The sequence below is a fragment of the Meiothermus sp. genome (assembly GCF_025056915.1).
Lineage (GTDB): Bacteria > Deinococcota > Deinococci > Deinococcales > Thermaceae > Meiothermus.
Map to the genome: position 1 here is coordinate 1 of NZ_JANWVH010000011.1, position 48,487 is coordinate 48,487.

The 48,487-nt window shown below is 63.8% G+C and carries 40 protein-coding genes and 1 tRNA gene; 9 read left to right on the forward strand and 32 right to left on the reverse strand.

Annotated features, from left to right (window positions below):
- Nucleotides 1–179: 179 nt before the first annotated feature.
- Complete coding sequence (locus tag NZN28_RS03195) at nt 180–701, reverse strand: HNH endonuclease (RefSeq protein WP_295395328.1); 522 nt, start codon at nt 699–701, stop codon at nt 180–182.
- Between the two features lie 235 nt (nt 702–936).
- Here NZN28_RS03195 and NZN28_RS03200 point away from each other — a divergent pair, with 235 nt between their 5' ends.
- Entirely contained in the window at nt 937–1,863 is a 927-nt protein-coding gene (locus NZN28_RS03200; protein WP_295395329.1) for an Hsp33 family molecular chaperone HslO, read from the forward strand.
- Nucleotides 1,864–1,902: 39 nt separating this feature from the next.
- Here NZN28_RS03200 and NZN28_RS03205 read toward each other — a convergent pair whose 3' ends face one another.
- The 23 genes from NZN28_RS03205 to NZN28_RS03315 form a co-directional block, all read right to left on the reverse strand.
- The gene (locus tag NZN28_RS03205) at nt 1,903–3,687 is read right to left on the reverse strand and encodes a hypothetical protein (RefSeq protein ID WP_295395330.1); all 1,785 of its coding nucleotides are present in this window, start codon (nt 3,685–3,687) and stop codon (nt 1,903–1,905) included.
- 453 nt (nt 3,688–4,140) lie between these two features.
- Nucleotides 4,141–5,190 carry a galactokinase gene (galK, locus tag NZN28_RS03210; RefSeq protein WP_295395331.1) on the reverse strand — a complete coding sequence of 350 codons (1,050 nt, stop codon included), beginning with the start codon at nt 5,188–5,190 and terminating at the stop codon, nt 4,141–4,143.
- Nucleotides 5,191–5,282: 92 nt separating this feature from the next.
- On the reverse strand, nt 5,283–6,287 hold the full coding sequence (locus NZN28_RS03215; protein ID WP_295395332.1) for a Xaa-Pro peptidase family protein: 1,005 nt from the start codon (nt 6,285–6,287) through the stop codon (nt 5,283–5,285).
- A 153-nt stretch (nt 6,288–6,440) separates the two neighbouring features.
- A complete protein-coding gene (galT, locus tag NZN28_RS03220; protein ID WP_295395333.1) occupies nt 6,441–7,481 on the reverse strand; it encodes a galactose-1-phosphate uridylyltransferase in 1,041 nt (346 codons plus the stop codon).
- Nucleotides 7,482–7,564: 83 nt separating this feature from the next.
- Complete coding sequence (locus NZN28_RS03225; protein WP_295395334.1) at nt 7,565–9,013, reverse strand: glycoside hydrolase family 36 protein; 1,449 nt, start codon at nt 9,011–9,013, stop codon at nt 7,565–7,567.
- 2 nt (nt 9,014–9,015) lie between these two features.
- Nucleotides 9,016–10,959, reverse strand: coding sequence for a beta-galactosidase (locus tag NZN28_RS03230; protein WP_295395335.1), 1,944 nt, complete (start codon nt 10,957–10,959; stop codon nt 9,016–9,018).
- A gap of 48 nt (nt 10,960–11,007) precedes the next feature.
- Entirely contained in the window at nt 11,008–12,018 is a 1,011-nt protein-coding gene (locus tag NZN28_RS03235; RefSeq protein ID WP_295395336.1) for a carbohydrate ABC transporter permease, read from the reverse strand.
- On the reverse strand, nt 12,015–12,854 hold the full coding sequence (locus NZN28_RS03240) for a carbohydrate ABC transporter permease (protein ID WP_295395337.1): 840 nt from the start codon (nt 12,852–12,854) through the stop codon (nt 12,015–12,017). The genes NZN28_RS03235 and NZN28_RS03240 overlap by 4 nt, the downstream gene beginning before the upstream one ends.
- A 156-nt stretch (nt 12,855–13,010) precedes the next feature.
- Nucleotides 13,011–14,303 (reverse strand): ABC transporter substrate-binding protein, encoded by a 1,293-nt coding sequence (locus NZN28_RS03245; RefSeq protein WP_295395338.1) that lies wholly within the window; start codon nt 14,301–14,303, stop codon nt 13,011–13,013.
- A 175-nt stretch (nt 14,304–14,478) separates the two neighbouring features.
- A complete protein-coding gene (locus NZN28_RS03250) occupies nt 14,479–15,264 on the reverse strand; it encodes a DeoR/GlpR family DNA-binding transcription regulator (protein ID WP_295395339.1) in 786 nt (261 codons plus the stop codon).
- A gap of 379 nt (nt 15,265–15,643) precedes the next feature.
- Nucleotides 15,644–17,008 carry a cell wall metabolism sensor histidine kinase WalK gene (locus NZN28_RS03255; protein WP_295395340.1) on the reverse strand — a complete coding sequence of 455 codons (1,365 nt, stop codon included), beginning with the start codon at nt 17,006–17,008 and terminating at the stop codon, nt 15,644–15,646.
- A gap of 50 nt (nt 17,009–17,058) precedes the next feature.
- Entirely contained in the window at nt 17,059–17,733 is a 675-nt protein-coding gene (locus NZN28_RS03260) for a response regulator transcription factor (protein WP_295395341.1), read from the reverse strand.
- Nucleotides 17,730–18,089 (reverse strand): hypothetical protein, encoded by a 360-nt coding sequence (locus NZN28_RS03265; protein WP_295395342.1) that lies wholly within the window; start codon nt 18,087–18,089, stop codon nt 17,730–17,732. The genes NZN28_RS03260 and NZN28_RS03265 overlap by 4 nt, the downstream gene beginning before the upstream one ends.
- Nucleotides 18,090–19,057: 968 nt before the next feature.
- Nucleotides 19,058–20,509 carry a decarboxylating NADP(+)-dependent phosphogluconate dehydrogenase gene (gene gnd, locus NZN28_RS03270; protein ID WP_295395343.1) on the reverse strand — a complete coding sequence of 484 codons (1,452 nt, stop codon included), beginning with the start codon at nt 20,507–20,509 and terminating at the stop codon, nt 19,058–19,060.
- On the reverse strand, nt 20,499–21,014 hold the full coding sequence (locus tag NZN28_RS03275) for a gluconokinase (RefSeq protein WP_295395344.1): 516 nt from the start codon (nt 21,012–21,014) through the stop codon (nt 20,499–20,501). The genes gnd and NZN28_RS03275 overlap by 11 nt, the downstream gene beginning before the upstream one ends.
- Nucleotides 21,011–21,421: a phosphoribosyltransferase gene (locus NZN28_RS03280; RefSeq protein ID WP_295395345.1), complete on the reverse strand. Its 411-nt coding sequence runs from the start codon at nt 21,419–21,421 to the stop codon at nt 21,011–21,013. Before NZN28_RS03280 ends, NZN28_RS03275 begins: the two co-directional genes overlap by 4 nt.
- Nucleotides 21,418–22,701, reverse strand: coding sequence for a lactate racemase domain-containing protein (locus tag NZN28_RS03285; RefSeq protein ID WP_295395346.1), 1,284 nt, complete (start codon nt 22,699–22,701; stop codon nt 21,418–21,420). Before NZN28_RS03285 ends, NZN28_RS03280 begins: the two co-directional genes overlap by 4 nt.
- 24 nt (nt 22,702–22,725) lie before the next feature.
- Nucleotides 22,726–24,141: a glucuronate isomerase gene (gene uxaC, locus NZN28_RS03290; protein ID WP_295395347.1), complete on the reverse strand. Its 1,416-nt coding sequence runs from the start codon at nt 24,139–24,141 to the stop codon at nt 22,726–22,728.
- On the reverse strand, nt 24,141–24,959 hold the full coding sequence (locus NZN28_RS03295) for an SDR family NAD(P)-dependent oxidoreductase (protein ID WP_295395348.1): 819 nt from the start codon (nt 24,957–24,959) through the stop codon (nt 24,141–24,143). Before NZN28_RS03295 ends, uxaC begins: the two co-directional genes overlap by 1 nt.
- On the reverse strand, nt 24,956–25,786 hold the full coding sequence (locus NZN28_RS03300; RefSeq protein ID WP_295395349.1) for a carbohydrate ABC transporter permease: 831 nt from the start codon (nt 25,784–25,786) through the stop codon (nt 24,956–24,958). Before NZN28_RS03300 ends, NZN28_RS03295 begins: the two co-directional genes overlap by 4 nt.
- Nucleotide 25,787: 1 nt before the next feature.
- On the reverse strand, nt 25,788–26,654 hold the full coding sequence (locus NZN28_RS03305) for a carbohydrate ABC transporter permease (RefSeq protein WP_295395350.1): 867 nt from the start codon (nt 26,652–26,654) through the stop codon (nt 25,788–25,790).
- Between the two features lie 199 nt (nt 26,655–26,853).
- Entirely contained in the window at nt 26,854–28,074 is a 1,221-nt protein-coding gene (locus NZN28_RS03310; RefSeq protein ID WP_295395351.1) for a sugar ABC transporter substrate-binding protein, read from the reverse strand.
- Nucleotides 28,075–28,084: 10 nt separating this feature from the next.
- Entirely contained in the window at nt 28,085–30,316 is a 2,232-nt protein-coding gene (locus NZN28_RS03315; protein ID WP_295395352.1) for a TIM-barrel domain-containing protein, read from the reverse strand.
- 166 nt (nt 30,317–30,482) lie between these two features.
- Between NZN28_RS03315 and NZN28_RS03320 the strand changes: the two genes are divergently transcribed.
- Both NZN28_RS03320 and NZN28_RS03325 read left to right on the forward strand, forming a co-directional pair.
- Nucleotides 30,483–31,478, forward strand: a complete 996-nt coding sequence (locus NZN28_RS03320) for a LacI family DNA-binding transcriptional regulator (RefSeq protein WP_295395353.1) — start codon at nt 30,483–30,485, stop codon at nt 31,476–31,478.
- 162 nt (nt 31,479–31,640) lie between these two features.
- On the forward strand, nt 31,641–32,849 hold the full coding sequence (locus NZN28_RS03325) for an extracellular solute-binding protein (protein WP_295395354.1): 1,209 nt from the start codon (nt 31,641–31,643) through the stop codon (nt 32,847–32,849).
- Here the strand turns inward: NZN28_RS03325 and NZN28_RS03330 are convergent.
- The 3 genes from NZN28_RS03330 to ppsA form a co-directional block, all read right to left on the reverse strand.
- On the reverse strand, nt 32,846–35,323 hold the full coding sequence (locus NZN28_RS03330) for a cation-transporting P-type ATPase (RefSeq protein ID WP_295395355.1): 2,478 nt from the start codon (nt 35,321–35,323) through the stop codon (nt 32,846–32,848). The genes NZN28_RS03325 and NZN28_RS03330 overlap by 4 nt on opposite strands.
- A 212-nt stretch (nt 35,324–35,535) precedes the next feature.
- Nucleotides 35,536–35,802: a hypothetical protein gene (locus NZN28_RS03335; RefSeq protein WP_295395356.1), complete on the reverse strand. Its 267-nt coding sequence runs from the start codon at nt 35,800–35,802 to the stop codon at nt 35,536–35,538.
- A complete protein-coding gene (ppsA, locus tag NZN28_RS03340) occupies nt 35,799–38,210 on the reverse strand; it encodes a phosphoenolpyruvate synthase (RefSeq protein WP_295395366.1) in 2,412 nt (803 codons plus the stop codon). The genes NZN28_RS03335 and ppsA overlap by 4 nt, the downstream gene beginning before the upstream one ends.
- Before the next feature lie 223 nt (nt 38,211–38,433).
- On the opposite strand from ppsA, the gene NZN28_RS03345 reads away from it, so the two are divergent.
- Nucleotides 38,434–38,721 (forward strand): hypothetical protein, encoded by a 288-nt coding sequence (locus NZN28_RS03345; protein WP_295395357.1) that lies wholly within the window; start codon nt 38,434–38,436, stop codon nt 38,719–38,721.
- Nucleotides 38,722–38,886: 165 nt separating this feature from the next.
- Here NZN28_RS03345 and NZN28_RS03350 read toward each other — a convergent pair whose 3' ends face one another.
- From NZN28_RS03350 to argB, 3 genes are all read right to left on the reverse strand, one after another.
- The gene (locus NZN28_RS03350; protein WP_295395358.1) at nt 38,887–39,456 is read right to left on the reverse strand and encodes an NYN domain-containing protein; all 570 of its coding nucleotides are present in this window, start codon (nt 39,454–39,456) and stop codon (nt 38,887–38,889) included.
- Between the two features lie 622 nt (nt 39,457–40,078).
- Nucleotides 40,079–41,110, reverse strand: a complete 1,032-nt coding sequence (locus tag NZN28_RS03355) for a zinc-binding dehydrogenase (protein ID WP_295395359.1) — start codon at nt 41,108–41,110, stop codon at nt 40,079–40,081.
- A 150-nt stretch (nt 41,111–41,260) separates the two neighbouring features.
- Nucleotides 41,261–42,013, reverse strand: a complete 753-nt coding sequence (gene argB / locus NZN28_RS03360; protein ID WP_295395367.1) for an acetylglutamate kinase — start codon at nt 42,011–42,013, stop codon at nt 41,261–41,263.
- Between the two features lie 75 nt (nt 42,014–42,088).
- On the opposite strand from argB, the gene NZN28_RS03365 reads away from it, so the two are divergent.
- The 4 genes from NZN28_RS03365 (at nt 42,089) to NZN28_RS03380 (ending at nt 45,531) form a co-directional block, all read left to right on the forward strand.
- A tRNA-Val gene (locus NZN28_RS03365) sits at nt 42,089–42,163 on the forward strand.
- 328 nt (nt 42,164–42,491) lie between these two features.
- Entirely contained in the window at nt 42,492–43,634 is a 1,143-nt protein-coding gene (locus NZN28_RS03370) for an NEW3 domain-containing protein (protein WP_295395360.1), read from the forward strand.
- 9 nt (nt 43,635–43,643) lie between these two features.
- Nucleotides 43,644–44,573: an ABC transporter ATP-binding protein gene (locus NZN28_RS03375; protein WP_295395361.1), complete on the forward strand. Its 930-nt coding sequence runs from the start codon at nt 43,644–43,646 to the stop codon at nt 44,571–44,573.
- Nucleotides 44,563–45,531 (forward strand): ABC transporter permease, encoded by a 969-nt coding sequence (locus NZN28_RS03380; RefSeq protein WP_295395362.1) that lies wholly within the window; start codon nt 44,563–44,565, stop codon nt 45,529–45,531. Before NZN28_RS03375 ends, NZN28_RS03380 begins: the two co-directional genes overlap by 11 nt.
- A gap of 140 nt (nt 45,532–45,671) precedes the next feature.
- Here NZN28_RS03380 and NZN28_RS03385 read toward each other — a convergent pair whose 3' ends face one another.
- Together NZN28_RS03385 and NZN28_RS03390 are read right to left on the reverse strand one after the other, a co-directional pair.
- Complete coding sequence (locus tag NZN28_RS03385; protein WP_295395363.1) at nt 45,672–46,292, reverse strand: DUF480 domain-containing protein; 621 nt, start codon at nt 46,290–46,292, stop codon at nt 45,672–45,674.
- A gap of 158 nt (nt 46,293–46,450) precedes the next feature.
- Nucleotides 46,451–46,861: a thiol-disulfide oxidoreductase DCC family protein gene (locus NZN28_RS03390; protein WP_295395364.1), complete on the reverse strand. Its 411-nt coding sequence runs from the start codon at nt 46,859–46,861 to the stop codon at nt 46,451–46,453.
- Nucleotides 46,862–47,162: 301 nt separating this feature from the next.
- Between NZN28_RS03390 and NZN28_RS03395 the strand changes: the two genes are divergently transcribed.
- Nucleotides 47,163–48,487: hypothetical protein (locus NZN28_RS03395; protein WP_295395365.1), on the forward strand; the 1,325-nt coding region annotated here is incomplete at its 3' end.

A 48,487-nucleotide genomic window follows, 5' to 3' on the forward strand; every position in this document is an offset into this window, starting at 1 on the left:
TTGGGGTCGCGAGTTCGAGTCTCGTTTCCCGCTCCACCCAAACACCCCAAACCCCCATCTCCAAATGAGGTGGGGGTTTTGTTTTTTCAGTCAATACTCTTTGCAAAGATCTGCACCCACACGGAATCAAGGTTGTGCCTCGAGCGCGGGGCGTTGGGCCGGGCTAGGCAGGCTTTGGGCTAGCGGTGGTGGTCTACCTCGGGCAGGTACACCCGCCAGGTCTCGGGCAGGCTGGGCAGGTCGGCCACCAGCAACAGGCTGTGGCGGGGGGCGATGGGGCGGCGGGCCAGGCGCATGCCAGCTTCCTCCGGGGTGCGGTTTTTCTTCTTGAGGTTGCAGGGCCGACAGGCAGTGACCAGGTTTTCCCAGATGCTGCGCCCCCCTCGGCTCTTGGGGAAGACGTGGTCCACTGTGAGGTCGCCCCCGCGCTTGCCGCAGTACTGGCAGGTGTAGGCATCGCGGCGCAGGATGTTGCGGCGGTTAAGCGCAAGCCGCCCCGGAGGGCGGCGAACCAGACGTTTGAGGCGGATGATGCTGGGGATGGGGTAGGGGGTTCTGGGAGTTCGTAGGTATTCGCCGCTTTCCTCGACGACCTCGGCGGTTCCGTTCATGACCAGGATCACAGCGCGCTTGACGCTGGCCAGGCCCAGAGGCTCGTAGCCGGCGTTGAGCACCAGAATGCGGGGGGAGTCGAGGTTCACGACGCTTAGGATACTCGAAATATGTCAGAGGATTCTAGAGCCAGGCTTCACAATGGCGACCAGAGCAGAAAAAACGCTTGCGAGCCCTGGTGGTGTGAACAAGAACCAGGGTGAAACTGGCAGTCGAGGCATGGGCGCCCCCAATGGCAAGAGCGGGCACGCAGGTTGTTTTGGTGCGGCACAACCCTGAACCAGCACCCTTTTGGTGGCGGCGCGGCTGCTACAATCGGGTGTTATGGGTCGTTTGATACGTGGGCTGGCAGCCGAGGGCAACCTGCGGGTGCTGGCCGTTGAAACCACCGATATTGCCGAAGAAGCCAGGGCCCGTCACCAGCTTTCCCCCACCGCCACGGCAGCGCTGGGCCGGGCCATGAGCGGGGCCTTGCTGCTGACCTTTCTGCTCTCCAAAACGCCCAGGGAGCGGGTCAGCCTTCAGTTTGTGGGCGATGGCCCCCTGGGAGGCCCGGTGGTGGAGGCGGCCCCGGACGGGTTTGTGCGGGGCTACGTCAAGAACCCCCAGGCCCACCCCCCCTTGCGGCCCGATGGCAAGCTGAATGTGGGGGCGGCCATTGGCCGGGGTGAACTCAAGGTTGACCGGCTTCTGTCCAACCAGGAACTCTATCAGTCGAGCGTGGAGCTGGTCAGTGGGGAGGTGGCCGAGGACCTGGTTCGCTACCTTTGGCAGTCTGAGCAGATTCCCTCGGCGGTGCTGCTGGGGGTGCGGGTGCGTGGTGCGGGCGAGGTGGAGGTGGCCGGAGGGGTGGCCATCCAGGTGTTGCCGGGCTGCCCGGAGGCGGTGATTGCCCGCCTCGAGCACAACCTGCAAGGCCGCACCAGCATTACCGATTTGCTGCTGGAGCGGGGCCTCGAGGGGGCTGTTCTGGCCCTGATGGAGGGCCTGGACTACGACCCCACCGACCTGAGTGTGGTGGGCTTCCGCGAGGGGCACATTCCCCTTTCTTTTCGTTGCCGCTGTAGCCGCGAGCGGGCCCTCAATGCGCTGGTCTACTTCTCGGCCCAGGAGCGCGAGGAGATGATCGAGCAAGACGGCGGGGCCGAGGTTTGTTGCCACTGGTGCGCCGAGAAGTACCAGATTACACCGGAGGAAATCCGCTCCCTGCCGTTGGGGGATGGCTTTGTGGGCGAGGTGCCCAAGGCTTGAATGTAAGAAAAGGCTATAACCCTTGGACTGTGTTAACGCTTACTTCCAGCGGTAGCGGGTGATGGTCAGGCCGCCGATGCCCTGGTCAGGGGCTTTTAGATCTACGTTCTCGGGTGCGTGGTAGTAGGTCACGCTGATAAAGCCCCCGGGCACCTTGACCAGGTGCGCGGCGTTGAACTCGTGCCCCGGAATCTCCAGCCACATCTTGTAGATGCGCCCGTTCTGGCCCACCGGGGTGCCCGGCTCCCACCGGTGGGGGAGGTAGGGCACGGCGGCGTAGCCGTAGGTGGTGTTGTGGTCCCGGCCCAGGTAGCTGGGCAGGAAGAAGTTGAGGTTCCCGTCTACTTCGGCGTCCACCCGGTATTTGTAGAAGCAGCTCCAGCGTTGGATGCCCAGCAGCGGCACGCTCTTGCCGTCTTTTTCCAGGAAGATGACCCGGAACTTGCCTCCGGTGCGGTTATCTCTAGCCCGGCGCGTGTCGGCAAAGGCCGGGTCGGGGTAGAGGATCTCGGTGGTGAACTTGTAGGTGCCGTCGGGATAAAGCCGCCCGTAGTAGGAGCGCTCGAGGTTTTCCTCAATGCCGAAGCCCTCCTCCACCGGCGTTACCCGATCCGTAGGCCGGTTTTTCATGATCTCGTAGCCGATATAGTTGTACTTGTTCACGGTGATGCTGAAGTTGAGCCCGCCCTCGGGGGCCGGGAAGACCACCGGGTTCATCATGTGGGCGACCCAGTAGTGCACCACCGGGTCGCGATAGGTGAGGATCTTGCGATCCCGCAAACCGCTGCTGGTGGGCGGAAAGCGGCTCTGGCCGGTCCAGGCGTCAACCCGTTCAACGGCCAGGCCCTCGGCGGGAATCCGCCCGGTGGCCGACCAGCCCCCGGTGGGCAGGTAGGCGTTGGTGGGGCCCGCGACGTACAGATCCCCGCCCGGCTGGTCGTGCCAGAAGAGGAAGCTGGGGTAATGGCTGAAGCGCAGAAAACCGACAAAGCCGCCGTCGCTGGGCCGCAGCCGGATCACGGCCCCGTTTTGACCGGCGAAATTGCCCACCCCCACCAGAAGGTGGTTGCGCGGGCTGTCGAAGGCCATCATCAGGGGCAGGTTCTCCCCCAGCCTGAAGGCCCCGATGAACTGTTCCTGGTTCATCCGCTCGAGGCGCTTCTCCCAGAGCACATCCAGGGTCTGGGGGTCAATCTTCAGAACGAAGGCCTCCATGCAGTAGTACCTCCCATCAACGCAGGGGCGGGAGGTGCGCTCCCCGGCCTGGCCTAAAAGAGCCAGGTCGGTGGTGGTACCGGCTACGTAGATGTAGCCGTCCGAGCCGGCCAGGATGGCCGTGGGGTAGCTGCGGAGGTACCAGCTGTAGGTGCGCTGCCGCACCATCTGCATGGTCTGGGGGTCGAGCAGCCCTATGTAGAAGCCCGCCCGGTAGTTCTCGAACTCCTTGGTGGCCTCCCAGGCCTCGGCGTTGTAGGGCGAAAGCGGCAGGGGGCGGGTCTGCTCCTCGTTCAGGCCCCTGACCCACTCCTGGTAATACGCCGTCCCGATGGGCACCAGCCCGTTGGGGAGCACCGCCTGCTGGTAGTTCATCCGCATGGGCAGCTGTGAGGGCCGGAAGCCCACCTTGGCCAGCACCCGGCGGGTGACCTCCAGCGGAAACTCGGGGTCTACGTAGCCCTCGCCTTTGGGTATCCACCACAGGGGGTTGGGGCCACCGGTCTGGGTTCCCCCGCAGTAGGGCTCGCCGTTGTAGGTGAGGTCGTAGGGCTCGGGCCGGGAACAGGCGGTGAGCAGGAACAACAGGAGAAGCAGATACTTTCGCATAGTGAACCTGCGCCCTAGGGGAAGGGTGGACGCGGCATCAAAATACTAGATTTGCAAATCAAAGGGTGGTAATTTTACCCAGTTTAGAGTGCTCTTCAGCTATTGTGATACCAAATCTGCAACGAGGTGACACATAAAACCTCCTGAATCCAAGACCAGAACCAAGGCTATCTGACCCTGGCAAGCTGGATGATGCCACTCAGCAGAAGGCGTTGGTGTTCCAGCCACGAGTACCCGCTGCCTTCAGAGTTCTGCCTGCCGCTTCGACGTCGTATGGCCCAATCCTGGCTTTAGGGGTCGCTTTGAGGGAGATGTGGTATGAGTCATCCGACTTCGAGAAAGCTTCAACCCGTACAGAACAGCAGCCGCCTGGAAACTTAAAAAATGTGTATTGCCCCAAGCGCAGTCTAGTTTTCGTGGGTGATCACGTCTTTGAAAAGCGCCTTGAGACAATCAAAGCACACGGGCCCTGGGGTAGCTTTGCAAGACCCCCTTTCTGAACTCTTCAAAGTGGGTTTCTGCCACCAGCGCCACCGTAGCGCCACCAAAACCGGCCCCGGTCAGGCGGGCGCCTACCGCGCCGTGGCGCAGCTCGGCCTCCACCAGCTGGTCGAGCTCGGGGATGGAAACCTGGTAGTCGTCGCGCAGCGAAATGTGCGAGGCCACCATCAGCTCACCGAAGCGCCGGATGTCGCCCTGTTCCAGGGCCTCTACCCCCTCCAGCACCCGCTGGTTTTCGCTGACCACGTGGCGGGCGCGGCGGTTGAGGGGCTCGGGCAGGGCATTGATGCGCGGCAGGTCGGCGGGGGAAAGTTCGCGCAGCGACCCCACCCCCAGCTGGGCGCAGGCCTGCTCGCACTCGCTGCGGCGGGTGTTGTAGCCCGACTCGGCCAGGCGACGGGGGATGCCGGAGTCCACCACCGCCACCCGATACCCCTTGGGCAGGGGTGCGAGCCGGGTGGTGAGGGTTTGGGTGTCCAGAAACAGCCCATAGCCCAGCCGCCCCACCGAGGAGGCCATCTGATCCATGATGCCGCAGCGCACGCCCACATACTCCACCTCGGCTTGCTGGGCCAGCAGGGCGATTTGCACATCGTCGAGGGGCAGCCGGTACAGTTCGCGCAAGGCCCGCAGGGTGGCTACTTCCAGCGCTGCCGAGCTGGAAAGCCCGCCGCTCATGGGCACCTCGCTGCGAACATAGGCCCGCAGGCCGGCCACCCGGTGGCCGTGCTGGCGCAGCACCCACACGCAGCCCGCCAGGTAATCGAGCCAGTCGCCCTGCTTGGGCTGGTCTAGCCCCCGGCTTTTGCGCTCGCCAAAGTTTTCGGCGTAGACCTCGAGCCCCTCGGCGGCGCTGGCCTCGAGGGTGGTCTGGTAGGGGAGGGGAGTGGGGAAGACAAAGCCCCCGTTGTAGTCGGTGTGTTCGCCCAGCAGGTTGACGCGGCCCGGCGCCGAGGCGCGCACGCTGGGTTCGGTGCCAAAGATGTCCTTGAACTTGCTCATCTGTTTCTCCAAAGAGCGCTGCTGGAGGGCTTACCTGGCATTGCTCAAGCCCGCCGAGGGCTACCGAGGGGTGGTGGGGGGGCACACAGGCATCAGCCCTCGAGCACCCCTGGGCGCAGGCGTCCTGCGACCTCGAGGGTGGGCCAGGTGGGGTCGTGGGTGAGGTTTTCCAGGCCGGTTTCGCCGAGCAGGAAGGTGTCTTCGACCTTGGCGCCGGGCAGGCTGGGGTTCCAGGCCAGGGCCATGCCGACCTCGAGGCGGGTGGGGTTGCCGGGGCGGGCCAGCACCTCGCGGCTTTTGTAGCCGGTGAGGCCGCCCTGGTGGTGGTTTTCAAACTCCTCGGCGCGGCCCATGCGCCCGTAGGCCAGGCGAATTTGCTCCAGCACCTCGCCCAGGGTGGCCCCAGGCCGGGAGGCGTCCAGCGCAGCGGCCTCTACCTGGCAAACCTGCGTATGCAGGCTTGCGGCCTCGGAGTGCCCAAAGCTTCGCAGCCGGCTCACGTTGGCAATCAGGCCGTGCCGCCGCCCGCAAACAACCCCCATGAAGAGCCGCCCCAGAGGCCGCCGGGTGGGGATGGGGTGTCGGTAGCGAAAAAGCCGCTCCTCGCCCGCAACCAGCAGCACCAATGGCTGGATGCCCTTGGCCAGAAGCTCCTCGCTGATGGCCCCGGCCAGGTCGTACTCGCTCCAGCCAGGGTCCGCGAAGCGAAGGCTCTCGCCCAGGGCCATGGAAGCCTCGCGGCCCAGGGCGCGGTAGCGCGCCTGTTCTTCGGGCGAGAGCACCAGCCGCAAGGGGGTGAGGTCGTGCTCGAGGTCGCAGGGCCCCTGGGGGGCGGGGGGGCTGTACCAGGGGTAGCGCAACACCTCGAGGCCCGGCGTTTCCTCGTCGAGGAGCCGCTCCGCTTCAATCTGCGAGGCGTGCAGTCGCACCGTTTCGGGGGTGACCTCGAGCCAGGCCGCCACCGGGCGAAAGGTGACCACGGTATTGTCGCCACCCCCCGTCAGCCAGGCGAAGTTTTCGGGTTGCTGCACAAAAAAGCTCTCAAAGCCCTGGTTTTTCATCCAGGCACGCAGGCGGGCCAGCGCAAAGGAGTTCATATCTCAGCCTACCGTGTTTTTGTTACATGAGCCTGTAACAAGTCCAAAAGACGGGTTCATGGGCGATGGTCTATGGTCGTTTGTCGAGGGCCATGCGAGGAGTGGAGGCCCATAGTGCGCTTCGTATGATTTTTCCACGAGCAGCGAAGCCCCCTACAGGGCCACCTCCCGCAGCACCTTTGCGGTTTCCTCCGGCAGGGCGTCCATGGCAAAGGTGCCGGCGGCAATCTCGGTGCCGGCCAGGTACTTGAGTTTGTCGGCGGTGCGCAGGGCCGGGTAGAACTCCACGTGAAAATGAAAGACTGCCTCGGCCCCTTTGGGGGCGGCGTGCAGGGCCATCACGTAGGGCATGGGCTTCTGGAAGAGGTTGTCCAGTTTTTGCACCACCTGGCCCAGCAGCCGGGCAAAGCTCCGGGTCTCGGCCTCGCTGAAGGTCCACAGGCCGGGGTGGAACCGTTTGGGGAAGACCAGCACCTCGTAGGGGTAGCGGGCATAGGGGGGGATGCAGGCCAGGGTGTGTTCGTCCTCCAGCACGGTGTAGGGGCTTAAGTGGGGCAGCAAGTTCAGCAACACCGGGCTTTTTTGGAAGGCCTCGAGCTCTTTTTGCAGGATGGGCGGAATCCAGGGGTAGGCGTAAATCTGCCCGTGGGGGTGGTGGAGCGTGACCCCCATCTGCTCGCCCCGGTTTTCAAAGGGCATCACGTAGCGGATGTGTTCGCGGGCATACAGCTCGCGGTAGCGGTCGGCCCAGACCTGCACCAACAGCTCGCGTCGCTCGGGGGCCAGCGAGGCAATGCTGCCCGTGTGCTCGGGGGTATAAACCACCACCTCGCAGTCGCCCCAGGCATCGCGGGTGGGGATGCACAGGCCAGAGGGCGGCTCGCCCGCTTCGGGCGAGAGCGAGGGCCAGCGGTTCTGGAAAACTGCAATCTCGAAGTCCTGGAAGGGAATTTCGGTGGGAAAGCCGCCGGGCTTGCTGGGGGCCAGGGGGTCGTATTCTTTGGGCGGTAGAAAGGTGCGGCCCTGGCGGCTGGCGGCGAACACCACCCACTCCTGCCGCAGCGGGTGCCAGCGGGCATGGGACTGGGCCTGTCCGGTGTTCTCGCCCTCCTCGAGGGCCGGCAGGGTGTGGGGCGCCAGGCCATACAGGTAAAGCAGTCGGCCATCTTTTTTGCGATACAGGCGTTTATGCATCATAACCTCAAACGTCGGTGGCGTAGATAGGTTTTTGCGATACAAGCGCTCTTCGTCTGATTCCGCCCTATCTGGGGTACCGACTATAGCCAGCTCGAGAAATCCACCTCACGCTCACCGATTTTGAAGGCATAGGGGCCGGTTTGGGTGATGGGGGGGGTGGCCTCGAGCCATTCCCTGAGCTGCTCTCGCTCCTCGCCATCGAGCCACTCAGGGGGGTCGGAGGTGGCCTTGAAACCCGAAACCAGCGCCAGGTCTTGCAGCACCGCCCGCTGCGCCGGGGTAAGCAGGTTGTAGCGGGTGCGGAAATAGGCCACGTCGGGGTCGGTGTGCACCAGCGGCCTGAGCCACAGCCGGTGCAGGCTGGTGCGCAGGGCGTTGTAGGCGCTGGGGCCGGTGGGGTCGTGCAGGAACACCCGCCGGTCTTCGTTGTCCCAGTAGGGGGCCACATCCGGGCCAATGCGAAGCCCGTCCACCAGCCCCAGCGAGGCAATGATGGGCGCTCCGCAGGCCAGGATGTACACATCCTCCCCGGCGGCCTCGCGCAGGATGCGCAGCGCCTCGCGGTAGGCCTCCTCGCGCGACGCCCCGCCTGACCTCTTCCCCGGCAGGGCTGCCGCGTACAGGAAGTCGAGCTTCAGATAGCGGTAGCCCCAGCCGCGCACCGTTTGAATCAGGCTGCGCAGCCAGTCCTGCACCGCCGGTAGGGTCACGTCCAGTGCGTAGAAGCCGCCCCAGTTGGTGCCCGCCGAGACCAGCTCGCCCTGCTCGTCGCGCAAGAACCAGTCGGGGTGTTCCTTGAACAGGCTGGAGCTGGGCCGGGCGATAAAGGGGGCCAGCCAGAGGCCGGGGGTCAGGCCCTGGCTCTGGGCCCTGAGCGCGATGGCGCTCATGCCGGAGGGGAACTTGTGGTTGGGCTCCCAGTCGCCCATGTTCTGCTGCCAGCCGTCGTCTACCTGAAACACCTCGAAGGGCAGGCCCTGCAAACCGGCGATGGTCTGGAGCAACTGGCTTTCCGAGATGTCGCTGTAGTAGCTGTACCAGCTGCACCACACCCTGGGCGCAGGCTGTGGGTGGCGCACACCCAGGGTGTTGGCCAGCAGCTCGCCATAGCGGCTCAGTACCTCGGCAAAACTGCCGTAAGCCAAAAACCAGGTGGTTTCGTGCTCGGCATGGCCCTTCAGGTTCAGCCGGTCGGCCTCAACGCGGGCGCCCGGTCGCAAGGCGCCCAGAAAGAGCATCCGCCCATCGAAGCCTTCCACCCCCCCCAGCCCGCTGCCGCCGTGGACGGGCGAGAGGGCATAGGCGGGGTCGTCGCACTGGGGGCGGCGTTCGGGGGGCAGGATGGGCCGGGGGTTTTCCTTCAGGCTGACCCAGGCGGCCTCGCTCCAGCTCTGCCAGCCGTGCTTGAAGAACATGGTACGGCCAAAGGGGTGTCCGATCTGCACCTGCTTGCCATGCAACAGATAGCCGCCCAGGGTTTCCTCGAGCCGCCCCCCGCTGATGTTGAACTCGTAGCCCTGAATCTGCATGGTTACCCTTCTTTCCAGATGCAGAAATTATAGGGAGCGAGGGTCGGGCTGCCCAATACAAACCGCGCACCCTGGGGGGCGGGGGCCGTCTGGGGTTGGGCGCTGTAGTTGAAGGCAAACACCCAGTCGCCGCGGCGGCGGAGGCGCAGGCCCTCGGCCAGCGGGCGGGTGGGCAGGCCCTGCCGATGGGCGATGGCCCCCAGGTAGCTTTGCAGGAAATCCTGGCTGGGCCAGAAAGCCAGGTAGTGCCGCTGCTCATGCTGAAAAATGGCCCCGCGACCGTCGGCAAAGCGGGCCGTGGGCTCCAGCCCCGACTCGACCCATTCCCGCCACACCCCTGCCGGCCAGTCCTGGCCGTTCCAGCGCACCGGCTCGGCCAGCCCCGGACGCAGGCTCTCCACGCGGGTCACCTTGAGGGGCAGTAAATCCTGCAAAGGCCCCGGCGGGAGCGTGGGGGGGATGCTCAAAAACTCGGTCTTGGAACCGCTGCGGGGGCCCCACACCAGCGGGCCCGGAAAGTTTCGGAAGGCTTCCAGGGCGGCCTCCGAGACCATTGGCAGGCTGGGCACCACCACCAGCCGGTAGGGCTCCAGGCCGGCCCCCGGGGGCACAAAGTCCACGTCCAGCCCAAGCTGGCGCAGGGCCTTGTAAAAGTTCCAGACCAGGTCGCGGTACACAAAAGCCCGGCCCTGGGGCTGGATGCGGTAGACCCAGTCGGCCTCGTAGTCGAAGACCAGCGCGACTGGGGCAGGGCTGCTGGGGGGCAGCGGGCCTAGCTTTTGGAGTTCCAGGGCCACCTGCTGGGCCTCGAAAAAGCCCACGTCGGGCTGGAAGTCGGGGCGGTTGAGACCGGCATGGAACTGCTCCTGGGCCTGTGGAAACTGGCGCCAGCGGAAGTAGCTCACCACCTCGGCCCCATGGGCCAGGGCCTCCCAGGTCCAGAGCCGCACCATGCCGGGGGCGGGGGAGGGGTTGTGATGGGCCCAGTTCACCGGCCCCGGCTGCTGCTCCATCACCCACCAGCGGGGCTTGACCCCGCGGTAGAGGTCGTGGTGGAAGGCGGCCATATCGGGGTGGCCGGTGCGGGCGTAGCGGAGCTTTTCCTCCGCTGTGCAAGGCAGCACGTCCATATCGGTAAAGCCCAGGGGGTAGCTGTCCCAGCCAGCGATGTCCAGGTCCTGGGCCAGCTTGAAGTGGTCGAAGTCCGGGGTGTAGCCCATGAAGTTGTGCAGGATGAAGCGCCCGGGCGAGTGGGCCCGCAGGATTTCCACCTGCATCCGGTTGAAGCTGGCGACCTGCTCGGAGCTGAAACGGTAGAACTCGAGCCAGTGGGCGGGGTTGGCCTCGGTGACGGTCTGGTGGGGGAGGTCAATCTCCCCAAAGGAGCGGTAGGTCATGCTCCAGAAGACGTTGCCCCAGGCTTTGTTCAGGGCCTCAATCTGGCTGTAGCGGGCCTGGAGCCACAGTCGAAAGGCCCGTAAATCCTCGGGGCCATAGCTGCGGGTGGTCTCGTGGCAGCCGTACTCGTTGTCGGTCTGCCAGCCGGCTACATGGGGGTTCTGGCCGTAGCGCTGGGCCAGGAGCGTAACGATGCGGCGGGCCTCCTCGCGGTAGACCCGGCTGCTGAAGCTGTAGTGGCGGCGTGAGCCGAAGCCGCGCACCCGGCCCATAGGGTCCACCGCCAGAATCTCGGGGTGGCGGTCTATGAGCCACTTGGGTGGGGTGGCGGTGGGGGTGCCCAGCACCACTTTGAGCCCGGCCTGGCCCAGGGTTTCGATGGCCTCATCCAGCCAGGCCCAGTCAAAAAGCCCTGGCTCGGGCTCGAGGCAGCTCCAGGCAAACTCGCCAATGCGCACATAGGTCAGGCCCAGCTCGCGCATGCGGCGGGCATCCTCGGCCCAGCGCTCGCGGGGCCAGTGTTCGGGGTAGTAGCAGACGCCTAGCATAAGTCAGGAGAAAAAGGCTTGTACGGGCTATCCGAAGGGGCTTTGATTCTAGTCTTTGACCCCCCCCGCCGTGATGCCTGCAATGAAGTAGCGTTGCAGGAACAAAAACAAGATGAGGAAAGGCAGTGTGGTCATCACCGCCCCGACCATGATGCCCCCCCAGGAGACTCGAGTGAGTCCAATCAGGGAGCCCAAGGCCACCGGCGCGGTTTGCATGCTTCGATCCGAAAGCACCAGCAAGGGCCACAGGTAGTCGTTCCAGGAAGCCAGGAACAGGATAATGGCCAGGGCCGCCATGGCCGGCAACACCAGCGGCAAGGCCACGCGGAAGAAGATGCGGAACTCGCCGGCGCCGTCTATGCGGGCGGCCTCGAGCAGGCTTTGCGGCACGCTCAGGAAGTTTTGCCGCATGAAGAACACCCCCAGGCTGTTGGCCAGCGAAGGCAGAATAACCGCCCAGTAGGTGTTGGTCAGGCGGAAGTCGAAGGTCATGGCTTCGCGGAGCGCGGGCACCCCCCACCCCAGGTAGGCCAGCGCGGCCACCCCGTAGCCAACCCAGACCACCCGCCCCAAAGCGGGGGAGAATCTCAGCCAGGCTAAAAGAGCAGCCACACCGCCAAACACCGCCATCCCAATCAGAATGGCCAGCAGGGTTTTGGCCTCGCGAGCCACCAGAATGAACTGCGGAATCACCACCGCGAAGTAGGGGATGGTCAGGGTTGCAATCACCAGCGAGAACACCGCCCCCTTGCCCCAAAAATCGAAGCGGGCGAAGGCATAGCCGGCCAGGCTGGTCAGGAAGATGGAAAGCAGGGTGTAAATGCCGGCCACCACGACGCTGTTGAACAGGGTGCGTAGGAAGTTGGTGTCGGATTGCAGGCTTTGCAGGTTGGCGGAAAACTGGTTGCCCGGCAAGACCGGCGTGGGGGTGCTGAAGATGGCGGTCTCGGGGTGGGTCGAGAAAACGAACATCAGCCACAGCGGGGCCAGCCAGAGCAAAGCCAGCGGCGTCAGGAACAGGTGCAGCCAGACACTGCGCCACCACAGCCGCCGCTTCACGATTCCCTCCCAAAGAGCCTCAGCTGGATGATGGAGAAGACCAGCGCCAGCAGGGTGATGGCGTAGGCGATGGTGGAGGCATAGCCAAAGTTGATGTTCTGGAAGCCCTGGCGGTAGAGGTACACCCCTAAGGTGGTGGTGGCGGTGCCGGGGCCGCCGTTGGTGATGAGCCAGGGTTCGGTGAAAAGCTGCAAGGTGCCGATGATGGAAAGCACCAGGCAAAAGAGCAAGACCGGGCGCAGGCTGGGCACGGTAATGCGCCAGAACTGCTGCCAGGGGCTGGCCCCGTCAATCTCGGCGGCCTCGTAGAGTTCTTTGGGGATGCTTTGCAGCCCGGCCAGGATGATGATGGCGTTGTAGCCGGTCCAGCGCCAGGTCAGGGTGATGATGATCACGGCCATGGCGCCCACAGGGTCGAAAATCCAGTTGAGCTCGGTACCTAAGGCTGCATTCACGGCCCCGTTTTGGTTGAACAGCAGGCGGAATACCGCCGAATAGGCCACCGCCCCCACCACCACCGGCGCAAAAAAAGCAAAGCGAAAAAAGCCCCTGGCCCGCAGCAGTTGCGAGTTGAGCGCCACCGCCAGGGCGGTGGCCAGGGCCAGCATGAGGGGCACCTGGATGACCAGAATCAGCACTGTGTTGCGCAGAGCATCCCAGAAAGCCGCGTCGCCCAGGATGCGGCCCCAGTTGATGCTCGGGTTCCAGACCGGTGGGGAAACCCGGGTGTTCTGAAACGAAAGCAAGAGCGACTCGAGGATTGGCCAGGCCCAGAACAGGGCGAAAATGGCCAGGTACGGGCTTAAAAACAGATAGGGGGTCGCGCTACGCCTCACGCGTCCTCCTGTACGGCAGTAGGTGTTGCCGGGCAGTGCGCGGCTTCCTTCCGCACAAAAATCTGGTGGATCGGTGGTCGCTCACGGGATGTTCCAAATGGACTCTGCTGTTGTAAAGGTACGGGGGTGGGGTTGCCCCCACCCCCTGCAAAAGGTTTAGCGTGCGATGGGCAGGCCGGTGGCCTGGGCGATTTGCTGCGCGGCGGCATCGAGGGCCGCCTTGGCATTGGGGAAGCGCCCGGCTACGTAGTCGGCCTGGGTCTTGACCATGATGGCGCGGGCTTCCTGGAAGTACTGGGTACCCCGGGCTGCGGGGACGCTACCCAGGGTGCTCAGAATTTGCTGCCAGATGCGCTGGTTGCCCCAGTAGGCCTGTGGCTGGGCCACGTAGGGGTCGCGGGTGGCGGCCAGGAGCGAGGGCACCAGTCCGAACTGCTTGAGCATGGTCACCTGGCCCTCGGTGGTGCCCAGTGCGTAGCGGACAAAAGCCCAGGCCGCTTCCTTGTTGCGCGAAGAAGCCGGAATGGCCAGGGCCGAGCCGCCCAGGTTGGCCGCGCGAACCCCGCCGGCACGCGAAGCGGGCATCAGGTACACCCCCCACTTGCCGCTCTGGTCGGGGGCGTTGGAGCGGATGGTGCCTTCGTACCAGGCCCCGAACATGCTGGTTGCCACGGTACCGGCCTTGAAGGCCTGAATTTGCTCGTTCCAGCCACCCTGCATCACGATGCCGGCGTCAATCAGCTTCTTGACCGTCTCGAGGGCGGTCACGCAGCCGGGCTGGTTCACCGTAACGGCGCTGGCCTCGTTGTTGAAGTAGAAGCAGCCGTTCTGGTTGGCCAGCATGCGGAACCACTCGTCGTCCTGGCCGTTGGCTATGACCCCCACCTTGACCCGGTTGTTGGTGGCCTGGGCAATCTTCTTTCCAGCAGCGATGAAGTCGTCCCAGGTGCGGATGGTGGCAGGGTTGACCCCGGCCTGGCTGTAGATGTCGCGCCGGTAGAACATCACCACAGGGCCGGAATCCCAGGGCATGGCAAACACCTTGTTGCCCACGGTCAGTTCGGTCCACTTGAAGGCGGGGAACTGGTTGCGCAGGCTCGAGGCAGCCGGTTGCAGGGTGTTGAGGTCGGTGAAGCAGTTGGGGAAACGGGCCCAGAACACTTCGGCTTCGTTGTTTTCGATGGAGTACACGTCGGGCAGGTCGCCGCCGCCCGCCGCACAGCCGGCCAGGCCGCGGTCGTAGGTGGCCTGGTTGCCGATGTCCAGCACCGTGACCTTGACGTTGGGGAAGAGCTTGTTGAAGCCAGGGATGTTGGCCTCCAGGGCCTTGGCCGCAATGTCCCAGCTCCACACGGTAATCTCGCCGCGCAGGTTGGGGTTCCCCTGCATTTGCTGGGCCGAGGCCACCGTGAGGGCCAGGGCCGCACCTAGAACCAACAGACGTTTCATGGTTCCCTCCTTAGATACCAGCCTCTTCCGGGGCTCCAGCGGTGGGGGCAGGGCGCTGCCTGGCCCGCCATCGTTGGAGCGGTTTTGTCTCCCCGTCAAGGTTCAGGGCGAGTCTACCGGTGAGCCTCTTGACTTGTCAATAGTTATGGATACTTTCGCAAGGTTTCGAAAGTATTTACCCCTCCCGAGCGGCCAGAACCACCTCGAGGCCCCGCTGCCTCAGCGCCTGGAGGTCTTCGCTCTTGGCTTTGCGGTCGGTGATGAGGAGCCGAGCGGCCTCCAGCGGCCCGATGCGGGCGGCGGCCACCTGCATCAGCTTGCTGTGGTCGGCCAGCACAATGGTCTCGCGGGCGGCCTCCATCATGGCCCGCTTGATTTCGGCTTCTTGCAGGTTGGTGTTGGTGAAGCCCTTCTCGGGATGCACCCCATTGCAGCCAATGAAGGCTTTGTCGGCATTGATTTCCTGGAGCAACAGCGTGCCGTAGGGGTTCACCAGCGAGTGTTGCAAGGGCCGCAGGGTGCCCCCTGTGACGATCACCGTGATGCCCGGATGCGACTCCAGCAACAGGGCAATGTTGAGCCCGCTGGTAATGACCACCACATTCCGCAGCGAGGGCGGGAGGGCTTTGGCCAGCTCGGTGGTGGTGCTGCCCACATCCAAAATGATGGTCTCGCCATCGCGCACCAGCCCCGCGGCGTGGTGCCCGATGCGCTCTTTCTCGCGGGCGTGTACCTGCCGGGTTTCCTCCAGGGGCAGCTCAAAGCGCTTGGTCTCCGCCGGAACCGCGCCTCCCCGCGTGCGTCGCAACAGACCCTGCTGCTCCAGGTATTCCAGGTCGGTGCGGATGGTGACGGTGGAAACCCCGAAATGCTCGGCCAGCCTGCGCACCTGCACCCGGCCATCGCGGTGCAGCACTTCCAGGATTTCCCGATGGCGAAAGGTGGCCTCGAGGGAGGGCATAGCGAAAGCATACGAAAGTATGAACAAGAGTGCAAATTAGAGCGCTCTTCGCATAGGATGAGCCATTCGAGTTGGAAAAAGCCTGGTTCTGAACGGAACAGCGGCGGCCTGGAAACTCGAACACATGCGTCTCGGCCCAGACGCAACGCAGACAAGCGGGCCTCGCCTCGGTGAGGCACGTCTCTTTGTCCCTTCTCGTTTTCGTGGGCGGCCACGTCTGTGAAGAGCGTGATAAGGAACATTAGTCGCCCGGAGGGGCGGCCAGGTCTGCGAGGAGGGTGCTCAGGCCCGGCCCACATCCAGGCCCCCCGGCCCCTTCCAAACGCTGCCCCAGGGCTTAGTGAATCTCGGGAAGCGGGTCTGGTTTGAAAGTCCCGGTTCAGGACTCCTCCTCCAGCAAGAGCGGCAAAAACACCGTGAAGCGGGTCTCGCCGGGCCGGCTGGCCACCCGAATCTCGCCCCCGTGGGCCTCGGCAATCTGCTTGGCGATGGCCAGCCCCAGCCCGGTGCCGCCCTCGGGGCCCCGGGCGAAGCGGGTGAAAAGCCGGGGCAGCACCTCGGGGGCGATGCCCGGCCCCCGGTCCACCACGGCGAAGGCCGCCCAGGGCTGCTTGGGGGGCTTCATCTCGGGGGTGGAGGTGGTGCGGAGCTCGTGGGCGGTCTCGTAGGGGTCGGGGGGGTTGTCGGTGGGTTCCTTGACCATCCAGACCCGCACCTGCACTTTTTCGGGAGCCCCTGCCGCCCGCACGGCGTTGGCAATCAGATTTCGCGCAAGCTGTAGGAGGCGGTCGGGGTCGCCCAGCACCTCCGGGAACTCGGAAGGCATCTTGAGCACCACGCCGGGATACTCGCCCACCGCCTGCCGCAGCAGGTCGCCGAGGTTAACGATGTGGGCGTTGACGCTGCGCTCGGCCTCGCCCCTGGCCAGGGCCAGCAGGTCTTGCACCATGCGGGCGGTGTGGGCGGCGATTTTGCGGGCCCGCTCGAGCATCTCGGCATCGCCGGGGTTGCGGCTGAGGCGCTCGAGGTAGCCGTTCAGCGAGGTCAGGGGCGTGCGCAGCTCGTGCGAGACCTCGGCCAGAAAGGCCCGCTCGCGGGCCTGGGCCTCGCGCAGCTCGCCCAGCAGGTCGTTGACCTTCTCCACCATCACCCCCAGGTCGTCCTTGGGGCCGGTGTAGTGGATGGGCTCGAGGTTGCGCGGGCCGCGCTTGTCCACCTCGGAGGCCGCTCGGTGCAGGGGGATGAGCGAGAGACGGGCCGCCAGCACAATCAAAAGGGCCCCCAGGGGCAGCAGGAAAGCCAGACCCTGAATCAGGGTATTGCGAACCGTGGTTGAAATGCTCTCGATATAGCGGGTGTCCTGGCTGACCGCCACGACTGCTCCCGGAATGGCCTGGTAGGCGGCCATAAAGCTGGAGGCGTAATAGGGTTTGGCCGTGCTGCTGGCCGCGCGGATGTAGTTTTTGGGCACCTTGTGTTCAAAGTCGGGGGCAGGGGCAATGAGCAACTGCCCCCCCGAACTGTAGAAGCTCACACTCACCGGGCCGGAGCGGGGCAGGCTGATCTCCCCGGCGCGCCCAGAGGCGTAGAGCTCAGCCACCTCGTTCACGTAGCGAAGCAGGGTGCGTTCAACCTGACCGTAGAGGCCAAAATTGATGCTGTACAGAGCAATGGTCAGCGTCAGGGCCAGAATCAGCACCCACAGGATCGTATAGGCCAGGATCAGTCGGGTGCGGAAGGACATAAGCCGGGATGGTTCGGGCCTGGGGGAGTCGGGGCCCGGTGCCGGGGGGCTTATTCCGCCTCACGCTGGCGCAGGGCGTAACCGACCCCGCGTACGGTGCGCAGGTAGCCGTAGGCCCCGGCCTCGCGCAGCTTGGAGCGCAGGTTGGCAATGTGGACGTCTACCACGTTGGAGTCGCGCTCGAGCTGGCGTCCCCACAGGTGTTCCTCAATTTCCTGGCGGCTAAACACCTTGCCGGCACGGCTCACGAGAAGCGAGAGCAGCTCGAATTCCTTGGGTGAGAGGCGCAGCTCCTGCCCATCGAAGAGCACCTGGCGCTTGGCCAGATGCACCTCCAGCCCCCCCACGCTAATCTGCTCGCCGCCCTCGCGGTGGCGGAGCTGCACCTGGATGCGGGCCAGCAGCTCGGCGGGGTGGAAAGGCTTGACGATGTAGTCATCGGCGCCGTCGGAGAGCAGGCTCACCTTGCGCTCGACCGCATCGGCAGCGGTCAGCACGATGATGGGCACCTCGTAGCCGGCCCGAATGCGGCGGGCCACCTCGCCGCCGTCCAGGTCGGGCAAGCCCAGGTCAAGGATCACCAGGTCGGGCACCGCCTCGCGCAGGCGCACCAGGCCGGACATGCCGCCCGGGGCCCAGTCTACGGTGTAGCCGGCCTCGCCAAGCTCGAGCTGCAAAAGGTGGGCAATTTCGGGGTCGTCTTCAATCAGCAGAATGCGTTTCATCGAACCTCCGGCAAGACACGCCCATTGGGCAGGTTCAGACGGTATGTACGGGTTAAAAGTTCGTTCAGGCTAACACGTTCTCCCTGGATCATCAGTGCGATATCCCCCCGGGGGGTGGTGATTCCATTGTACGGGGCACGGTAGCCTCCATCCACCCGGAACAGCACCCGCACCTCCCGGTTGGCGGGTGCAGGCAGTTTACTTTGCAAGACCAGATTACGTTCGTCCACCTGCCACACCACATACACCGTAAGCAGATCGGGGGACACCACGCGAATCTCACTCCCAGAAGGAATATAGGGCAGATTGGGCAGTGGCGCGAGCGCCAATACAAAGGCCAATAGAAGACTGCGCATGGTCACACCACTATGCAAGGCCCCCCAAACAGGCGTGTGGGATTCCGATAAAGGGCATTTTAACCTGATGGGGTGGGGTGGGTGCGGTTCGCAAAATCAAGCGGTACTCCCTGAGCCTTTAATCGAGTTCAATACTAAACAAGGCCATCCTAAATGCTAGTGCAAATGTCAACCCTTAGAGTTTAGCATTTCTTTAGGTGGGGGAGAACGTCTGGTTCACGCTTCCCCGGGACTTAGTCATCTTCCGCTCAGGGCTGGGTAAAGGCTGCTGAGTAGCTCGAGGTTTTTGTTGAAGCGATGCTGCACGGGTGTTGAAGGCGGCCATGCCAGCCTCCAAGGTTGGCTAAGTGGTGGTCTCAAGTGGGCCTATTACTGTGTCGCATAGAAGCCCGTACAACCACGCCCGCGCAGTAATCGAATCAAGTCAATCTTCGCCGGGACTCGCTCTGTTCCTCCCCTGCCTCGTTGGGGAGGCCAGGTGGGGCGGCTGACCTGGCCCTTCACGCAACCAGCCGATGGGGGGCTTGTCCGGTACCCTCCCCAACCCTCCCCACGCGGTAGGGAGGGGCTCGAGGGCTACCACTCTTTGGAACTGTGGACGTGTATGGGTATCTTTACGACGGTGTACCATGTCGGAGCCGTGCCCAGCCTCGAACAGTTTCCCCTGGAGATTTACACCAACCATAACCATTGAAGCAGTCAGTCGAAGCAAGGGTTGAGGCGTAGGGAGCAGGTGTAGGACCCGCCCCCACCTCTCCCTACTGGTGTTTTCTTGGAAGTTGCTTGTGCGCCCAAAGTTGGTATTATCGCGCTCTTCACAGACGTGGCTGTCCACGAAAACGAGAAGGGAAAAGTGTCTGCGTTGGGTCTGGGCCGAGATGCATGTTTTCGAGTTTCCAGGCGGCCACTGTTCTGTCCAGGACAAAGCTTTCTTTTAGTCGAATGGCTCTAAATAAGTGAAGAGCGCTCTACACGTTGTAACTGCTGCTGCTGGTGGTGCCGCCCCGGCCCGTCCAGTTGGTGTGGAAGAACTGCCCCCGGGGCCGGTCTACCCGCTCGTAGGTGTGGGCGCCGAAGTAGTCGCGCTGGGCCTGCACCAGGTTGGTGGAAAGGGCGGCGCTGCGGTAGCCGTCGAAGTAGGCCAGGGCGCTGCTGAAGGCCGGGGTCCAGATGCCGTGCAACGCGGCGGTGGCCACCACCTGCCGCCAGGCTACCTGACTGTCTTTGATGATGTTGGCAAAGTAAGGGTCTAGGAGCAGGTTGGCCAGGGTGGGGTTGGCATCGTAGGCCGCTTTGATGTTCTCAAGGAAGCGGGCCCGGATGATGCACCCCTCACGCCACATCAGGGCAATGCCACCGTAGTTCAGGCTCCAGCCAAACTCCCGGGCGGCCATCTGCATGAGCTGGTAGCCCTGGGCATACGAGCAAATTTTGGAGGCATAAAGGGCCTGGCGCACCTGCTCGATGAAGGCTTTTTTGTCGCCGGGGAACTGGGCCTGGGGGGGCTCAAAAAGGCGGGCGGCCTCGAGGCGCTCTTCCTTGAGGGCGCTCAGGCTGCGGGCGAACACCGCCTCGGCAATGGTACTGGCCGGAGCCCCCACATCCAGCGCGGTGACCGAGGTCCACTTGCCGGTGCCCTTCTGCCCCGCCGCGTCGAGGATTACATCCACCAAGTCCTTGCCGGTTTCTTCGTCCTTCTTGGTCAGGATGTCGGCGGTGATCTCGATCAGGTAGCTGTCGAGTTCGCCCCGGTTCCACTCGGCAAACACCTGGGCACACTCGGCGTTGGAGAGGCCCGCTACCTGCCGCAGCAGGCTGTAGGCCTCGGCGATCATCTGCATGTCGCCGTACTCAATGCCGTTGTGCACCATCTTGACGAAGTGGCCCGCGCCGTCCGGCCCCACCCAGTCGCAGCAGGGGGTGCCGTCGGCGACCTTGGCCGCGATGGACTGGAAGATGGGTTTGACCGCCTCCCAGGCCCGCGCATCCCCACCGGGCATAATCGAGGGGCCGTGGAGGGCCCCCTCCTCGCCGCCAGATACACCCGTACCAATAAACAACAGGCCCTTCTCAGCCAGTTCTTTGGTGCGGCGGTTGGTGTCGGCGTAGTGGCTGTTGCCGCCGTCGATGATGATGTCGCCGGGTTCCAGCAGTGGGACTAGCTGCTGGATGGTGGCATCCACCGGGCTGCCGGCCTTGACCATCAGCATGATCTTGCGGGGCCGCTTGAGCTGACCCACCAACTCTTGCAGGCTGTAAGCTCCCACGATGCTTTTCCCCTGGGCCCGGCCCTGGGTAAACGCCCGCACCTTGTCCACCGTACGGTTGAAGGCCGAAACGGTGAAGCCCTTGCTGGCCATGTTCAGAATGAGATTCTCGCCCATCACGGCCAGACCGATCACGCCAATATCACTTTGCATTTCTGAACTCCTGTTGGGGGTGGAGGTGCTGTAGTACGGTTTGCAGGTTGGCCTCGAGCGGCTGAGCCACATCCAGCCAGATGGCCTCCTGGGGGGGCTCGAGGGCGGCCAGCTGGGACTCGAGCAGGCTCACCGGCATAAAATGCTCCCGCTTTTGCATGCGCTGGGCGATTAGCTGCGGGTCGCCGTGCAGAAAGACATACCTCACGCCCTCGAGGCCGCCGCTCAGGGTGGTTCGGTAGCTTACCTTGAGGGCCGAGCAGGCCAGCACCAAGGGGTTTCCTTCGGCCAGATGCCGCTCGACCAGGCCCCGCAGGGAGCGCAGCCAGGGTTCGCGGTCGGCGTCGGTGAGGGGCTCGCCTCGAGCCATTTTTTCCCGGTTGGACTGGGGGTGATAATCGTCGGCATCGGCGAAGGCCCAGCCCAGCCGGGCCGCCAGGGCTTTGCCCAGGGTGGTCTTGCCCGAGCCAGAGACCCCCATCACAATCAGGGCTTGCACGCTCATTCCGCCCTCCAGGGCCAGTCCACGCAATCGCGGACTTCGGGAAACAGCACCAGGTCGGCCTTGCCCTTGAGGGTCAGGGTGGTGAGGGTGGCCCCTTTCAGGTAGCTCCGGGCGACCCCAAGCGTTGCGCCCGTCACGCTCACATCGTCCACCAGCAAGACCCGCTTTCCGGTGGGGTCGAACGGGATGGGCCCCAGCAACTGGGGCTGGGGGCGCTGGGGCCGGTTGTGGTCGTCGCGGTAGTTGAGGTGCAGCAGCACCAGCGGAACCCCCAGCTGATGCGCCACCATGCAGGCGGGCACGATGCCCCCCCGGGCGATGCCCACCACCACGTCCACCTCGGGCAGTTGCAGCGCCCGCATGCGAGCGCTGATGGTGTGGAACTCGAGCCTAACCTTCGTGCTCATGACTTCCCCCTCACCCGGTAGAGGGTTTCGCCGGCCTTGCGCACCAGCAAAATGCCCTCCTCCTCCCGGCCTGCAAAGTCCTCGGGGTTGAGGCTGTCGGGGTCGAGGTAGCCCAGGTTCAACCGTTTGCAGTCCTCCGGGCCGATGCGGCTGGCCAGGGTGACCCGGACCCGGGGATGCTCCTGCCCATTCACCCAGGTGCCGCTGCCCCGCACATGGGTGCTGTGGGCCAGTACTCCCAGGGGCACGTGCTTAAATCGCTCCCACTGGTTCAGGAAATAAGGCACGGTGTGGTAGCCGATTTCATAGATGTACTTGCCGTGTACCTGGCTCACCGTCTCGAGGTGGGGGGCGTAGATGATCAGCTCCCCGCCATCGGCCAGGGCCGGGTCGAGCTTGTACATGGCCTTGCCCGCGGTCCAGAGCTCGTCGTACATGGGTGGAGCGCAGGAGAGGATGCGCTTGAAAGGCTTATCCACCCAGACGATGTGGCGGGTGCTCGAGAGGTCGGCGGCGGCAGACCAGGCCGATACATGGTCGCCCACAAACATTCCCCCCAGCCCGCTGCCCTGCACCACCAGCGCAATCAGGGTGATGGGTGTGGGCACGTGGCGGGCCGCCTCGTGGATCAGGGCCCGCACCGGGGTGTCCTTGAGGCCGATGGTGCCGCGCACGGTGGCCAGGGCGCCCAGCCAGTGGGTCACGTTGATCATCTCGGGGCCGCTGATGCCGGGGAAGAGGTACTTGGCCCCCCCGGAGAAGCCCACCACCTCGTGGGGAAAGGTGGGGCCCAGGATGAGCAGATGGTCGGCCTCGAGCGCGGCCTTGTTCAGCCGCACCTGCACGTCCCCGCCCAGGGTGGGGTGCCAGCGCTCGCCCGCAATCTCCCTAACCTTAGCCTGGGGAACCACCCCGACGGTTGCCAGTGCATCGGGATCCTGCCAGGCGTGGTTGTGGAGGCCGACGTGCCGGAAGATAGTGTGGCGTTCCTCGACGCTGAGACCCACCAGCTTAAGCATCTGGGCCTCGTCCAGCGGAGGGTGCGTACCCAGCGCCACCATGAAGTCCAGCGTTTTCACGTCGTCCAGGACGTCCACCAGCATCCGGAAGAGCTGCGGCAGCGGCAGGGTTCGGGTGTGGTCGGGGATCAGCACCAGGAGCCTCTGACCGGCAAAGCGTCCCCGCAGGGGCTGCAGGGCCTGCCGGATTTGCTCGGCACTCAGCACCTCGCCCGCGGGGGCCTGGGCCTGCGAAAGTAGGGTGGGGGTTTGGGTCGCCATGGGCCAGTCGAACCTCGCTTTGCCTCAGCCAACCCGCACACCTTCGAGCCCATAGGCTTGGGCGGCTAGGTCGTAGGCCGCCAGGCGCATGAGCCGGTGGGCCTCCTCGAGCTCGAGGATACCCCGCTCCACCCTGCGCGCCAGCCAGTTGGCCACCACCCGCCGCCAGACCTCGTGCCGGGCCGGGATGCTGGCAAAGGCGCGGGTGTCGTCGTTGAACCCGGCGGTGTTGTGGAGGGTGGCGGTCTCGCTCACCGCGTCCAGGTAACGCTCCATGCCCAGCACGCTGTCAAAGTACCACCACGGCGCACCCAGCCGCACGCCCGGATAGTGGCCCGCCAGGGGAGCCAGCTCGCGGCTGTAGGTGCTTTCGTCCAGGGTGAACAGGATCAGCCGCAGGGGGCTGTGGCCGAACTCGTTCAGAAGCGGCCGCAAGCCCCGCGTCCAGTCCACCGCATGGGGGATGTCGGCGCCCATGTCCTCGCCGAGGCGCTCAAAGAGGGCGCGGTTGTGGTTGCGGGTCACGCCCAGGTGGAGCTGCATCACCAGGCCATCCACCTCCGCGCTGAGGCGGGCCTGGTCGAAGAGGGCGTGGGCCTCGAGCTGCTCGGCCTCTTCCGGGCTAATCTGGCCGGTCAGGGCGCGGGCAAAAAGGCGCTCGGCCTCCGCATCGGACAGGGGCTCGATCCGCACATTGGCGGTGCTGTGGTCGGTGGCGGTGGCCCCGGCCTGCTTGAAGACCCGCCGGCGCTCGATGAGCGCCTCGAGCAGCTCCCCATAGCGCTCGATGCTGCGGTTGGTGGCGGCCTCGAGGCGGCCCAGCCGCGCTTTCCAGTCGGGCCGCAAAACCTGCAACAGCCGGTCCGGGCGGAAGGTGGGGATCACCCGGTAGCCGTCCCGCTGGGCCTGAAGGTGCAGGCTTACGTCGTCCTCGGGCGCGTCGGTGGTGGCCAGGACTTCAACCTGGAACTTTTTGAACAAGGCTCGAGGGGTAAACGCGGGCGTATCCAGCGCGGCTTGGATTTGCTCGTAGATGCCTCGAGCATTCTTCGCACTCGGCTTCTCGCTCACACCGAAGAGTTGGGTTAGCTCGAGGCGCAGCCACAAACCCGTGGGCGTTCCGTCGAAGAGGTGAAAGTTACGGCAGAAGATTTCCCAGGCCTTGAGCGGGTCGTACTGGCCCTCGGGGACGCCGACCCCCAGGCTTTCCAGCGGGATGCCTTGGGAATACAGCAGCCGGAAGATGTAATGGTCGTGCCGAACGAGCAACTCGGTAGGGTGCAGAAAGCGGGCGTTGGGATCGGCCAGGAGGGAGGGCGGGACGTGCCCGTGGGGGCTGAGGATGCCCAGCGGTTGGGCCTGGTGGTATAGCTTTAGGGCCGTCTCCCGCACGGCTGGTTCGGGGTCGAAGAGGAAGGTCTCGGGAACCTGCCAGCCCATCACACACCCCCAAAGGCGCTGAAGCCGCCGTCCACCGGAATCACCACGCCGGTCACAAACCGGCTGTCCGGGTGCACCAGGTAGCGCAGGGTGCTGAGCAGGTCTTCAGGCGTACCAAAACGGTTCTGCGGGGTATGGGCCAAAATGGTCTGGGCCCGCTCGGTCAGGCTGCCGTCCTCCCGCAGCATCAGGTAGCGGTTCTGCTCGGTCAGGAAGAACCCCGGCGCAATCGCGTTAACCCGCAGACCGGGGCCGCAGGTCTGGGCCAGGTGCACCGCCAGCCACTGGGTGAAGTTCACCACCGCGGCCTTGGCCGCGCTGTAGCCGACCACTTTGGTCAGGGGGCGCACCGCGGCCATGCTGGTGATGTTGATGATGCAGCCCTGCCCGCGCCGGGCCATCCCTGCGCCGAACGCCTGGGTGGCGCGGAGGGTACCGGTGAAGTTCAGGTTCATCACCTCCTCCACTGCGCTCAGGTTCAGGGTAAAAAAGTCGCGCTCGGGGGCCGTGGAAGCCTCCGGGCGGTTGCCCCCGGCGGCGTTGACCAGGATGTCGGCGCCGCCTTCGGCCTCGACCCGAGATGCCGCTTCTTTCAGTGAGTCTGCGTCCATTACGTCGAACACCAGGGGTTTGATCCGGGTTATTACCGAAGCCCCGGCCTGCATGGCCTCGAGCGCCCTTCGTGCCGACTCCAGGCTGCGCGCGCCCAGGTACACGGTAGCCCCATCCTCGGCCAGGGCCAAGGCCAGGGCCCGCCCCAGCACGCCGCTGCCGCCGGTGACCACGGCCCGCTTTCCGGCCAGAAGCGAGCCGCTCATCCTTTGACACTCCCTGCGGTCAGGTTGGATAAAAAGTAGCGTTGAAGCAGCAGAAACACCATTAGCATGGGCAGAAGGGTGATGACCGTGGCGGCCAGGAGGGTGCTCCAGTCCACGCCGAACTGCCCCACCAGGCGGGCCAGGGCCAGCTGAAGGGTGGCTTTTTGTTCGCTCGAGATCACGATAAAAGGCCAGATGAAGTCGTTCCAGCGCCAGGTGAAGCTGAAGATGGCCAGGGTGGCCAGGGCCGGGATGCTGAGGGGCAGGATAATCCGCCAGTAGATGCCCCACTCGCTGGCCCCGTCTATCCGCGCCGACTCCAGAATCTCGTCGGGGATGCTCAGCATATACTGCCGCAGCAGGAATACCCCGGTCGGTGTGGCCGCCGGGGGGATAATAATCCCCCACAGGCTGTCGGTCAGGCCCAGGTTGCGCAACACCAGAAAGATGGGCACCATGATCACCTGCAAGGGAATCATGATGGTGGCCAGGGTCAGCAGGAAGAGGGCCTGCCGCCCCACAAAGCGGTACTTGGCCAGGGCAAAAGCCGCCATGGAGTTGGTCAGGAGGGCAATCAGGGTGCTCATGGTGGCCACGAAGAAGCTGTTCCAGGTATAGGTGGCAAAATGGCCCACGGTGAGGGCGCTTTGGTAGTTGGCCAGGGTGGGCTCCTTGGGGAAGAGGGTGGGAGGCACCAGGTAGAGTTCGGCGTTCGGCTTGAAAGAGGAGAGCACCACCCAGATCACCGGCATCAGGAAGAGCAGGGCCAGGCCCATCACCAGGGCATCGCGCAGAAACCGTGTTTGGCGTTTGCGGGTCTTATTCATCTTAGCTGTCCCTCGAGACCCGCAGCTGCACCAGGGTGAGCAACATCAAGATGGCAAAGAGCACCACCGACTGGGCGCTGGCATAGGTGGGGTTGGCCCCTTCAAAAGCCGTGAGGTAGATGTTTTGCACCAGGAGCCGGGTGGCGTCGCCGGGGCCGCCGTTTGTCAAGACCAGGATGATCTCGAAGGCTTTGAAGGCGTTGATGGTGGCCAGGATGGTGACCAGCAGGGTGGTGGGGGCCAGCAGGGGCAGGGTGATCTGCCAGAACTGCTGCCGGGGGCTTGCCCCGTCCACCTCAGCAGCCTGATAAAGCTCGGTGGGAATGGTGTTGAGGCCGCCGATGAAGATCACCATGTAAAACCCCGCCATAGACCACACGCTGGCCAGAATGACCACCGCCCGAGCCCAGTTGATGTCGGTCAGCCAGGGAATGGGCGACTGGCCCAGGCTGCTGAGCACCGCGTTGATCACCCCCAGGTCGCTGCTGAACATCCAGCGCCAGGCCACCCCTACCACCACCGGCGAGAGGATCACCGGCAGATAGAAGCCGATACGAGCCAGGGCATTTCCCAGAGTGGTGGCGCGCAAGGCAATGGCCAGCATCAGGCTTAGCACCACCACCAGCAAGACCACCAGCAAGACGTACACCGCAGTGTGCGCTAGCGAGGTTAGGAAGGCCCTGTCCTCTAGGAGCTGGCGGTAGTTTTCAATCCCTACGAACTGCTGAAGCCCCCCGATAAAGTTGCCCCGGTAAAAGGAGTAGACCAGCCCGTACACCATCGGCAACACCACGAAGATTCCAAAAATCAGTGTGTTTGGTGCCAGGAACAAGTAGGGGGTGAGCAGCCTACCCATCTTGTGCTTCATTCGCACTCCTCCAGCCTGTGTTTCGATCTCAGAAGGCGGGGCAAAATCTTGCGCCAAACTCCCTTTGCTCGTACTTCCTATGGGTCACCGATTGGGCCCAACCTTACCTGAACCCCTCAGGTGGTCTCTACGACGCACAATGAGGGAAACCTTACGGTTGTGCACGGACAATACGGCCTGTGGGGTGCTGGTTTCAGTATCAGCGAAGCAATTTGTTGCCCTCTGCCTGGATGGTTTCGAGCGCCTGCTTGGGCGATTGTTGGCCCAGCAACACCTTCACAATCTCGCCACGAATGAAGGTATTGAGCCGCGCCATTGCGGGGTTGGACCAGTCCTGCCCTACATACGATGGGGTGACGCTCAGGTCAGATTGGAAAACCGCGATGGCATCATCAAACTGGCCGTACTTCATGCCTTTTGCATCCTTTCGGGCAGAGAGCACCATGTTGTCTTTGGAAAAGGGCAAATTAATTTCTTTGCTGGTTAACCACAGGATAAACTTGGCGGCCTCGTCGGGGTTTTTGCTTCCCTTAAAGCCCATTACGAATTTGCCCCCTGGCACGGTGCTGCGAATTTTGTCGCGGGGCAACGGCATTACACCCCAGTTAAAATTCTTGATTTGCGAGAACTGGGCCAGGTTCCAGTTCCCAGACATGTACATGGCCGACTGTCCACTTCGGAAAAGGGTGCTGGGGTCGTCGTTGGAAAGCCATTGTCCTTTGGGGATAAACCCGTCTTTGAACAAGTCAGCAAAAAAAGAAAGGGTACGTAAGCCCTGGGCGCTGTCTATCGCAAACTTCTTACCGCTGGCATCAATGAACCGCCCGCCGGCGGCGTAGAGCAGGGTGCTGAAGCGATGCGTGGTGAAATCGTAACTGAGAGCGAAGCGGCATTTGGAGTTGTTGCGAACCTTGTCCATGGCCTCCCGCCATTGCTCCCATGTCCAGACCTGCAAGCTATTGGTTGGCACTTTGACCCCTGCTTCAGCGAAGCAGTCCTTGTTGTAAAAGATGCCATTGGCAGTCACGTCGAGAGGAGCTCCAATAATGCGTGGCTTTCGGTAAATGTAAGGGATTTGTGAGGGTAGGAACTGGTTCAAAAAGCTGCTGGAGTCCACATAGGCGGCCAGATCGAGGGCCACAGGATCAAACTCGGCGATGTTGGCGGTTACCACCCTGGCCACATCCGGTGGGGTATTACCGGCTACCATTAGCTGGAGCTTCTGGGTCAGCTGCTGGAATGGAACATAGGTGACCTCGACCTTTGTGCCTGGGTTTGCGGCCTCGTACATTTTTACATACCGATCAAAGATGGCCTGTTCTGTAGGGGCCTCGGTGAACCAGACCACCTGCAGGGTTCGCTGGGCGAAAACGATACCCGCAAAGGCTAGAAAAAGAACGATGAGCCAGGCTTTCTTCATAGTTTCCTCCTTACTTGGTGTTCAAAACGACCGAACGTGGTTTTCTCTTCGTGATGGGCCACTTGCTGTTCACCACGAGGTGACGGTTATCGTTTACGGCTAGCTGTATCTCCAGCTGGGAGTAAGGCAGAGGGTAATCGCCCTCTGCCTCGAGGCTCAGCTTTATCTCTTCGGAAGTAGAGACCAGCTCGAGGTGAATCAACTTGAATGACCCGTGCTGGTAGGCCCGGGTTTCCCCGTCGTCCTCATAAAGCTCAAACCGTGATTGGCCTTCTTCACGGTGTGGAAAAACCAAAATCTCCCTTTTTGTATCGTGGGATGAGGCGATCCAGGGCATCAGGGGCCCCACCGGAACCATCGCACCTGCCCGCACCAGCAGCGGAACCCGCTCCAGCGGTGTGGGGTACTCGAAACGGCCCTGGTAACACTTTCGGGAATGCCAGTCGTACCAGTCTTCTGGAAGCTCGAGGCTTACCGATTGCTGGCCGGGTGCATCCACCAAGGGGAACAGCAGGAACGGTCCCAGCAAGGCATGAAAGCCCGGATCATGCGTCCAATCGGGAAACTCGTACAAAAGAGGCCGCTGGATCGGCGCGCCAGACTGGGTATGTTGCCAGACCAAGGAGTAAAGGTACGGGATGAGCCGGTAGCGTAGGTGGAGGGCCTCCTTTACGGCAGGGAAAACCTGCGGGTAGCTCCAGGGTTCGGTTGGAGGCTCTTTCCAAGAGTGGATGGAAAACCGAGGATAGGCCACGGCCTGCTGTACCCAGCGAAGGAACAGTTCGGGGCCTGGCGACTCTCCGAAAAAGCCCCCCACATCATTTCCGTTGAGAGCAAAACCGCTCAAGGCCAGCCCCATTTCGATGGGGTTGCCGAAGCGAAGGTTTTTCCAATCGCTGGTGTTGTCTCCGCTCCAGGTTTGGGCCAGCCGTTGCACCCCCAGGCAGGCTGAGCGGGAGATCAGAAAAGGGCGTTTATTCTGAAAGTTTGGATGCTCTTGCATTGCCTGGTGCGATGCCTGGGCCATGCCCAGGATCTGCTCGCTGGGGTAGGTGGGTTGGCCTTGCGCATTGAAGACCTCGCCTCCAAGCGCATATTCGTTGTTGTCGTTCCAGATACCCTCGACACCACGGTCGAGCAACTCGCGCTGAATGTTCTGTATCCACCATTTGCGAGCTTTAGGGTGGCTAAAGTCCAGCCAGGAGGCATCTCCGCTCCAGAAGGGTGCAATATGGGCCTGGCCTGCTGCATTGCGGACAAAGCAGCCCGCGTCCTTGAGCATTTGGTAGTCAGGATGCTCCTTTAGCAAGGCGGGCTTTACATTTGTGATAATCCTCAGGCCCTTGGAACGCAACTCGGTAATGAGCGCACTTGGATCGGGAATTGCTTGTTGATTCCAGTGAAAGACGTACCGTTTGCCTTCATGCAAGGTGTAGCCGCTGCTAAGGTGAAAGCCGTCGCAGGGCACACCCTCATCGCGCAGCCGCTGGGCGAAGGCAAGTAGGCGTTCTCCTGGGTTGGGGGCATCTGTATAAGCCATGCCCGAAGCTAAGTAGCCCAGACTCCACCGTGGGGGAAGCTCGGGCCGTCCGATTAAGCCGGTCAAACGTTCGAGCAACTCTGGCAAGCTGCCTGCGCCCACCACCAGATAGCGTAGATAGTCTGCTTCTCGCACCAGGGTATAAGTGAAGAGTCCATGATAGTGATGACGCTCGCATCCAAAATCGAAGACCATAGGGTGCGGTTGGTCGTACAGCAGCGCGCTCCAGAGGTCTTTGGCATGCTGGGTTAGGAAAAGTGGAATGTGTTTGTACATCGGGTCAGAGAATTCCGGGTCGTAGTGGCATGCATCACGGGGCTCTAAGCGGTATCGCCGTGCGTTGCGCTGCAGAATTCCGCTTACCTCACCCAGACCCAAGTAGATTTCCCCATCGCGTTGCACTCGAGTGTGGCGTAACCCTTCAGGTGAGGGCTGACATGCGATCTGGGGGTGTTCCTCGAGTACACACCGCCCTTCGTACCAGACCTGCAACGCAGGCAACTCGGTTGGCCAGGTAACGGAAAGCGCACCCCCGACCACCTGGCCCTCTTCCGCTTGTTCCCAGGGGAGGGTAGACAAGTTGGCTAGTACGCTGGCATGTCTCGCCTGGCCCCGGGTTACGCGAACAGCAAACGGGGTTATGCGCTCGAGGTAAAATCCGCCGAGCGCCGAACAAAAAATATGGGAAAAATCGGTTTGCATAGCCTACGTCCACTTTCCGCTTTAGAAAACGCTTTCCTAATACAATGACATGCACTTATCGGATTGTCAACCCCTTGGCGCCCAACTTATGGTCTTGATTGGCGCTTTCCAAGCCCGGCACCTGTTGGATCGTTTCGCTGTCGGCTTTGGTATATACTTTACCTATATGCGAAAACTCGCTCGCATCTTTGATGTGGCAAAAGAGGCCGGGGTTTCTCCGGGGACGGTTTCCAAGGTATTGAATGGAACGCAGCGTATGGCAGCAGATACCGAGGCGAGGGTATGGAAAGCGGTTTCTAAACTGGGCTATCAGGCCAACTGGCACGCCCGCATACTTAGCACGGGTCGCTCTGAAGCATTAGGGGTTGTTATTTTGGACATCCTCAACCCACACTTCACCGCGCTGGTCAAGGGGGCCGGTCAGGTTGCCTCCAATCAGGGTTACACGGTACTACTGGCCGATGCCGAGGAGGATCCGGGCCGCGAGCTCAACCTGATTCAAAGCCTTCGCGCCCGCACCGACGGCCTGATCCTGGCGGGCTCGAGGCTCTCGGATCAGCAAATCGCCAGCCTGCACAGCCCTGAACAGCCCATCGTGACCGTGGGGCGGCGCATCCCCGGCGTGCCTTCGGTGACGGTAGACGAGTACACCGCCTCGCTCCAGCTTACCGGTCACTTGGTCACCCAGGGCTGCAAACGCATCGTCTATCTGGCCGGCCCCCCTTTCTGGGTGAATCAGGAACGCGAACGAGGCTACCAGGATGCCCTGGCGCTGGCGGGCCTGCCTTCCCAGGTTTTTAAGCTAACCTCTCCCGACCTGTTGGGGGGAGAACAGGCCAGCGCACTGCTCTGGACGGTTCAGCCCTTCCCGGATGGGGTTATCTGCTACAACGACCTGGTGGCTATTGGCCTGATGGCCTCTCTAAAGACCCTGGGGGTGAAAGTGCCCCAGGACGTTGCGGTGGCCGCTTTTGGCAACCACCCGCTGGCTGCGCACCTTTCACCCAGCCTGACCCACATGGAAATTCCCAGCCGAAAACTTGGCGAGCTGGCCACAGGTTTGCTGGTGGAGCTGTTGAAAAAGCCGCAAGAGGCCAGCCATGTTCAGCAATATGCGGTCCTGCGGCCCAGGGGCTCGACCCAGCGTCCAGAGGTAGCCTGACCCTCGCTGCTCCCATAAAAGCGCCGGCCAACCCTGCTGTTTCAGGTCTTCTGCCATATTCGCAAAACACCGGTGGGTATTTCAGGTTGAGCTGAGCGGCAAGGCTTGGCGGTGGGCACGGGCCTTCAGGGTGCGTTCAGAATCGTGCCCTAAGCTGAGCCCGTGAACACGCTGCTCCAACGATGGCTGTTTATAGGCTTGTTGTGCGGTATTGCTTATGCCCAAAGACCCATAGAAATCACTTTTTGGCACACGCTGGACTCGCCTGGGCGGGAGGCGCTGGAAAAAATCGTGGGCGAGTTCAATGGCCGCCAGCGGGATTACCGCATTGTGGCGCAGCATGTGGGCGACCTGCGCGAAGGGGGCCTCAAGCTGACTGCGGCCATCCGGGCAGGCAATCCGCCCCAGCTTTACTATGGCGAGGTCTCCTTTGTGAGCCGGGCCGTGCAGGAGAACCTGGCCCTGCCGCTGGAGGAGTACCTGGGTACTCTGCCCACTGATTTCTATCCGGGGTTGCTCGAGACCGGGCGCTTCCGGGGCCGAACCTATGCCTTGCCGGTGGAGTTGCACCTGCCGGTGCTGTTTTTCAACGCCGACCAGTTGGCCGCCCGCCGCCTGAACCCCCCGCAGAGCTGGGAGGCCCTGGCCGGGGCCGCCCAGCAGCTTTCGACCCGCTCGGCTCGCGGTTTTATTGTGGTAAGCGATGTGTACAGCTTCAACGCGGTGGTCATGAGCCGGGGCGGGCAGCTTGTGCGCGAGGGGCGGCCCAACTTTACCGATGCCAAGGTGGTGGAGAGCCTCGAGTACCTGCAAAGCCTGGTGCGCTCGGGGAGCGCGGTGAGCCGCAACATCGCCGAGGCCCAGTTCGCCATGGTGGACTTTGTGCGCACCAAGGCCTTTATGGGCGTTGCCCCCATTACGGTCTGGCCAACCCTGGAAAAGCGCACCCCCATTCCATTTCGGCTGGGCGTGGCCCCCTTGCCCCGCACGCCCGATGGCAGGCTGCCCCTGGCCGGGGGAAACCTGATGGTGTTGCGCGGGGCCACCGAGGCGCAGGCCCGGGGGGCAGTGGCCCTGTGGCGCTACTGGATGGAGCCTACTAACCTGGCCGAGTGGGTCAGGGCCACCTACTGCCTGCCCCTGCGCCGCTCGGCCCAGCCCCTGCTGGAAGACTTCTACCGCGAAGACCCCCGCCGCCGGGTGGCCTTCAGCGGCCTCGAGCAGGCCCAGACCTGGGTGCAAGACCCCGAGGTCACCCTCTGGTATGGGTATCTGGAAGAGGCCCTCGAGCGGGTTCTGAAAGGCAATGCCAGCCCCCGGCAGGCCCTTGAAGAGGCCCAGCGCAAAGCCCTGGCGGTGGAGCGGCGCTAGGGGCGCGGCGGATGGCCGGTGCGCTGCCGCAGCTTGCGGGCCGTGAGGGCGGCCACAGCCCAGGTCAGAAAGGTGGCCGCGAGCACCCAACCGAGTTGATAGGGATCGAGCGGCGCCAGACCCAATAGCAGCCGACCCTGGGGGAGCACGAAGACCAGGGCCATCAGGGCCAGGGCACCCCCGATGCTCAGATTGAGCCAGCGGTTGGGGAGGGGTAGTAGAACCAGGCTGCGCGAAGGGTAGGCGAAAATGAGCTGGGCCAGCGACTCGTAGAGGAAGACCGCACTGCGCACAACCTCGAGCCCGGCTCCCCGCAGGTACAAAAAGACCAGCAACGCCGCGCCCAGCAGGGCCTTGACCCCCCCGGTCAGCAGGATAAAGGCCAGCGAGGGGCCGTCGAGTAAGGGGGCCTGGGGGTTGCGCGGGCGCTGGCGCATCACCCCGGGGTTGCGATCCAACCCCAGCGCCAAGGCTGGGGGGCCGTCGGCGATGATATTGATCCACAGGAGCTGCACCGCCGTAAGGGGCAGGAAGAAGGCCCCGGCGGCATCGCGCAAACCCAGTGCCACCGCCGCCAGCAAGCCCAGCAGAACCAGTAGCACCAAAGCCACGTTGGTCGAGAAGAGGAACCGGATGAACTTCTGGATGTTCTCGTAGATGCTACGCCCCTCCTCGATGGCGGCCACGATGGTGGCGAAATTGTCGTCCAAAAGCACCAAGTCGGCCACCTCGCGGCTCACCTCGGAGCCCCGCTGGCCCATGGCCACTCCCACGTCGGCCCGCTTCAGGGCCGGGGCATCGTTCACCCCGTCCCCGGTCATGGCCACGATCTCGCCCTGGGCTTTGAGCGCCTCGACCAGGCGTAGCTTGTGCTCAGGCCGGACCCGGGCGAATACGTTGACCTCCGCCAGGGCTTGGCGCAGGGCCTGGGGGGTGAAGCCCTCGAGGTCCTCGCCGGTAAGCACCCGCTCGCCCGGGATACCCACCTGGTGGGCGATGGCCAGGGCAGTAGCCGGGTGATCTCCGGTCACCATCAAGACCCGGATGCCTGCCTCCTGGGCCTGGCGGATGGCCCCCGGTACCTCGGGGCGAGGGGGATCCCAGAACAGTACCAGTCCGGCAAAGAATAGCTCCTCCTCACGTTCCCCCTCGCCATAGGCCAACCCCAGCACCCGGTAGCCCTCGGCGGCATAGGCCAGGGCCTTTTCCTGCCATGAGGCAAGCTCGGCGGGGCCAAGCCGGCAGCGCGACAAGACCACCTCGGGAGCCCCCTTGAGGTAGCTCACCAAACGGTTGCCCTCTTTCACGGTGACCCTCATAAAGCGGTGCTGGCTGTCGAAGGGTTGTTCAGAGAGGCGGGGCGAGTGGGCCTTTAGCTGCTCGGGGTTGACGCCCTTGCCGCGAACGTAGGCCAGCAGCGCCAGGTCCATCGGATCGCCGGCTTGATGATCGGCATCGTTGGCCAGGGCGCAGACCAGGTAGGCCTTCTGGAGATCGGGGCTATCAATGGCCCGCACCTCCATGCGGTTTTCGGTCAGGGTGCCGGTTTTATCGGTGGCGATCACGGTCACCGAGCCCAGGGCCTCCACCGCAGCCAGCTTGCGCACCACTGCTTTGCGGATAGCCATGCGCTCGACCCCTAGTGAAAGGGTCAGGGTCAGCACCGCCGGCAGGCCCTCGGGTACTGCTGCCACGGCCAGGGCCACGGCGAACAGCAACACCTCGTCCAGCCGGTGCCAGCCCTCGAAGATGACCCCCCCCAGCGCGACCAGAAAGGCCACCCCCAACACCGCTTGGGCAATCTGGTGTCCAAACTGGTGTAACCGTCGCTCCAAGGGGGTTGGGTCGGCCTGAACCTGGCCCAGCATGACTGCCAGACGGCCCAGGGCGCTCCTGGCCCCGGTACGCACCACCCGGGCATATAACCGGCCCCGCACCAGCAGGGTACCGCTAAACAGCTCGTCGTGGGGCGATTTCTCCACCGGTAAGCTCTCGCCGGTCAACATCGACTCGTCGACCAGGGGGCTACCCTCCAGAACCTCTATATCGGCGGGAACGCGGTCACCCGCCTCGAGGCGCACCAGGTCGCCGGGCACCAGCCAATCGCTTGAAATCTGCTGCCAGCGCCCTTCGCGCAGCACCCAGACCCGGGGGGTAGAGAGTTGTTTGAGCTTGCGCAGGGCGGCTTCGGATTTGCGCTCCTGCCATACCCCTAGCCCTGCATTCAGGAGGAGGATGATCGCGATGGCCAGCGATTCGAAGGGAAAACCATGGCGGCCCTCGAGCCACCACACCCCATAGTCCACCAACAGGGCAAAGAGCAGAATGTAGATGAGGGGGCTTTTGAACTGATGCAAAAAGCGCCGCCACCACGCCTCGGGACGCTTCTCGGGCAGGGCGTTGGGGCCGTGGGTGTGCAGGCGCTTGCGGGCTTCAGCTTCGCTCAGTCCGGACAGAAGTCGTTGGGCGTTCATGATGGCCCCCCAGCCAGCCTCACCCCCCACTCTGGCCGGGGTTTGTTACCGAGGCATTACCTGGGCCTGACCTGGCCCGAATGGCTTGAACGACGGTTTCGGCGGCCTGTAGCACCTCCGGGCTGGGTGCTTCGCCGGTCCCAAACCTGCGGCCTTCGATGCCACGACTATTTGGGCATGTGGGCCTGAGCACTCGCATTCCCTCAACCGAACTATGGCCGCAAGGCCTCGAGCCCACTCACGCTCATCCCGCCCACCCCCAGCGCGATGATTTCGGCCCGGTTGATGAGCAGGTATTCCAGCTTTTCTTGCATCACCCCTTCACCCACCACCGCGTTGCGTAGAATCAGCACGTTTTCGGGCCCTCCCCACTGGGCTGCGCAGCGCCGGAAGGTCTCGAGGTCGTGGAACTCATCCGCTCCGATTTCATCCCCCAGGATGATGCGCTCCCCCAGAAATACGATCCGCTGATGCCTCATCGGGCCCTCCTTCCCGCCCTTGTGTACAGGGCTTTTTCAGTCTCCAGGATGCGTTTTTTGGTGCGTACCACCGAGTCGGGGTTCAGGCTGATGGAGTCTATGCCGGCTTCCACCAGGAAGGCCGCGAACTCGGGGTAGTCGGAGGGGGCCTGCCCGCAGATGCCCACCTTGCGCCCGTGCTTGTGGGCTTTCTGGATCAGCTCGGCGCAGGCCCATTTGACGGCCTGGTTGCGCTCGTCAAACAGGGCCGCTACCTGGGTGGAGTCACGGTCTACCCCCAGCACCAGCTGGGTCAGGTCGTTGGAGCCAATCGAGAAGCCGTCGAAGATCTGGCTGAACTCCTCGGCCAGGATCACGTTGGAAGGAATCTCGGCCATTACATAGACCTCCAGGCCGTTCTTGCCCCGCTCCAGTCCCCCTTCCTTCATGCTCTCCAGCACCCGCCGGCCCTCCTCCACCGTGCGGCAGAAGGGAATCATCACCACCAGGTTCGTAAGGCCCATCTCGTCGCGCACCCGCTTGACCGCCGCAACTTCCAGCACGAAGCCTTCCTTGTAGTCGGGGTGGTAGTAGCGGCTGGCCCCGCGCCACCCGATCATGGGGTTTTCCTCATTGGGCTCGAAGGCTTCGCCGCCCAGCAGCTTGGCGTACTCGTTGGTCTTGAAGTCGCTCATCCGCAAAATCACCGGCTTGGGATAGAACGCCGCGGCCAGCACCGCAATCCCCTGGCTCAGGCGGTCAATGAAGTATTCGCGCCCGCTCGAGTAGCCGCTGGTTTTGGCCTCGATCTCCCGCCCCACCTTGGGGGAGAGTTTTTCGGGGTGCAGCAGCGCCAGGGGGTGTATGCCCACCCAGTCGGCGAAGATGAACTCCATCCGGGCCAGGCCCACCCCGTCGTTGGGCAGCAGGGCTAGCCGGAAGGCCTGCTCGGGGTTGCCCACGTTCATCATGATCTGGGTGCGGGTGGAGCCCATCTGGTAAGGGTCGAACTCGTCCACGGTAAACTTCAGGGTGCCCTCGTAGACCCGTCCCACTTCGCCCTGGGCACAGGAAACCGTGACCGGGCCGCCCTTGGCCAGGGCTTTGGTGGCCCCTGCGGCCCCCACCACCGCCGGAATGCCCAGCTCGCGGGCCACAATCGCCGCGTGCGAGGTGCGCCCGCCCCGCTCGGTCACGATGGCGCTGGCAATCTTCATGATGGGCTCCCAGTCGGGGTTGGTGGTGAGGGTGACCAGTACATCGCCGGGCTTGATCTGGTTCATGGCCTTGGGGTCGCGGATCACCCTGGCGGGGCCGGTGGCAATCTTTTCGCCTACCGCCAGCCCCTCGACCAGGACCTTGCCTTCTTGCTCCAGGGTATAGGTTTTGAGGGTGGGGCTTTTGCGGCTATGGACGGTCTCCGGGCGGGCCTGCACAATGAACAGCTCGCCGGTAATTCCGTCTTTGGCCCACTCGATGTCCATGGGGGTGGGGGTGCCCCGCTTTTGGCTGTAGTGCTGCTCGATCCAGACCGCCCACTGGGCCAGCTTCAATACCTCCTCATTGCTCAACACCCACTGGTTGCGGTCGGCAGGGGCTACGGGGATGTTGCGTAGCTTGTGGTGCTCGGTGTCGTAAACCAGGCGCAGCTCCTTGGCCCCCAGTCTTTTCCAGAGCAAGGGCTTGAAGCCTTTGGCCAGGGTTTCCTTGTGGACATAGAAACGGTCTGGCGTAGATTTGCCCTGCACGATATTTTCGCCCAGGCCCCAGACCCCTTCCAGCATCACCACGCCGTCATAGCCGGTCTCGGTGTCGAGGGTAAAAATTACGCCGGAGGAGGCCAGATCCGAACGCACCAGCCGCTGCACGCCGACCGAAAGCAGCACCTTCTCGTGGGGGAAGCCCATATCCACCCGGTAGCGGGTGGCCCGTGCGGTGTAGAGGCTGGCAAAGCACTTTTTCACCGCCTCGAGCAGCTCGGCCTCGCCCTGGATGCCCAGGTAACTCTCGTGCTGCCCGGCAAAACTGGCCGTGGGCAGGTCTTCCGCAGTGGCGCTGGAACGAACCGCCACCATCAGGTCTTCCACCCGGGCCTGGCGTGAGAGTTCGCGGTAGGCCCGGACGATTTCCCCCTCGAGGTCCTCGGGCAGCGCAGCCCGCAGAATCAGGCTGCGAATCAGCCTTGTGCGCCGGGTCAGGTCGTCGGGGTCGTGGGGGTTTAGCTCCCGCAACTGTTCGCGGATGGGCGCGTTCAGGCCATTGGCCTGGAGGAAGTGCTGGAAAGCTTCGGCGGTAACGGCAAAACCCTCCGGCACCCGCACCCCCAGCCTGCCCAGTTCGCGCACCATTTCACCCAGTGAAGCATTCTTGCCCCCGACCCGCGGTACTTCGTCAATGCCCACCTCCTTGAACCACCGTACAAAGCGCATGGGGCTCTGCACAGAGCGGCCTTTGGGGCGGCTCGAGCCGGTTCTGGGCTTTACAGAAAGAGCAGTAGCCATAGAAGCCTCCTGCCTAAACCCTAAAAAGCGGCTGTTACCGATGCATTACCGTCCAGGAGTACATTTGTCCCAACCGGGCGCTTTCACAAGTCCACGACGCAGCCAGAACTGCTGCTTGGGAACTGCTCAGGCGGTGCGATAAGCTACTGGTATGTTTGGTTGGTTTCGCAAACCGGATGAGCATGTCCAGCGTGAAGGTGACGCGGCCTTCCGGGTACGGGTGCGCACAGCCCGCAACGGCGATATTGTGGAGCTCAGGCTCACCAAGGGCAATGAAATCTCCACCTCCGACGAGGGGGGCTACTATGTGCGCAAAATTATCGTTTCTCCCGAGCACCTCGACCGGGCCGTGCTGGAAATCTGGTTTGACAACGCCTACCGCCCCAAGCGTAAAGCTGTGGAGGGAGGCGAGCTGGTTCCCATCAAGGAATGGACGTGAAAAACCCCACCTTGCTGGCGGGGGTTAGCGGATAGAACCTTGCAGCTTTATACGCGAATCTTTGTTTTAAAGCGAGTTTTTACGCTGCCGGAAACCCATAAACACGCACCTGCCCGCCAACGCAACTTCGTTTTTGTCGGCGAAAAAACAACAAAAAAGGCGCTCTTACTGAAGCTCGTCCTCGAGGTTATCCATCACCCGCCGGGCGGCACCGCTCTGCTCTTCGCTGAAGCTCTCCTCGCTGACAGGGGGATAGGTGCGTCGCCCACCGCCGGTGCGCTCGAGCTGGGCCTGCAACTCGCGCAGGTCCAGGTAGCGGTCGCTCTGGTTGCGCAGCTCGAGGTCGGTCAGTTCGGGCACCCCCAGCAGGTGAATCTCCTTGCCCTGGGCCCGGAGGGCCGAAAGGGTGTGGGCCAGGTCGCCCGAGCCACTCGCCACCACCGCCCGCTCCCAGCGGGGCGCGGTAATCAGCAAGTCCGTGGCGATCATGGCCTCGAAGCGGGGGTCGCCGTGGGCTTCCCGGCTGCGCACGGTGTAGCCCATAAACACCAGCGCATCCAGGAATTTCTGCTGACGCTCGTCGTTGCTGTCGGTGACGGGGGCGTAGTAAAAGGCGTTGTAAAGGTCTTCGGGCTTGGAGAAAACCCCAATCGCCTTCCGGTGGTCAATGTTCCACCCCAAGCGTTTGGCCGCGTCATACATATAGGAGCCGTCAATGAACAAAGCCGTCTTCATCGTTCTCTTTCTCGCTTCCTGTTCTGCGGCGGGGCGATCCGCTACGCTAGATGTGTATGCTACATCTAGACGGCCCAATCTACTACCTTGGTGCGCTCGAGGCCGACAGACGCAGGCCCGTTGCATTAGGGTGGGCGTTCAGCAGACTGCGTGGGCCTCGTCTCACGCTCGCGCGACCATGATTGATTCAGACAGGGCCACCCCTAGCTCTGCTCTTTACATCATGCGACAAGGCCCGCCATTTTCCAACCTCTGTAACGGCTTTGGCCGACCTCGAGCGACCACCAACACGCCACTGGCGGGGATAAAGAAGAATTTTGCCCTGCTTCGGCAGGACAGCGCGTTCTTTTTGCTGAAGCCCACCCCCGCCCGGATCGGCGTGCAGAGCTATAAAAGGCAAACCGCCTGTCTTTGTGCCTGCACCGGGCAAACAGGGCTTCCTCGAGCAGGGAAGCGCTTCCCAGACGTGCGTTATGCGAACTGGGTGCAAGGTTATGCACAAAACTTGACCTTGCCTTCCCGGTGCCGACGTACCTCCAGGCGTCCCCTTGGGAATAGGGCTTTCATCGCCGGTCATGGGCCATAGACCCCTGGCTGTCTGCGGAGCTTTTGGGCAGGGGCCTCACCCTACTTCCAGCACCACCTTGCCAAACACCCGGCGCTCTTCCAGCAGCCGGTGCCCCTCGGCGGCCTGCGCCAGGGGAAGTGTGGCCCCCACGATGGGCTTGAGTCGGCCCGCACTCACCCACCGGAGAATGGGGAAGAGGCGGCTCTTGGAGCCCATGGTGGAGCCAAAAATGGAGAGCTGCCGGTAGAAGACGTGCGACAGGGGCGTGGGAGCCTCGTAGCCCGAGGAAGCCCCCACCAGGCAGATGCGCCCCCCCCAGGCGGTGGCCTTGATGACCCCCTCCCAGTACTGGGCCCCGGTGTGATCCACCACGGCGTCGGCGCCCTTGCCGCCGGTGAGGCGGCGAACCTCTTTGAACCAGTCGGGGTGGGAGTAGTTGACGGTTTCGTCGGCGCCCAGGGCTTTGGCCTGCACCAGCTTCTCCTCGCTGCTGGCGGTGGCGATGACCCGCGCCCCATAGAGCTTGGCAATCTGAATGGCGGCCACCGAGACCCCCGCGCCGGCGGCCATCACCAGCACATCCTCGCCCGGCCTGACCTGGAGCTTGTCCACCACCATCTGCCAGGCGGTCAGAAAGGTAAGCGGTACCGAAGCGGCCTCGGCCCAATCCAGGTTGGCTGGCTTGGGCAGGATGTTGGCTGCCGGGACGGTAATAAACTCGGCGTAGCCGCCCCAGCGGTGTTCGCCCAGAATCTGATACTGCGGGCAAAGGTTGTCCTGCCCACCCAGACAGCGCTCGCAGCGGCCACAGGAGACACCGGGGTTGAGCACCACCGCATCCCCCGGCGCCAGCCCCGCCACGCCGGCCCCCACCGCTTCCACGATTCCGGCCACATCGGAGCCCAGGATGTGCGGTAGGGGCAGCTTGGGGCTGGCCACCACCTTGCTAACCCAGAGGTCGAGGTGGTTGAGGGCCACCGCTTTCACGGCCACCCGTACCTGCCCTGCTTCCACCGCAGGTGCGGCCATCTCGCCGTAGCGCAAGACCTCCGGGCCACCCCTGGACTCCATCCAGACGGCTCGCATAGAGGCGATTGTGCCACCTTATGCAAGGGGTCGTCAAACGGGAATATTGGGAACCGCCGAAAGCCTATAGCGGAAGGCCAGAGGCTCTATGGACACCAGGCTTGCGACCCAAGACCGGTGATGCGCCGGGTGCAAACGCCGAGGCAACGCTTATGAGGCCACCACCCGTGTGCCCGCCGTGCCTTCCCGCACGGCCTGCAAGATGCCCTGGGCTCCTCTGGCAATGGTGGCCCAGGGAGCGCCTTTGCTAAGGGCGTTCAGGGCCGCTTCGACCTTGGGAATCATGCCGCCGGAGATGGTGCCATCCTGAATCAGGGCCTGCACCTGGGCCTGGCTGAGCTGGGCAAAGCGGCTGCTGGGGTCTTTGGGGTCGCGCAGAACCCCCACCACATCGGTCAGGAAGACCGCGGGCAGGCGCAGCGCCCCGGCGATGGCCCCGGCGGCGGTGTCGGCGTTGATGTTGAGGGGGCCGTGCGCGTCCAGGCCGATGGGGGCAACCAGGGGGGTCAGGCCCGCTTGAAGGAGTTGCTCTAAAACCCGGGAGTTGACCTGGGTGACCTCGCCCACCCGGCCCAAAATGGGGTCGAGTAAGCGGGCCTTGAGCAGCCCTGCATCCCGCCCGGTCAGGGCTACGCTGGGCCGCCCCCGCCGCGAAAGGCCCTCGGATAGTTGCTTGCCCAGGGAGGTGAGCACCATCTCCACCACCTCCATCTGCTCGGGGGGGGTGATCCGCAACCCCTGGTAAAAGTGGGTCTCGAAGCCCATCCGGTTGAGCCACTCGCCGATGCGGGGGCCGCCCCCATGCACCAGCACCAGCGGGCCGGGGTAGGCGCTGAGTTCGTCCAGCAGCTCGCCCGCTTCCTTCAGGCTACCCCCAATTTTTACGAGCAAAGCCTGTTCCATGCTGCCAATCATACCCAGTGCATCGGCTTGACACCCTTTGCGGCGGGTGTTACCCTTTTGAGTGCGCTTGCGTGAGGGCGATTAGCTCAGCGGGAGAGCACACGCTTCACACGCGTGGGGTCGTAGGTTCAAATCCTACATCGCCCACCAAGTCCGGGACGCCGCAAAAAATGGCGGCGTCCTCGTTTTTGGCTCCAAACGGTAAAACTGGTGCCACCCGGGCCGCTTTGGGTGCCTCTCGATATGCAGGCAGGTTCGGCTAGGTGGATGCTTCTCGAGTGGCGCGGGTTCGGTTGCACATATCCAGACAGGCTGGCCTCAACACACCCCTCGAGCTTCGCCACCTCACAGCTTCCCGGTCACGGGGTGGCGGGTACAGAGGTGTGGGAACCCTGGTCACCTCTGCTCGAGCGGTCTAATTTACATTTCATCTACTTTTCCTAGATTCTCAAATGAATATTGCGCCTGGAGGTACACCATGCTGCGCATAGCGATGCTTATGCTCACGCTTCTAGGTTTGGCCTGGGCCCAGGGCTACCGCGGCCTGGTGCTCTACACGCCCTACCCCGCCCAGAGTGTGCGGGCAGGGGAGACGGTCAGCCTGCCCATCTCGCTCAAGAGCTTTGGCCTGCCCCCTCAGAGTGTGCAGGTGCGGGTGGCGGAGGTGGCTCCGGGCTGGAAAGCCAGCCTGCTGGGAGGGGGCCGGGTGGTGGGGGCGGTGTATGTGCTCCCCGATGCCGAGCAGAGCCTTTCCCTGCGCTTAGAGCCCCCCCAGCGGGTTTCGCCCGGCACCTACCGCTTCCGGCTGGTGGCCGAGGGCAGCGGGGGCGTGCGGGCCGAGCTGCCCCTGGCCCTCAGCCTGGGCCAGACCCTGCCCAAGCGGCTCTCCCTGGAGACCGAGCTGCCGGTGCTCAAGGGTGCGCCCACGGCCAGCTTCCGCTACCGGGTCACCCTCAAGAACGAAAGCGACCAGGACTTGCTGGTCAACCTCGAGGCCGACGCCCCCGAGAACTTCCGGGTTAGCTTCAGCACGGCCTTTGGGGGCCAGGAGGTCAACAGCCTGCCCCTGAAGGCGGGGGAGAGCCGCGAGCTGGACGTGCAGGTGACCCCGCCCCGCCAGGTGGAGGCCAAGCCCTACGCGGTCACCCTGCGGGCGCTGGCCGGTGAGGCCCGGGCCGACCTGGCGGTGAACCTGGACATCACCGGGCAGGTCGAGCTGAGCCTGACCACCCCCGAGGGCCGCCTCTCCGGGCGGGCTTTGGCCGGGCGGGAGAACCCCGTCAAGCTACTGGTTAAGAACACCGGCAGCGCCCCCGCCGAAAACGTCGAGCTTTCGGCCAGCGAACCCTCGGGCTGGGAGGTCAAGTTTGAGCCCGAGAAAATCGAGAAAATCGCCGCCGGTAAGGAGTCGGAGGTGACGGCCAAAATCAAGCCCTCGCCCCGGGCCGTGGCCGGAGATTATATGCTCTCCCTGCGGGCCTCCGCTGGCAGCGCCTCGGCCTCGGCGGACTACCGGGTGACGGTGCAGACCTCCACCCTGTGGGGGCTGGTGGGCGTGGCCCTGATTGCGGTGGCGGTGGGGGCAGTGGGCTTCGCGGTCTCGCGCTTCGGGCGCCGCTAGGAGGCCGGGATGGTCATCGAGACCCAGGGCCTGAGCAAGCGCTACGGCCAGGTGGTGGCCGTGGAGGGCCTCGAGCTGCGCATCGAAGCCGGCGAGGTGTACGGCCTGTTGGGGCCCAACGGCTCCGGCAAAACCACCACCATCCTGATGCTTCTGGGCCTCACCGAGCCCAGCGCGGGCACGGTGCGGGTGCTGGGCCTCGACCCGGTGCGCGCGCCCCTCTCGCTCAAGAAGCTGGTGGGCTACCTGCCCGACTCGGTGGGCTTTTACGGCGAACTGACGGCCTGGGAGAACCTGGCCTACATCGCCCGCCTGAACGGCCTGCCCCGCGCCGAGGCGGAGGGGCGTATGCGGCGGGTGCTGGAGCGGATGGGCCTGGCCGAGGTGGCCGACCGCCCGGTGAGCGCTTTTTCCAGGGGGATGCGCCAGCGGCTGGGGCTGGCCGAGGTGCTTTTGAAAGAGCCCAAGGTGGTCATTCTGGACGAGCCCACCCTGGGCCTCGACCCCGAGGCCGCCCAGGCTTTTTTGGAGATGATTCGGGGCCTCAAGGCCGAGGGGATTACCGTGCTGCTCTCCTCGCACCTTCTGCACCAGGTGCAGGCCATCTGCGACCGGGTGGGCCTTTTTCACCGGGGTCGGCTGGTGCTGGAAGGCCGGGTGGAGGAGCTGGCCCAGCGGGTGCTGGGCGGCGCTTACCGCATCCGGCTCGAGGCCGCGCCCCTGGAGGGCCTCCTGGAGCGGTTGCAGGCTTTGCCGGGGGTCAGCCGGGTGCGACCGGAGGGGGCGGCGCTGCGCCTCGAGGCCACCCAGGATGTGCGCCCCCAGGTGGCCCGGGCTGTCCTCGAGGCCGGCGCAGCCCTGCACAGCCTGACCCTGGAACAGCCCAGCCTGGACGAGGTCTACAGCCACTACTTCCAGGAGGTGCGGCATGCGGCCTAGCCCAGCCCGGCGGGAAGGCTCCCCCTGGACGGGGGTGTGGGCGGTCTTCTTCAAGGAGATGGCCGACCACCTTTCCAGCACCCGCATGCGAATTCTGGAGGTTCTGATTCTGCTCTCGGCGGTGGGGGCGGTGTATGCCGGGGCCCGCACCCTGCGGCAGACCGTGAGCGAAGACCCCTTTTTGCTGTTGCAGGTCTTCACCGCCGCCCAGGAGCCTTTGCCCTCGTTTGTGGCCTTCCTGAGCTTTTTCCTACCCCTGGCAGCCATCGCCCTGGGCTTCGACGCCATCAACAGCGAGCACAGCCGCAACACCCTCTCGAGGGTTCTGGCCCAGCCCATCTACCGCGACGCCCTCTTGTGGGGCAAGTTCCTGGCGGGTCTGGCCACCCTGGCCCTCATCCTGCTGGCCCTTTTCCTGCTGGTGGTGGGGCTTTCCCTGCTGTTCTTGGGGGTGCCGCCCAGCACCGAGGAGGTGGCCCGGGCCCTGCTCTTTTTGCTGGCCACGCTGGCGTATGCGGGGGTCTGGCTGGGCATTGCCCTCCTGTTCTCGGTGCTCTTCCGCAGCGCGGCCACCTCGGCCTTGGCGGCCATTGCGGTCTGGCTTTTCTTCGCCCTTTTCTGGGGCATCATCGCCCAGCTTCTAGCCCAGGCCATCGCCCCCTTCGACCCCTTCCAGCCCGAGAGCGAGCTGCGCCAGGCCGAGGCGCTGCTGGCCCTTTCCCGCTTCTCCCCCAACACCCTCTACGCCGAGGCCATCCAGGCCCTCTTGAACCCCGCGGTGCGGAGCCTGGGGCCGGTGCTGTTGACCCAGCTCCAGGGGGCCTTGCTGGGTTCGCCGCTGCCGCTGGGGCAGAGCCTGCTCCTGGCCTGGCCCCAGCTGACCGGCCTCATCGCCCTGACCCTTCTGCTGTTTGCCCTGACCTACGTGCTGTTCCAGCGGCGGGAAGTGCGGGCCTGAGGCATCCTGAGCAGACGGGTTCTGCTACGTGTTGTACCGGCCAAGCGGCGGTTTTGGTATCAAGTGCAACCGGTCTTTTGCGGGTCTGCCCTGCCCCAGGCTCCTGCGGCCAGGAGAGAAGGCGGGCCTTTGGCGGCGGCTCAGGCCCCCAGGGCCTTTTTGAGTTCGGCCAAAGCCGCCCGCAGCTCGCGCACCTCGGCTTCCAGGGCTTCCAACCGGCTTTCCAGCTCACTTTTTTCCTCGGCCCGGACGAGGGGGGCTGGGGGGCCAGCTAGCAGGTGGGCGTAGCGCACCTCGCGCTCGCCGGGCTGGCGCTCGAGCGGGGTGACGAGCGGGTGGGGGGCCAGGTTCATAAGGCCTTGCAGCACCGCCTCGACCTCCTGGAGCGAGGCAAAGCGGTGGTTCATGCTCTCGGCTCGGGCCCGTAGCTCGCCCAGGGTTTGCGGGCCGCGCAGCATCAGCAGGGCCATCAGGATGGTGGCGGGGGCCTCGAGCCGGTACTCGCGGTCTAAAAACTGCCGGTATTTGGGGGCCCGTGCGCCGTATTCGCGGAACATGCCGCACAGCCGCTTGCGCTGGAGCGAGTCCAGGGCTTCGCGCACCTCGGCCTCGCTCAGCTGGGTGACCGGATGGCGGTTGTTTTTCTGGTTGGCCCCCAGCCGGATGGCGTTTTCGGTCATGGGGTAGTAGTCGGGGGTGGCGTACTGCTTCTCGATCAGGGTGCCCAGAACCCGTACTTCGGCCTCGTTCAGAAGGTTCACAAACAGGATTTTAGGGCATCTTGGGGGGCAGCGCCGGGGGGTTTTGCAGCTGGCGGCTTGATGTAAGGCCACTCGAGGCGCTTCCAGATTCACAGAAAGGGGAACACCGGCGCCCGGAAAAGGCTCCACCGCCTTTCCCGAAAGGTTGTGCTGTGGCGCTACACCTTCTCCAGAAAGCGTTCCCGCAGCTCGGGGGTGGGCACCGGGCAGCTCGCCTGCCGGCCAAAGATGCGGTAGCGGTGGCGGGCTATCAGGCGGTAAAGCCCGTCCCGGAGGGGTTTGGGCAGGTGGCGCAGGGCCCGGAGCCAGCCGTAGCCCTTCAGGTGGCGCACGATGACCAGGGCGGCGTCGGACTCGAGGTAAGCCCGCCCCCCCTCGATCACCACCACGCTATCGGCCAGGGCCTCGCTGGCCGGAACCCCGTACTGTTCGAGCAGGGCCTGCCCCACCGCAGACTGCTGGGCAGCAAAGCGGAAGCGGCCCTCGGGGTCGTGGCGGACGATGAAGCGCACCACCCCGTTGCACAGGTTGCACACCCCGTCGAAGAGCACGATGATGGGGGCCTCCATGCCTTCAGCCTAGCGCAAGGGCGGCGCTGGGATGTGTTCACTGGGCCGGCTTCCCAAAGCACCCCCCACGCTCTACAGCAATGGCCCCACGCCATCCGGCCACCGGCGGGTTGTTTGCTTCGCACCCCACCTTTCGGACGCCCATCAGCGCATGGAACAGTCTGGGGAGAAGGCTCTTTTCGTCCAAACCTCGCCCCTGAGGCAGGGTTGTCCCCTGAGACGCTGGTGTAACGCAGGACTTCTACAGTGGCCCCCAAGGCGCCCCCCATCCAGACCGGGGCAGCTCTCAGGAGGTGAATTTATGCGGTCTTGGCTTCATTTGGCAGTAGGATTTTTGCTGGCGTTGCTAGCGGGGTGCGGCAACCGCTCGGCCACGCCGTACACCAGCCCGCAGGTGTTCGTGGGTGAGATTGCGGGCAGCGATGCGCTGTTGGCTTTGGTGGTAGAGCAGGGTCGTTTTCTGGCCTACAGCTGTGGAGGGCCGGAAAGCTGGCGGCAGCTTACCGGCTGGTTCGAGGGCGAACTGCAAGGCGGAAGCGTCCCGCCTACCTCAGGCAGCTATGGCCTGCTTCTGAAGGCCAGCCCGAATGGCGCCGGATGGGACGGCAGCCTTGAAGCCGAGGGGCGGACATACCGCTTTACCCTTTCCCCGGCCAAAGCTGACAGCCCGGCTGGGCTTTACATCCTGGACAACGAGGCCCGAGAGGCCGGACTGATCATCGCCAACAACCTCAAAACCGCAGGGGTCTACTACGGAAAGCAGAGCGGCGTGACTGCTGCCGTGCAGGTTAAGGACGACCTGACCAAGATCACCACCAAGCCCACCGAACTCACCGTGACCTCCCCCGCCTACGGCGGTAGCGAGTTCACCCTGAGCAGCACTACCAGAGTTCAGGCCTCACCCGTCGAGCCCCGCTTGCCCATCCCCGTGAACCTGCACCGCATTGCCGCCCAGATGCTGGAGGAAACCCGCGGCACCGAGATGGCTCCCGGCTGGAGTGGCACCGCCCGGCTGGCCGGCAAGGTGAATCCTTTCTACCGTCCCGACATCTCCACGCCGGCCTACTACGAGCTGCCCGTACTGCCGCAGGGGTTAATTTTGCTCTCGAATGGGGAGCACGACTACCCAATCGCCCACTGGAGCGACGAGGAAAGCATGTCGACCAGGCTTGAGGCCAGCGCAAAAAACCAGACGCTAGTCCGGTACTGGAAGCTGGACAGCATGTATTATGTGGGTGAGGATGGTCAGGGCAACCGTGTATCCAGCTTTGGCACTCCGGTCATGAGGATCGAGGGTGCGTCCTTCGATCAACCTGCAAAAACCTACGTCGCTACTGCTCAGCCAATCAACCCTCAGGCCGAAGATACCGACCCTACCGATAGTAAATTCGTCATCAAGCAAGACCCCCTTCCCAACCTTACCTACCGGCCTTGGGCTTCGTGGCGTGAGCTCAAGGCAGGGTATTTTGCGGCCTACAAGCCCTGGCTTGAACGGTTGGCACAGCGGGCACGACACGATTGGGACATCGAGAAAGCAGCGCAGCGCAACGGTGAGGGACTGCTACCTGGGAACAAGTACAGTATCGCTACACTGTACCCTGGTGTCAGGTTTAGCACCGATAAAGA

Coding starts and splice junctions, on each gene's coding strand:
- NZN28_RS03200 (WP_295395329.1), top strand. CDS start 937: ATGGGTCGTTTGATACGTGGGCTGGCAGCCGAGGGCAACCTGCGGGTG.
- NZN28_RS03205 (WP_295395330.1), bottom strand. CDS start 3,687: ATGCGAAAGTATCTGCTTCTCCTGTTGTTCCTGCTCACCGCCTGTTCC.
- galK (WP_295395331.1), bottom strand. CDS start 5,190: ATGAGCAAGTTCAAGGACATCTTTGGCACCGAACCCAGCGTGCGCGCC.
- NZN28_RS03215 (WP_295395332.1), bottom strand. CDS start 6,287: ATGAACTCCTTTGCGCTGGCCCGCCTGCGTGCCTGGATGAAAAACCAG.
- galT (WP_295395333.1), bottom strand. CDS start 7,481: ATGCATAAACGCCTGTATCGCAAAAAAGATGGCCGACTGCTTTACCTG.
- NZN28_RS03225 (WP_295395334.1), bottom strand. CDS start 9,013: ATGCAGATTCAGGGCTACGAGTTCAACATCAGCGGGGGGCGGCTCGAG.
- NZN28_RS03230 (WP_295395335.1), bottom strand. CDS start 10,959: ATGCTAGGCGTCTGCTACTACCCCGAACACTGGCCCCGCGAGCGCTGG.
- NZN28_RS03245 (WP_295395338.1), bottom strand. CDS start 14,303: ATGAAACGTCTGTTGGTTCTAGGTGCGGCCCTGGCCCTCACGGTGGCC.
- NZN28_RS03250 (WP_295395339.1), bottom strand. CDS start 15,264: ATGCCCTCCCTCGAGGCCACCTTTCGCCATCGGGAAATCCTGGAAGTG.
- NZN28_RS03255 (WP_295395340.1), bottom strand. CDS start 17,008: ATGTCCTTCCGCACCCGACTGATCCTGGCCTATACGATCCTGTGGGTG.
- NZN28_RS03260 (WP_295395341.1), bottom strand. CDS start 17,733: ATGAAACGCATTCTGCTGATTGAAGACGACCCCGAAATTGCCCACCTT.
- NZN28_RS03265 (WP_295395342.1), bottom strand. CDS start 18,089: ATGCGCAGTCTTCTATTGGCCTTTGTATTGGCGCTCGCGCCACTGCCC.
- gnd (WP_295395343.1), bottom strand. CDS start 20,509: ATGCAAAGTGATATTGGCGTGATCGGTCTGGCCGTGATGGGCGAGAAT.
- NZN28_RS03275 (WP_295395344.1), bottom strand. CDS start 21,014: ATGAGCGTGCAAGCCCTGATTGTGATGGGGGTCTCTGGCTCGGGCAAG.
- NZN28_RS03280 (WP_295395345.1), bottom strand. CDS start 21,421: ATGAGCACGAAGGTTAGGCTCGAGTTCCACACCATCAGCGCTCGCATG.
- NZN28_RS03285 (WP_295395346.1), bottom strand. CDS start 22,701: ATGGCGACCCAAACCCCCACCCTACTTTCGCAGGCCCAGGCCCCCGCG.
- uxaC (WP_295395347.1), bottom strand. CDS start 24,141: ATGGGCTGGCAGGTTCCCGAGACCTTCCTCTTCGACCCCGAACCAGCC.
- NZN28_RS03295 (WP_295395348.1), bottom strand. CDS start 24,959: ATGAGCGGCTCGCTTCTGGCCGGAAAGCGGGCCGTGGTCACCGGCGGC.
- NZN28_RS03300 (WP_295395349.1), bottom strand. CDS start 25,786: ATGAATAAGACCCGCAAACGCCAAACACGGTTTCTGCGCGATGCCCTG.
- NZN28_RS03305 (WP_295395350.1), bottom strand. CDS start 26,654: ATGAAGCACAAGATGGGTAGGCTGCTCACCCCCTACTTGTTCCTGGCA.
- NZN28_RS03310 (WP_295395351.1), bottom strand. CDS start 28,074: ATGAAGAAAGCCTGGCTCATCGTTCTTTTTCTAGCCTTTGCGGGTATC.
- NZN28_RS03315 (WP_295395352.1), bottom strand. CDS start 30,316: ATGCAAACCGATTTTTCCCATATTTTTTGTTCGGCGCTCGGCGGATTT.
- NZN28_RS03320 (WP_295395353.1), top strand. CDS start 30,483: ATGCGAAAACTCGCTCGCATCTTTGATGTGGCAAAAGAGGCCGGGGTT.
- NZN28_RS03330 (WP_295395355.1), bottom strand. CDS start 35,323: ATGAACGCCCAACGACTTCTGTCCGGACTGAGCGAAGCTGAAGCCCGC.
- NZN28_RS03335 (WP_295395356.1), bottom strand. CDS start 35,802: ATGAGGCATCAGCGGATCGTATTTCTGGGGGAGCGCATCATCCTGGGG.
- ppsA (WP_295395366.1), bottom strand. CDS start 38,210: ATGCGCTTTGTACGGTGGTTCAAGGAGGTGGGCATTGACGAAGTACCG.
- NZN28_RS03345 (WP_295395357.1), top strand. CDS start 38,434: ATGTTTGGTTGGTTTCGCAAACCGGATGAGCATGTCCAGCGTGAAGGT.
- NZN28_RS03350 (WP_295395358.1), bottom strand. CDS start 39,456: ATGAAGACGGCTTTGTTCATTGACGGCTCCTATATGTATGACGCGGCC.
- NZN28_RS03355 (WP_295395359.1), bottom strand. CDS start 41,110: ATGCGAGCCGTCTGGATGGAGTCCAGGGGTGGCCCGGAGGTCTTGCGC.
- argB (WP_295395367.1), bottom strand. CDS start 42,013: ATGGAACAGGCTTTGCTCGTAAAAATTGGGGGTAGCCTGAAGGAAGCG.
- NZN28_RS03370 (WP_295395360.1), top strand. CDS start 42,492: ATGCTGCGCATAGCGATGCTTATGCTCACGCTTCTAGGTTTGGCCTGG.
- NZN28_RS03375 (WP_295395361.1), top strand. CDS start 43,644: ATGGTCATCGAGACCCAGGGCCTGAGCAAGCGCTACGGCCAGGTGGTG.
- NZN28_RS03380 (WP_295395362.1), top strand. CDS start 44,563: ATGCGGCCTAGCCCAGCCCGGCGGGAAGGCTCCCCCTGGACGGGGGTG.
- NZN28_RS03390 (WP_295395364.1), bottom strand. CDS start 46,861: ATGGAGGCCCCCATCATCGTGCTCTTCGACGGGGTGTGCAACCTGTGC.